The following is a 56016-nucleotide window of genomic DNA, read 5'->3' as shown; positions in this document are numbered from 1 at the left end:
CGGTCCTGATCACCGGAGAGACCGGCACCGGCAAGGAGGTCGCCGCACATGCGCTGCACCGCCTGTCGGCGCGCAACGGCAAGCCCTTCCAGGCCATCAACTGCGGCGCCATTCCTTCCACCCTTGTCCAGTCGGAACTGTTCGGCCATGAGCGTGGAGCCTTCACCGGTGCCACCGGCCGTCGCCAAGGTCTGTTTGAAACCGCACACACCGGCAGCGTGTTCCTGGATGAAGTCGGCGACCTGCCACTGGATGCGCAGACCAGCCTGTTGCGGGTATTGCAGGAAGGCACCATCGAGCGGGTTGGCAGCAATCAGCCCATCCCGGTGGATGTACGCATCCTCGCCGCCACCCACGTGGATCTGGAACGTGCGGTGGAAGAAGGCCGCTTCCGTCGCGATCTTTATTACCGCCTGAACGTGCTGCGCCTGTCGATGCCGCCACTGCGCAAACGCGATGGCGACATTGAACTGCTTTCGCGCCAGTTCCTGCGCAACTTCCGCACCCGCCACCCCACCCGCGCCCGCGGTTACACCACTGAAGCACGCCAGGCAATGGACCGCTTCCCGTGGCCCGGCAATGTCCGCGAACTGCTCAACCGGGTACAACGTGCGGCCATCACCGCCGAAGGCGAGTTGATCAGCTGCGCGGATCTGGAGCTCAACCAGGCTGCCAACGATGCCCAACTCAGCCAGGCGCGGAGCCGGGCCGAACGCGAAACCCTGCTGTCCTGCCTGCAACAAAGCCAATACAACATCAGCGCCTGCGCGCGACTGATGAAAGTCTCACGGGTCACCATCTACCGCATGTGCCGCAAGCATCACCTGGAGCTGGAAGCGCTGCGTTGATCGACTGCACGCAGCGCCCGCCTCCACCAGAGCTCATCCCGCGATCATCCTCACAGCATGTAAGGCAGCTTGAACGCCAGGGTGAAATCCGGCGCATCCGGGGTAAGGCCAATTCCCAACATGCTCACAAAAGTGGCCTTGGATGTCAGCGCATAGGTCACGCCCAGATTGAGCGTCCCCGCGTTGCCATCACTGCCGATCACCTTCATCCACTTGCCGTTCTTGTAACGCGTGCTGGCACGTGCACTCATGCGGTCGCTGAAGGAAATGCTCAAACTGGTGCGCTCGTTGAATGCAAACGCCACGCCTGCGCCGAAGTAATACGAATCACCCAGCGTCACCTCACCAGGATTGACCGTATCCGGATTGGCATCGATGTCGTCGAAGCTGCGCTTGAACGAGCGCACATAACCGATGTTGCCGAACAGGATCGCCGGGTCCGCACTCTTCACCGCCGACAGGCCGATGTTCGCCTGCCATAGACCGTTGCCGGTCGGCTGCTTGGACGGCACCGCGAAACGGATGAAGTCGTCGTCGTCGCGCTCGATCACCTTCCAATCCAGGCCATAGGGCTCGCGCCCCGTCGGCGCGGTGATACCGCCGGTCAGGACGGTCTCCGGGCGCCAGCCGCGCTCACCAAACAGCTTGTAATTGGCACTGACGGTGACATCGCCAATACCGGTGCCATGGGTTTCCTCCTGCGCGATGGCAGCCGCTGAACCACCTGCACCGCCCTTCTGGTAAATCGTCTTGCGGGCGATGTACGGCACATCCAGGTTCAAGGTCAGGCGGGGATTGAGGCCCCAGCGTGCGGCAAAGTTGTAGGTGAGCGAATCGGACTCGACGTTTTCGATGGCGATGTTGCCGAGAAAGATCGCATCCAACGCCAGGAAGCCATTGAGGGTCAGCTGTTTTCGGTCATAGCGTGCATAGGTGATGCTGTTTTCCAGCGTCAGCTTTTGATTGAACAGCGCCGATTGTTGTTGCTTCACGTCATCAACACTGCGCCGTGCCGCTTCCTTGGCCTGCTGCGCTTCAGCCGCGCTGCTTGCATAGCCCTCGCCGGCCGGGGCCGCAGTTGCGGGCGGGGCTGTCGCTGCAGTGGAAGCAGCTGCGGCCTCATCCGCGGGCAACTGCGGTGTCGGCAACACCTGGGCGGTCTTGCCACTGACCCGCGCCTGGATTGCCTGCACCTGCATGTCCAATTCCCGCAGACGCCGTACCTCCTGGGCATAGCTGGCCTTGAGTGCTTCCAGCTGCGCCACCAGTGCCCTTACATCCTCTGCATCCTTGTTGCCGGTTGTCGCCTCCTGCGCCATCACCCGTGGTGAAGCAACAGTCAGACTCACCAGCGCCGCCATCGCCAGTCGTTTCATTGTGTCGTTCCTCTACGTTGGACTCGCCAAAAACACGGGCCTGCCCGTGCTCACTGCCCGCCTATCCCGCCAATCCCCCGATTGAGCGTGATGGCCTGTGCCACGTTCTGGGCCAACGGCAGGTTCCCCGCCATCGACTCCCTTACCAGATCAATCTGCAGCCGGTTGCTGACCAACTGACCATCGCTGGTCAGCTGGACACTCTGGCCAACGCTGCCACTGCGTAGCCACTGTTGCACAGCGCCCTGCCCCTGGATGGTCAGCTGCAGGCGCGCAGCATTGCCGTCGAAGCTGGCCACCGCGCTTGCGTCACCCGACTGTGCCGTTGCATTGCCTGCTATCGATCCACTGACGCCGGGCACGACGCCATCGTTGCGTACATTCAGATGCATGACATTGCTGGCCCGATTGCCGTCGCCGGCGATCTGCACGCTCTGGCTGACACCGGCCACGTTGTTCAAACCACTGCCATCGATGCTGCGTCCGCTGGAATCAGGCAAGGGCGCATTGGCATCGGTGATGCTGACGATCGGTGTGAACGTCACCTTCGGCACGTTGCCACCTTTGCTGAAGTCCATGCCCAGCGTCATCGCGCCCTGCAGGCTCTGGCCCGTCGTGGTTTGCCAGGTAGAGACCATGGTCACCCCGAACCATGCCACCGCGTTGCCACCCACGGTATAGCGGCCACGCATCAGATTGAGTTCCGGATCCGGAATCTCGTGCAGGCCCTTGCCTGGCTTTTGTGGTGTTTCCGCGCCAACTGCTGGCAGCGCGAGCGTCAGCGCCAAAGCCAGCAGGGCGAACTTGGTTGCGTTCATCACAACACTCCTTCAGAACAGGTCGGCATGGCTGAAGCCAAAATCGACCAGCTCCGCATCGGTAATGGGGCTGGCCCCCTGGCGTGCATACAGCGCGCGCGCACTGGGCCTCTCACTGGGTTGCAGCAGCACCGTATTGCGATCGAAGTCACTGCCTATGACCACGAACACCGCGCGCGATGGCCAGGCTTCAAGAAACTCCGGCAAAGGCACCACGCGGTTGCCAAGGATCGGGTCAGCGACCTCGGCCATGCCATCGCGTATCTGCTTGAGCACGACGAAGTGGCGGAAGCCACGTACATCCATCAGCACCAGGCTTGGGACGCGCAGGTTCATCAGCCGCTCCTCGTCAATCCGGTAGCCACGACCTCGCATACCCAGGGATTCCACGTAACGCTTGATATCCAGCAACGAGAATCCACGTTGCTTCACCAACTCCGGGTCGGCCACTCCCATCATGCCCTCGATCACCGTCGCCTCGTCGGTGTTGAGGTGGTATGCATGCTTGAGGATAGTCGCCAGCGCCGCGGCACCGCAGCTGTAGTCGGTCTGCTGCCGCACCAGGTTGCGGAAGCGCCGTTCCTTCATGCTCTCGATCTTGCCGCTGTACAACGCACCGTTGGGCAACACACTGCTGAATGCCACCTCGCCTGCGTGCAGCAGGCCCGGCGACACACTCAACGCACAAGCCAACAGCAGCGATCGACCGAACATGGGCGTGGTACCTCCAGAGCGCCGGAAGGTGGGAGCCCCCCTCCCGGGGGAGTGGAATGGGGGCTCCCGGAACCCGGCCATTGGCGGATGACCGGGCTTGTTACGCTGAGCCAGTGCGTCATCCACGGGGATGACGCATCCGGTTACGGCTCGTTACCGGTACCGCCACCACCACCGGTTGACGGCTGTGCCACCGCCAGCGCGAGACTGTTGGCCTGCAGGTTGCCGGTACCGGAGGAGACATTGACACCGATGTTGCCCGACGCACCCGAGAACGCAGTACCTGACAGGCTGGCGGTATTGGTCGCATCAACCGCGATCCAATCGATGTCGATCACGCTGCCGCTCAAGCTGGCCGTGAGATCGGCGGTGCCCATTTCGGAGAAGCTCGAGGTGCCCTTCTCGTCGGTATCCCATGCCATGCCACCAACGCCCGGCTTGTACGGGTTTGCAACAGCACCCTGGGTCTGGTTATCCCAATCCGAGTGACCGGTCTGGTCGCCGGCCGGATGCGTATCGCCCGACCAGTTGTCTACGTAGAAGTTGCTCTTCTGGTAGGAATTGCCGGTGCCGGTATAGGTGCCGGTGCCGGTGCCCTTGGTGGTGCCGGTGACCTTGCCACTCATGCTGATCGAATAGCTGTTCACGAGGTAGTCGTAATAGCCATCGTTGCTGACTTCATTGCCCGAGGACACCTGGTTCGAGCTGATGCTCGAGGTGGCATAGGCACTGGTGGCGACCGAGGCAGCCAGAGCGTTCTTCTGCTCGTTGTTGTTGCCCGAGGTCACGTTCACACCGATGTTGCCACTGGCACCGGAGAAGGCATTGCCGCCCACGCCTGCGCTATTGGTCACACCGTAGTTCATCGTGGTGTTGTTCATGCCACTCTGGTTCACGAACACTTCCGCATCCGCCATGCCGAAGCTGAAGGATGCATCCGCTGCCGACAGTGCAGCCGCATTGTCCTGGGTATTGTTGTCACCGGCGGCGACGTTGAAGCCCAGGTTGCCCGAAGCGTCGGAACCGACATCATCGGCAATCGATGCATCGTTGTTCAGCAGGCCGTTCTCGGCATGGTTGTTGGAGATCGACTGGCGGTTGTCGATGATGGCAATCGCGGCCGAGTCCAGATCGATGTTGCCGGTAATGGTCGGGTCGCCGGAGAAGTTGACGTCCGAGCTCAGACGCATGTCCTTCTCAAGGTTCACGTCCACGCCATGGTTGTTCTTTTCCTTGCGCTCGTCGGCAGAGATGTTGGAGGTCTTCTGCACGTTCTCGGTTACATCGCTGGACCAGGTGCTGGTCGTCTCGGTGTTGGTCCGTGTGTCCGTGTTGTTGCGCGTATCGTTGTAGCGCAGGCGGGCAGCGGCATCCAACTTCAGATCAATGTCGGTATCGACATTGGTGTTGATGTTGGTGTTGGTGTTGGTATTCGTCCGCGTCTCAGTCACAGCATGCTGGTGATTGATGTTCGCGGTCGCGTTCTGGTCATCCGCCGCATTGGCTGCCGCGCTGAGGGTCAGCGCGGAAACCGCCATGGCGAGTACATTCCATTTGATCGCTTTCATGGTGCCCTCTTCAGATTTTCTGATGCATCGGGTGGATGGAACTGTGCTCACGGGGTGCCCTGCACGGAGATGCTGAATCTGTTCTCCGTTGCGTTGCCTGATCCCGCGATCTGATTGAGTTGCAGTACGCCGTCAAATCCGCGCAATGCGGATGCCTCCACGCCAACCCGGCGGGTTGCGCGGGGGTCGGTAACGGTGGACTGCCCCCCTGCCGACGCGAGCACTTCGGATGAAGCCATGGCCTCATCACTTGCCTCGCGTATGCCCTGTGCGGCCAGTGTCGCGGTGACGGAGTTCAACTCCGCGTTGCCGCCGCCACTGGCCTGATTGATTGATGCGATGCCGCCAGCGCCTGCCAGCGCATTGCCGCCGATGGTGGCGGTGGCCTGCATCGGTGAATTGAAGAGATTGGACTGACGCTGCTGCAGGCTGCGAACACTGGCCGACGCGTGTCCGCCATTGGCCATGCTGTGCAAGTTGGCCTGCAGGTTGAGATCACCCGCCGCCTGGTTGACCTTGATCGAGCCATTGGCACCGGCCAAGGCCCCACCGTCAATCCGCGTGTCGGTGGAAAGATAGGACAGCATGCCGCTGTAGCTGTCAGTGCCCGATTGCGCTTGTGCACTGCCCGCAAGGGCAAGCGCAACTACAAGCAGGGCAGCGGGAATGGGGGCGAAGGAAGCGTTCACTTGCCACCCGGCCCGGCCGGCTGGCCCAGCGGGAACTGCGCCAAGGCGCCACGTACCTGGTCGCCAATCCCGCGTGTCGCACCACCCACGGCGCCCATCGGGCCACCGATGGCGCGTGACAACTGGCCTCCGGACAACATACCGTCATCGCCGACAACGCGTCCCAGGGTGCCACCTACCATGCCGGTGGTTACCCGCTCGACCGTGGTCTGGCCATGCCCGGCCAGCTGACTACCAGCCATGCCCGAACCCATTGCCGCATAGTCATCATCGCTGAGCTCGCTCATGCCACCAGCCCCGAGCGCGGAGCCCAGCTCCTTGCGTGGCGAGGGATCGGCAATCAAGGCCATGCCTGGCGGTGCCATGCGGTAGGCCGGCCGCGTCGATACATCGCGCAGCAACACGATCTCGCCCGGCTGTGCCTTTACGCCCTGACGTGCACCGGAAGCCATGGCGGCCTCACTAGCGGCAGTACTGACCAGCAGCAAACCGATCAGGGCGGCATAACGATGTAGGGTCCAGCTGTCCATTGCGTCGTCCACTCGTACCAACGCGAGTGATAGAGCAGCATCCGTGCCAAGCAAAAATCTCAACTAAAAACAACAGCTTGTAGATATCACCCAGCACCCATGGGTGTATCCATGTCACAGCCATGCTGATATCAAAGCCGGCGCATGGAAGCCCTGATGGCACCGCGAAAGGCATGCGCTGCCTGGCTTTCACGCAGCTGTATCAGTGCTGTTACAGACAGTTGTTACACCTGCTACAAACAACAACCGTCGGATATGAGATAGGCCGGCAACGGCCCGGCCCTGCATGTAGGAGCGGCGTAAGCCGCGAAGCCGGCGGCGCCGGGCTACCCGCATCTCTGGCACCCGGTGACGTTCGGGTTTCGCGGCTTTCGCCGCTCCCACAAAAAATCCGATGCCAAGGGACTGGCATCGGATTCTGGGTGACTCAAGTACTCAGGTGAACGGTATCGCGGCGATGCCGATCCATTCCTGACGCTGCGATTGCAAACCCGCTAGTCCGGATGGCGCCCACTCGCACCAGCACCCATCGCCGGCGTACCCGCAGCGTCGTACACCTGCTGGTCGAGCAGCCCGGTCTCCTTGGCCACGATCACCGGCACCACCATCTGCCCGGTGACATTGGTCATGGTACGCATCATGTCGAGGATCCGGTCGATGGCGTACAGGTAACCGATCGCCTCCAGCGGCAGGTTGGCCGCGCTCAGCACCACCGTCGCCATCACCACCGCCGTGCCCGGTACGCCGGCCGTGCCGAAGCTGCCCAGCACCGATGCGATCAGCACGATCACGTATTGCTCCGGGGTCAGTGGCACCCCGGTGTATTGGGCAATGAACACCGCACACAAGGCCGGGTAGATCGCACCGCAGCCATCCATCTTGATGCTGGCACCCAGCGGCACCGCAAACGATGCGTAATCCTTGTTGACGCCGAGGTTGTCGCTGATGGAACGCATCGCCACCGGCATCGCCGCGAAACTCGACGAAGCCACGAACGCCACCTGCATGCCTGGCGCCGCACCACGGAAGAACTTCCACGGGTTCAAGCCGTGCGCAAGCAGCAGGCCGCTGTAGACGATGACGATGTGCAGCGCACAGGCCACGTACAGTGCCAGCACGAAGTTGCCCAACGGCAGCAGCTTCTCGAAGCCATAGCTACCAACCAGCCCGGCGATAAGGCCGAAGGTACCCAGCGGCGTCATCTCAAGCACGAAGCGGGTCACCTGGATCATGATCTCGCTCATCTGCCCGACCAGCTTGCGCGCTTCGTTGACCTTCTCGCCCAGCTTGACCATCGCAAAGCCAAGCAGACCGGCGAAGAAGATCACCGGCAGGATCGAGCCGCGCCCGGCCGCCAGCACCTGTTCGCCAGCCGCATTGGCCTTGGTACCGATGCCAGCCAGTGCGTAGAACACATTGGACGGCACCACATCCATCAGCACCTTGGCGATCGAAGGCACGTCACGCGGGGTGTAGGCCGTGTCCACCGCCAGCTTCAGGCCACCGGTGCCCGGCTGCATCACCGTGCCGACCAGCAGGCCGATGCCCACCGCGAATGCGGCGGTGATCACGAACCACAGGAAGGTGCGGCCACTCAGCGCGGCAACCGACTTCTGCCCATGCAGCGAACCGATGGCGTTGATCACCGCGAAGAACACCAGCGGCACCGCAATCATCTTGATCAGGGTGACGTAGAGCTCACCCAGCGGACCGAAGAAGGTCTCAGCCGCCGGTCCCAGCGCCCAGCCAGCCAGCGCGCCCAGCACGAAGCCGCCGACCACCCGCTGCCAGAAGGGGATCCGCAGCCAGGCAGAAACCACATTCATATCGTCAATCCGGGATAAAAATCGAAGGTTGCCACGATAGCGCAAGGCCTGCGCCAGAACGATGCCCACACAGAAAAGCTGCGTGTCATATGCATGCCTTCCACGCTTGACCATAATGGCGGTCTGTCTTCATCCAGCGGTAACAACCACGATGCACAAAGCCAGTTTCCTGTCCGCCGCCCTGTCCACCCTGCTGCTCGGCGCCTGCGCCAGCACCGGCCCGCAGTCCGGCCCGGCCAACGCAGTCAGCGTTGATGTCCCCCAGATCACCCGCCCGGACGGGGAAACCCCGCAGTGGTGGTACCGCGACGGCGCCGCCCGCGCCGCCGGTAATGGCGCCATGGCCGGCAAGGCCAAGAACGTGATCCTGTTCCTGGGCGACGGCATGAGCCTGACCACCGTGGCCGCCGCACGCATCCTCGAAGGCCAGCGCAAGGGCCAGCCAGGCGAAGAGAACCTGCTGTCCTGGGAACGCTTCCCGGCCACTGCGTTCAGCAAGACCTATAACACCGACTCGCAGACCCCCGATTCGGCCGGCACCATGACCGCCATCACCACCGGCGTGAAGAGCCACATGGGCGCCATCGGCGTCAGCGCCGGCAGCCGCAACAACTGCGCCGACAGCCTGCCCAAGGGCCTGCTCACCTGGCTGCAGCTGGCCGACAGTGCCGGCATGGCCACCGGCATCGTCTCCACCGCGCGCCTGACCCACGCCACCCCGGCGGCAACCTACGCGCACTCGCCCGAGCGCAACTGGGAAAACGACACCGACCTGCCGGAAGCGGCCAAGGCTGCCGGCTGCGTGGACATCGCCCAGCAGCTGATCTCCACCTCGCGCTACGGCCAGGGCCCGCTGGTTGCGCTGGGCGGCGGTCGTGGCCAGTTCACCACCATCAATGAGCAGGACCCGGAATACGCGGACAAGGTCGGCCTGCGCCTGGACGGCCGCAACCTGGTCGCCGAATGGCAGGCCAAGCACCCGCAGGGCGCCTATGTGTGGAACGCCGACCAGCTCAAGGCGGCCGCCAACGCGCCGGCCCTGCTCGGCCTGTTCGAGCCGGACCACATGCAGTACGAGCAGGACCGCCCCAAGGACCGCGCCGGTGAACCGTCGCTGGCCGAACTGACCCGCGCCGCCATCGCCAACCTGTCCAAGCACCAGGAAGGTTTCGTGCTGATGGTCGAAGGCGCCCGCATCGACCACGCCAACCACAGCGGCAACGCAGCGCGAGCACTGGGCGACACCATCGCCATGTCGGATGCGGTCAAGGCTGCGGTGGACGCCACCTCGGCCGAAGACACCTTGATCATCGTCACCGCCGACCACTCGCATACACTGAACTTCGTCGGTTACCCGGCACGCGGCAATGCCATCCTCGGCAAGGTCAAGGACAAGGGCGGTGAAGACGGCATGGGCGCACTGGACCTGGCCCGCGACGGCATGGGCATGCCCTACACCACCCTGAGCTATGCCAATGGCCCGGGCTACACCGGTGCCAGCAACCAGCAGCCGGCCGGCCCGAAGCGCTTCCCGCATTCGCCGAGCAGCTTCGAGACCGCCAACGGCCGCCCCGACCTGACCCATGTCGACACCGAACATCCGGACTACATGCAGGAAGCGCTGGTGCCGTCCAAGAGCGAATCGCACGGCGGTGAAGATGTCGGCATCTGGGCGCGTGGCCCGGGCAGCAAGGCAGTGCGTGGCACGATGGAACAGAACACCATCTACCACCTGATCGTGCAGTCCACCCCGCGCCTGCGTGAGCGCCTGTGTGCCCTGGGTACCTGCGACGCGCACGGCGTGCCGGTCGAGCTGCCGCAGCCGGCCAAGTTCGAGCGCAAGGCGCAGTGAGCCTGCTCCGGCAACGTGCCGGATGGCCAGTGGCAGCAATGCTGTCACTGGTCTGGCTGCCAGCGATCGCGCTGGCCGACGAGGCCTGCTACCGGATGGACACCGATGCGTTCAAGATTCTGGAAGGCTGCAAGCGGACCGGCGATGGCAGGCTGATCGTCGCCGAAACGGCGCTGGCGCAGCTTGAGTACGATGCTGATGGACTGACCACGGTCATTGCCGGCAAACAGCACTACTACCTGCGTCGCGACGGACGCCACCTGCCGGTGATCACCTACGACAACGGCCCGGATTACTTCGAGGAAGGCCTGACCCGTTCCATGATCGATGGCCAGATCGGCTACTACGACCGCCAGCTGCAGCCTGCCTTCGCCGCCCGTTTCGATTGGGGCTGGCCGTTCAAGGACGGCATCGCCGAGGTCTGCCAAGGCTGCGCGCCGGGCAAACCCGACCCCGGCGGCCACACCGCCATCGAGGGCGGCAAGCACTACCGCATTGATCGCCACGGCAAGATCCTGCCCTGAGCCGGCTCTGCACGACTTTGTAGGAGCGGCGTCAGCCGCGAAGCTGGCATCAATGGAATTGCCAGCCGGCCTGCAATCTGAAAGGCTATCTGCTTCGCTGACGCCGCTCCTACAAAACTGCAGGCGTGCCCCAACACGAAAGCAGCGTAGTGCCGAGCCATGCTCGGCAGGGCCTCTACCGGTAATGCCCCCAGCGGAGCTTGGCTCCGCTCTACAAGGGCGGCCAGCCCATGACCTCCGAACTCCCCCGGATTTGTGGGAGCGGCGTCAGCCGCGAAGCTGGCAACAATGGAATCGCCAGCCCATCTGCAACCTGAAGGTTTATCCGCTTCGCGGCTGACGCCGCTTCTACAACTTCGGCAGCAACAATTGCAGCCATCGCCGCCGCCGCCGATACTCGGCGCGGCCATGAACCTGCTTTCTCCTTCCCTGCTGCAGTCCGCGACCGACATCCCGGTGATGGTCGGCTTCAGCGGCGGCCTGGACTCCACCGTGCTGCTGCATCTGCTCGCCAACGCCCCGGGACGCCAGCCCGGCAGCCTGCGCGCACTGCATGTGCACCACGGGCTGCAAAAGGCTGCCGATGACTGGCAGCAGCATTGCACCACCCTCTGTGCAGAGTGGGATATCCCACTGCAGGTAGTGCATGTCGATGTTCCGCGTGATGCCGGCCAAGGCCTGGAAGCAGCCGCCCGCGATGCCCGCCACGCGGCCTTCAAGGCCCATCTACGCGAAGGCGAATGGCTGACCCTGGCCCACCATCAGGACGATCAGGCAGAAACCTTCCTGCTGCGCGCACTGCGCGGCGCCGGTGTCGACGGTCTGGCCGCGATGCAGGCAGAACGCAGTTTCGGAACCAATACCTTGTGGCGGCCACTGCTGCAGGTGGCGCGCGACGCGCTGGAAGCCTATGCCAGCCAGCATCAGCTGCAGTGGATCGAGGACCCCAGCAACGGCAGCGTGGATTTCGACCGAAACTTCCTGCGCCTGCAGGTGCTACCGCTGCTGCGCCAGCGTTGGCCGCATGCGGGCGCAGCGATGGCACGTAGCGCCGAACTTGCAGCACAGGCAGCAGCGCTGTTGCATGAGGATGATGCAGGCCTGCTGCAGCGCTGCCTGAGCACGGAAAACGCACTGCTGCTGAGCGAACTCGAGCAACTCGCTACATCACAGCAATCCCGCGTACTGCGCTTATGGGCGAAGCAACAGGGCCTGCCAGCACTGCCGGCCAAGGGCGTACAGGCAATCCAGCAACAGCTGCTGGCCGCTGGCCATGACCAGCAGGCCGAGTTCCGATGGCAGCAGGCCCGCATCGTGCGCTGGCGTGACCAGCTGCATGCAACCGCCGTGATCAAGCCCTGGCCCAAGGGCTGGACGCGTCACTGGGACGGCGCCCAACCCGTCGATCTTCCCGACGGCGGCAAACTGCTGTTGCACGGCGCCAAGGCCTTCGATGAACCGCTGCAGTTGCGTCAACGCCACGGTGGCGAGCGTATCCAGCTGCCGGGCCGCAGCCACAGCCACAGCCATCAACTCAAGCATTGCCTGCAACAGATGGACGTGCCCCCTTGGTTGCGCGCGCAGATGCCACTGCTCTGCGCCGACGGCAAGGTTCTGGCGGCGGCGGATCGGGTCATCTCAGCCTCGCTGCAGGCGTGGTTGCAGGCGCGTGGTGCCTCACTGCAATGGCTGCCGCCAGATCCGGTGAATTGACCCTTTCCCGCTTGCCGCTCACACTTGCACCATGGCAAAGAAGTCCCCCAATGAAACCTCACCTGTGGCCCACTTCGAGCAATCGCTCGAAGAACTGGAACAGCTGGTAGAGAAGATGGAAGCTGGCGACCTGAGTCTGGACCAGTCGCTGACCGCATACGAACGTGGCGTAGGTCTCTACCGCCAGTGCCAGCAGGCGCTGGAACAGGCCGAACTGCGCGTACGCCTGATGACCGACCCGGCCCAGCCGGAGAAATCCGAACCCTTTGAAAGCAGCGGCAATGAAGACTGACGCGCTGCTCACCCGCTGGCTGGAACGCACCGAAGAACAGCTGCAGGACGCCCTGCCCGACCCGGAGCTTGCACCACAACGCCTGCACCAGGCCATGCGCTATGCGGCGCTTGGCGGTGGCAAGCGCATGCGGCCGATGCTGGTCTACGCCACCGGCTATCTGTTCGGCGCCGACGAAGCGCGCCTGGACGCTGCGGCGATCGCGGTCGAGTTCATCCACGCCTATTCGCTGGTGCATGACGACCTGCCCGCAATGGACGATGACGCCCTGCGCCGCGGCCGCCCGACCACCCATATCGCCTTTGACGAGGCCACCGCGATCCTTGCCGGTGATGCCTTGCAGACCCGCGCCTTTGAGATTCTCGCCGACGCCTGGATGCCACCGGCCTTGGCACTGAACTGCATGAAGACATTGGCCGGTGCCTCCGGCGCTGCCGGCATGTGTGGCGGTCAGGCGCTGGACATCGACGCCACCGGTCAGCAGCAGGCACTGGATGACCTCAAGCGCATGCATGCGATGAAGACCGGTGCACTGATCCGCGCTGCGGTGCGCATGGGCGCACTGTGTGGTGAAGCCAGCGATGCCCAGCTTGCACAGCTGGACAGCTTCGCCGACACGCTGGGCCTGGCTTTCCAGATCCGCGACGACATCCTCGATGTCGAGGCCAGCTCCGAGCAGCTGGGCAAGACCGCCGGCAAGGACCAGGCGCAGGACAAGTCGACCTTCCCCTCATTGCTGGGCATGGACGGTGCCAAGGCCACCCTGGCCGAGCTGGCAACCGCAATGCAGGCAGCATTGATACCGTTCGGTCAGCGTGCGGCAGCATTGTCGGCATTGGCCGAGCTGACGGTGCGTCGCTCGCATTGACTGGCCGCAGCATGTACCTGCCTGGCATGGCAGGGAAGCGCAAAAAACCAAGGCACGACATATCCCAGCCCCTCCCTTGCCCACGGCGCAGGGAGGGAGCACAGGCGCGATGATCGCGCTAGTGCGAGCCGCGGGGTATTGGCCCCGCAGCTGATGCCAATCGCAAACGCCGCGCATCCGCCACGCCAGCAACAAACAAAAAACCCGGGAAAGCCCGGGTTTCTTGTCAAACGACCATCGCCTTGATTATTTGATCAGACGCAACGTCATTGGATAGCGATACGCCTCACCCTTGTTGGCAGCAATCGCAGCCAGGATGGTGAGCACCAGCCATGCAATGCCAACCACAGCCAGCAACAGCAGGCCGATCAGAACCAGGGTCAGGATGCCCGACACCACCAACGCGATGAACACGGTGATGTTGAAGTTCAGCGCTTCCTTGCCCTGATCAGACACGAACGGCATGGTGTCTTTCTTTACGAGCCAGACGATCAGCGGCCCGAGCAGGGTACCAAACGGAATGATGACGCCGCTCAGCGAAGCCAGATGGGCAAACATGCCCCACTGACGTTCTTCGGCATTCGGCGAGCCGGTCGGTGCCGGCGGCGGAGTGTTCTGGTAATCGCTCATTGTTTCCCCAAGATCCTTGTAAAGGGCTTATCCATGAAGGTAGTCAGCTATAGGAAGTACATCGACTTCCACGTGAGAATAGTCCGCTGTTTGGCAATACTGCGTCAATCATTACCTGCCACGGTCATCTTCCCCACCAGGATGGAGCCGGTGGAAACATGCGAGCGCGGGTCCACATCGGTGCCCACCGCCTCGATGCCGGCAAACATCTGCTTGAGGTTGCCGGCGATGGTGATGCCGTCCACCGGATAGGCGATCTGTCCGTTCTCCACCCAGAAGCCACCTGCACCGCGTGAGTAATCACCGGTGATTCCATTCACGCCCTGCCCCATCAATTCGGTCACCAGCAGACCCGTGCCCATACCCGACAGCATGGATGCACGGTCGCCTGCATTGGCCTTCACTTTCAGGTTATGCACGCCACCGGCATTGGCCGTGGTCTGCAGGCCCAGCTTGCGCGCCGAGTAACTGCCCAGGATGTAACGCTGCAGAACGCCGTCGGTGATCAAGGCCGAATTGCGGGTGGCAACGCCTTCACCGTCGTAGGAACTGGAACGCAGGCCGCGACGCAGCAGTGGCAACTCATCGATGGCGAACCAGTCCGGGAACAGCTGGGTGTCCACACTGTCGAGCAGGAAGCTGGCACGGCGATACAGGGCGCCACCCGATACGGCACTGAGCAGGTGGCCAATCAGGGAGCGCGCCATTTCGGCTGCGAACAGCACCTGCACCTCACCGGTCGGCAGCGAACGGGGCTGCAGCCGGGCGACGGTGCGCTCGGCCGCGCGCAGGCCCACCGCCGCCGGATCATCGAGATCTTCGCGGGCGATGGCACTGGTGTACCAGCCATCGCGCTGCATGCCGTCACCCTGGCCGGCGATCAGCGCGCAACCGATGGAATGGTGGCTGCTGCGGTCACGGCCGATGAAACCGTGCGAGTTGGCGTACACCGACACGCTCTGCGCGGTGGAGGCCGATGCGCCATCGGAGTTGCTGATGCGGCTGTCGCTGTCGCGGCCAGCCGACTCACAGGCCAGCGCCAGGTCCAGCGCCTGCTCGGCGGTGAGCTCCCAGGGGTGCCAGCTGTCCAGGTCCGGGAATTCGGTGGCCATCAGCGCAGGATCGGCCAGGCCGGAGGCCGGATCGTCCTCGGTATGGCGGGCGATGGCGCAAGCCTGGGCCACGGTGGCCTCCAGGCTGGCTTCCTGCAGGTCGGCGGTGCTGGCGCTGCCCTTGCGCTGGCCGAAGTACACGGTCACCGCAATGCCACGGTCGTGGGTGGCTTCCACCGTCTCCACCTCGCCCAGGCGCACATTCACGTCCAACCCACGGTCCTCGCTGCAGCTGACCTCGGCCTGGCTGGCGCCCATGGCGCGGGCCCGTTCCAGCAGGCGCTGGGAGATGCCGGTCAGGCGTTCCAGGCGCTGCAGGCTGTCGTCGGCGGCAGGCTTATCGGTGCTAATGGCGTTCAATGCTTTATCCTTGGTGGCCAAATCCCTTCACATCTGCCCGGTCTTGCATGACTGGCGGCGGCGTGACGTGGATTTTTCGTGGAGCCCGGCGAGCGCCAGGCTTTCCTGTCATGAAGTTTAGTAGGTAGCAGTGCGATGCGCGGACGCGATCAAGAAACCGGTGAATTTTTGGGCGAAAGCCGTAGCCAGAACCGGCGCGAAGCGCTGGAAGTGCTGGCGCTGGGCGAAACCCTGGTGGAGCTGACCCCGGCACAGCTGGCGCGCCTGCCGATCCCGGAAGGCCTGCTGGAACACATCGAGTACTCCAAGCGCATCACCTCGCACGGCGCGCGCAAGCGCCAGCTGGCCTTCCTGGCCAAACAGATGCGCCGCGAGGAAGACGAGACGCTGGATGCGATCCGCAATGCACTGGACGCCAACAGCGAGACTTCGCGCCGCGAAGTGGCGATCATGCACCGCATGGAACGCTGGCGTGAGCGGCTGCTGGCCGAGGGTGATGTCGCCCTGGGCGAGCTGCTGGACGAGCATCCGGAGGCTGACCGCCAAGCCCTGCGCACGCTGGTGCGCAATGCGCTGGCCGAGAAGGCCAAGAACAAGCCGCCGCGCGCCTACCGCGAGATCTACCAGGTATTGCGCGAGCTGATGCTGGTGCCGGTGTTGAGCGCGGCAGCGGAAGTGGGTGGCGATGATGACGATGCTGCTGATGATGTGGAAGGCGACGACGAGCAGGATTGATCTGGATTGAGGGGCCTTGCTGCTGGTTTGGTTCTGTAGCGAAAAACTTCCCCTCATCCGCCCCTTGCGGAGCATCCCCGCCTTCGCGGGGACAGGCTCTTCTCCCGCAGGCGGGAGAAGGGATCGCAGAGCTGCAGTTCGAGCTGACTCCGCCAAATTCCAAATGCCAGCCTTCCCTTCTCCCGTTTACGGGAGAAGGTGCCCGAAGAGCCTGCCCCCGCGAAGGCGGGGGGCGGATGAGGGGGCTCGTCAGCTTAACCGCACCCTCAGGCCTGCGTACCACCCACCGTCAGCCCATCAATCAGCAACGACGGCTGGCCGACACCGACCGGCACGCTCTGCCCGTCCTTGCCGCAGATGCCCACGCCTTCGTCCAGCGCCAGATCGTTGCCGATCATGCGCACCTTCTGCATGGTCTCCGGGCCGTTGCCGATCAGGGTCGCACCCTTCACCGGCGCAGTGATCCTGCCGTCTTCGATCAGGTAGGCCTCGGTCGCCGAGAACACGTACTTGCCGCTGGTGATGTCAACCTGGCCACCGCCGAAGTTGACCGCGTACAAACCCTTCTTCACCGAACGGATCATCTCCTCCGGGTCATGGTTGCCTGCGCGCATGTAGGTGTTGGTCATGCGCGGCATGGTCATGTGCGCGAACGATTCGCGGCGGCCGTTGCCGGTCGGCGCAACACCCATCAAACGCGCGTTGAGCGTGTCCTGCATGTAGCCGACCAGGATGCCGTCCTCGATCAGCGTGGTGCACTGGGTCGGCGTGCCTTCGTCATCAATGTTCAAGGAACCACGGCGGCCATCAAGGGTGCCGTCATCGACAATCGTCACGCCCGGCGAAGCCACGCGCTCGCCGATGCGGCCGGCATAGACGCTGGTGCCCTTGCGGTTGAAATCACCTTCAAGGCCGTGGCCGACCGCTTCGTGCAGCAGCACGCCGGGCCAGCCCGGGCCGAGCACCACCGGCATCACCCCGGCCGGTGCCGGAATGGCTTCCAGATTCACCAACGCCTGGCGTAGCGCTTCGCGGGCGAAGGCTTCCGGGCGCTTACCGGCAAACAGTTCTTCATAGCTGTAGCGACCACCGCCACCGGCATAGCCGGACTCGCGGCGACCGTTCTGTTCGACGATGACCTGTACGTTCAAACGCACCAGCGGGCGCACGTCAGCAGCCAACACGCCGTCGCTGCGCGCGATCAGCACCGTGTCGACGCCGCCGGACAGGCTCACCATCACCTGCTGCACGCGGCTATCGGCCGCACGCAGGTAGCGATCCAGACGCTTGAGCACTTCCACCTTGGTCTCGTTGCCGATGCTGTCCACCGGGTCCAGCGCCGGGTACAGCGCGCGACCACTGCCGCGCACCAGCGAGCGAACGTTCTGCTCACCGCCCTCGCGGGAGATGGCGCGTGCCGACTGTGCAGCAGCCAGCAGGGCTGCCGGCTGGATATCGTCCGAGTAGGCAAAGCCGGTCTTCTCGCCGGCAATCGCGCGCACGCCCACGCCCTGTTCGATCGAATGCGCACCGTCCTTGACGATGCCGTCCTCGACACTCCAGCTCTCGCGGCGTGAATGCTGGAAGTACAGGTCACCAAAATCGATGCCCGGCCCCAGCAAGGTGCCAAAGGTGCGTTCAAGGCGATTGGCATCCAGTCCTGCAGGCAGCAGCAGGCGGGTTTCGGCGAGCGAGAGTGCGTTATCGGTCATGACTATCCAGATGGGGGCAGGCCCGCTGCATGCAAGCCTGCACTGATTCAGGGGTTGCTGGCAGCGCCGGGGGTAACTACCGGAGGCGGCAGGCGGGCGGCGTCACGGTCCAGCACTTCGACCTTGGGATCTTTCCATGGCCCGGTGACCTTATAGGTCTTGGAGCCGATCTCGCCCAGTGGCTTGCCCAGCACCGCATTGGCTGCGGCGCCCACTGCCGCGCCTACCGGGCCACCGGCCACCGCACCAACCACCGTAAGCAGATTGCCCGAACGCGGGTTCACATCAATGGTCTGGTTGAACTGCTGGGCCACCAGGTCAGCCTGGCCGCGAATGGTGATCTCCGCCGCGGGTGCCTCGATGGCGATCTTGTCGGTATTGGCCTGGCCATCACCAAAGCGCATCGCGCCCTCGACATGGTTGAACGCCAGACCCTTGGAAAACAGGTCGCGGAAGTCGAACAGCAAGCGTCGCGGCAACTGCGCCACGCTCAGCAGGCCGAGCACGCGACCGGCGCCGGGGTCTACTTCCAACAGCTGGCCATTGCGCAGGTTCATGTCCATGCCGCCCTCCAGCGTGGCCAGGTTGAAGGCCATCGGCCCACCCTGCCAACCGGTCTGCAGGTTCACCTTGCCCTGGCCACCACGCAATTGCCCGGCATAGCCAAGACGCTGCAACAGATCACCCAGGTCTTCGCTCTGTACCTGCACCGTGGCCTGGGTTCGGGCCTGCGCGCCCATGCCACGCCACTCACCATGCACGTCGATGACCTGCTTGGGCGCGCGGATCGACAGCTCCTGAACCTGCAGGCCGTCACCGGTCGGGCGCGTGCGCAGACGGGTCTGGCCAAGCTTGATCGCAGCAAACTGCAGGTCGTCGATATCCAGTGCCAGCGGCGGGATGTTGGCCGGGTTGATCGGTTCGGCCGGGGTGTCGCTGGATTCGGCCGTCGCCGCCTTTGCCGCCTGCCAGTAGACCCGCGAAAGCTGCCCACTCACCGTGCCGCCGTCGGCGGTAGGGACGCGCAGGTTGCCGGCCAGGGCTGGGCCATCAAGCTGCACTGCCACAGCGTCGGCACCGGGCCGCAGCTGCAACCGGGTCTGCGCGAAGCGCCCGCCCACCATCAACAACTGGTCAGCCAGTACGTCCACCTGCTTGAGCGCTACGCCACCATCGCCCGTCTCGTTGCCGTCGCCGCGCGCCAGGCTGATCCACTCCAACGCGTCCAGCGACGGGGTACGGCCGTTGACCACCAGCCCATCGGCCGGCGGTTCGTGATCGACCGTGTCGCTGCCCATCGTGACCTGCACGCCGGTCTTGCCGTTCTGGCTGCGCGCAGCCAAGGCCATCAACTTGCCGAAGGACACGTCTATGCGCCCGGCGCCCATCGGCAAAGCCGCCTGCACGGTCGTCGCCAGCGCATCGGCGGCCGGCTTGTTCAACGGCGCCGGCAACTGCAGACGGGTACCCTGCAGGTCCGAACGCAGGGTCAGCAGGGTCGGTGGGCCGCTGCGTACGCCAGCCTGCTCCTTGGGCAGGCTGACTCCGACCGTCCACGCAGAAGTGCCGTGCACGTAGGGCTTGAGCCAAGCCAGCTCCGGCGCACGGTCCAGCAGCTTGCCCGCATCCAGATCCGCACTCAGCTCGGCCTCGAAGGCATGCGCGGGGTCCTTCACCGGCTTGCCAGCGCGCAGCGCCAGCACCCCATCGCGTTCCTGATGGCGCACCTGCAATGCCGGCGCGTCGAAGCCGTCGCTGCTGTACTGGGCCTTGCCGCGCACCCCCTCGAACTGCAGGTCCCAGCGCTTGTCGGCCATGCGCACATCGCGCAGATCGACGTCACCGAGCAGATGCCCACCACCATCGTGGTGCAGCGGTAGCAGCAGATCGAAATTGACCGCCGCCGGCCCGGCCACGCTCAGGTTGTCCAGGGTGTCGCCATAGCTGGCCTGCAACGGGCTCTGCCGCAGCATGGCCAACAGGCGCGCGCTTTCGTCGACGGTACTGGCCTGCACCACCAGCTTGGATTCAGCGAAGCTGGCGATGCCAGCGCGCAGGTGATCCACCTTGACCCCGGCCAGATCGCCGCGACCCATCAAATCGAAACCGCCGCCGATGAAGTTGATATCGGCATTGACGTGCTGCATCAGCGGCCAGTCCTGCTGGAAGCGGATCGAACCATCGTCGATATGCCCGCCCGCCTCGAAGCGACCGTTGTTGCCGGTGAACGGCCAGTCATCCAGGTCGCCGACGGCCAAGCCGGTGCCGCCGCGCAAGGTGCCATCCACCAGTGCCGCATCCAGCCACCCGATCGCTGCGTCACTCATGCTCGAGCGCACCCAGAACTGCTTGGCCGCAGTCATCGGCACATCATCGATCTTGGCCGCCAGGCTGATCCATGGCCGGGTGCCGTCGCCCTGGAACCACAGTCCGCCACGCACGTCGGCAGCATAGTTCTGGCCCTGCACCCGCAAAGCCGGCGTCCCTATCTGCCAACCGGCACCTTCGCGCCAGCCGACCAGATCGCCGGAAAGCTGCAGCTCATGCAGCACCCCGAAGCCGGTCGGCCAATCAAAGCGCACGACATGGTCCGGCTTCAGACCCAGCGAAAACGCCTGTGCATCGCCTTCGAAATGCCCGCGTAGACCAGTGACGCCGGGGCTGCCACCAACCGGCGAAAAACTGGCATCCAGCAGCTCGCCACTGGCACGCAAGGGGCCATCGGCAGTACCGAGCAGACTGATATCGGCGAACTTCAACGATGGCTTGGACCGATGCAGCCAGTTCCGCAGGCTGGGCTCCAGGCGGTCGCTGAGCGCGAGTACCTGCAGCATCGGACCGGCATCGAGCTGCTTGCCCTGCACCACGTAGTGCTTGCCGCCGGCCAGCAGCAAACCATCCAGTGACTGGGTGTTGCTGTCGGTAGCGATCCGCAGCCTGGGCGCGTCCAGCCGCCAGCCGCCGTCAATCGCTTTCCAGCGCGCGCGCAGCTGCAGCTTGTTGAAGGCCACGCTCGGTGCGGCAGCGCCCTGCAACGGCGCACCAGCAAGCTGCACATCGTCCAGTTCGCCCACGGCGCTGACCGCCACCACGCGATGGTCCTGCAGCTGCACCCAGCCCTGCAGTTCACCCTTGCCCTGGCGCAGCTGCACCCCGGCAAATCTCAACAACGGAGACCAGGCACCCAGTTCGGCCGGATCGGCAGAGAACCAGGCCTGGCCATCGCCGCGCTGGCGCTGGAAATCCAATACCGCAGTGACCGGCGCAGCGGTGGTATCGATCCAGCCCTTGGCGCCTACCCGAAGACGCTCGCCGTCCACGCGCAGGCGCAGGTCGATACGCGGAATTCGGGTCTGCAGGCCGATGGAGGGTGCCTGTATCTGCAACGCTCCACCAATCACCTGCAGCTCGCCGAGCCTGCGCAGGGCGTCCAGTGGATCGCCACCCGCCCTGGACTCGGGCAGGCCACGCACCGACCAACGGCCATCGTCAGCCCGTTGCAGCGTCAACGCCAGTCCGCGCAGGCGCAGCTCGGTCAGCGGCGCACCGGGCAGCAGACCCGAATACACCGCCACCAGCACTTCGGCCTGGCCGATGCGCACACCTTCGCCCTGGCCAACCCGCAAGCCATCGAGCTGCAGCAACGGGCCGCGCCGGGTCCAGCGCGTGTCCATACGATCAAAAGCAACCGGTTGCCCCGCCCGCTCACTCAACCAGGCAGCAACCTTGTCCGGATGCGCCTCCACCATCGGCAGCAGTTGGCTGACGGTGCCGACCAGCAAGGCCACGCACACCAACGCGACCGCCAATGCCATCAAGGCATAGCGACGGAAGCGGCGCAGGCGGTGGCGCAACAGCGTGGTCATCAGCTCACTTCGTGCTTCCGTGCGACGAAGTGAGCTGGCTCAGAGCAGCACCACATCGAACTGCTCCTGCAGGTACTGGTCATCGGCCTGGAAGCGGATGCTCTTGCCGAGGAATTCCTCAAGCTCGGCCACCGCCGCAGATTCTTCGTCGGTGATGCGCGCCACCACCTTGCTCGATGCAATCACCAGCAGGCGCGCGGCTTCGAACTGGCGCACGGCACGGGTGATCTCGCGGAAGATCTCGTACGTCACGGTTTCAGCGGTCTTGATGCTGCCGCGGCCGCTGCACTGGGGGCAGGTTTCCGACAGCTGGCGCTCCAGGCTCTCGACGGTGCGCTTGCGGGTCATTTCGACCAGACCCAGCGGCGAGAAGTCATACACCGTGGTCTTGGCATGGTCGCGGGCAAGCGCCTTTTCCAGCGTGCGCAGCACCTGGCGGCGATGCTCGGCATCATCCATGTCGATGAAGTCGATGATGATGATGCCGCCGAGGTTGCGCAGCCTCAGCTGCCGCGCCACCGTCTGCGCCGCCTCCAGGTTGGTGCGGAACACGGTCTCTTCCAGGTTGCGCTGGCCGACGAAGGAACCGGTATTGACGTCGATGGTGGTCATCGCTTCGGTCTGGTCGATGACCAGATAGCCACCGGACTTGAGCGGCACCTGCTTGTTCAGGGCGCGGACGATTTCATCCTCGACCCCGAACATGTCGAAGATCGGACGGTCGCCGGTATACAGCTCCAGCTTCTCGCCCAGCACCGGCATGTACTTGGCGACGAAGGCCTGCAGCTGGCCGAAGGTTTCCTTGGAATCGACCTTGACCTTGTCCACGTCCTTGCGGATCAGGTCGCGTACCGAGCGCAATGGCAGGCTCAGGTCTTCATAGATGATGCTGCACGGCGGCGCTTCGCGACCACGCCGTTCCACCACCGCCCAGACCCGTGACAGGTAAGAGATGTCCTCGGCCAGGGCCTCGGCCGGCTGGCCTTCGGCATTGGTGCGCACGATGTAGCCGTAGCCGCCATGCTGGGCCGAAATCTCGGTAACCAGCGATTTCAAGCGGGCGCGCTCGCCCTCATCCTCGATGCGGGCCGAAACCCCGACCATCTTGGACTGCGGCAGTAGCACCAGGTAACGCGAGGGAATGCTGATCTGCGTGGTCAGGCGCGCGCCCTTGGTGCTGATCGGGTCCTTGACTACCTGCACCACCACGTCCTGGCCATCGCGCAACAGCTCCACGATCGGCACCGAGGAGGGCAGCGGCAGGCTGGGCGCGGTTTCGTCGGTATCGGCCGCCACTGGCGCCGGACGCACCACGTCGTTGGCATGCAGGAACGCAGCACGGTCCAGGCCGACCTCGACGAAGGCCGCCTGCATGCCCGGCATCACCCGCTGCACTTTGCCCTTGTAGATATTGCCGACCACACCACGGCGCCAACCGCGCTCGATGTGCAGCTCCTGCAGCATGCCGTTTTCAATCACTGCCACGCGGGTTTCGCGCGGGGTGACGTTGACCAGGATTTCTTCAGACACGTCCTTCATTCCCCCTTGTCCATGGAATCGTCGTCCGCGCCTGCGGCAAATGCCGCCAGCAGCGCGGCGGTCTGTTGCAACGGCAGCCCCATCACCCCGGAGTAGCTGCCGGCCAGATGACTGATGAAACGCTCCGCCCCACCCTGGATGGCGTAACCGCCAGCCTTGCCCATCGGCTCGCCGGTGGCGACGTAGGCCTGGATCTGCGCCGCGCTCATCGGCGCGAAGCTCACTTCCGAGATCACCGTCTCCAACGCATGCCGCCCGGCCGCAGCCAGGGCCACCACGGTGATCACCCGGTGCGTGCGCCCGGCCAGCGAGGCCAGCATGGCTGCCGCATCGTCGGCATCGGCCGGCTTGCCATAGACCCGGTCATCCAGCACAACCTCGGTATCGGAGCCCAGCACCACCGCCTGCGGGTCGTCAGCGACCAGCGCCAGCCCTGCCCGGGCCTTGTCCAGCGCAACCCGGCGCACATAGGCCTCGGCCGCCTCGCCCGGCGCACGCTGCTCCGGCACCTCCAGATCGAGGGCGCGGAAGGGCAGATCAAGGCGGGACAGCAGTTCGTTGCGACGGGGGGAGCGGGAGGCGAGATAAAGCATCGTGAAAGCATAACCTGCGCCAGCAACCTGAATGATGAGCATTGCTGGCAAAGTGACCGCGACCCCATCATGGCTCACCACCCGTTCATCGCCTTGTGTTCATTTTCACGATCCAGCCAAGGAGGATCACCATGCGCCGTACCGCCCTCGCCCCACTACTGCTGTCCCTGTCTCTCGCTCTTGGAGTCTCGATGACCGCCAATGCCCAAACCGTCCCGGCCGTGGTTGCCAGCGACGCGACCTTGTTGAACGTCTCCGCCCAGGCCGAAGCCCACCGTGTGCCGGACGTGGCCACGCTGTCTGCCGGGGTGGTCACCCAGGCCGCCGATGGCAACGCCGCCATGCGCGACAACGCCGTTCAGATGGACAAGGTGATGGCGGCGATCAAGGCTGCCGGCATTGCCGAGCGCGACATCCAGACCAGCGGTATCAACCTCAGTCCGCAGTACCGCTACGCCGAGAACGAAGCGCCGAAGATCACCGGCTACCAGGCCAACAACACCGTCAGCCTGAAGGTGCGCGACATCAGCAAGCTGGGCAAGGTGCTGGACAGCCTGGCCGCACAGGGGGCAAACCAGATCAACGGCCCCAGCTTCGAGATCGACCAGCCGGAACCGGTCTATGACGAGGCCCGCCTGGCCGCGCTGAAGAAGGCCCAGGCCCGCGCCGAAACCTATGCCAAGTCGCTGGGCTTGCGCGTGCGCCGCATCGTCAGCATTTCCGAAGGCAGCCAGGGCGGCTTCCGACCGATGCCGATGATGGCCATGGCCGCCGGCCGCGCCAACAAGATGGAAATGGATACCGCGGTGTCGCCGGGCGAAACCACCGTCTCGGTCAACCTGGACGTGGTGTTCGAACTGGGCCGCTGAGCAACGCGGCCACCGCAATCGGAACGGCGCCTACGGGCGCCGTTCTTGTTTTGGTCGCTCACATTGGTGGCCTGGCTGGCTTCTGTTTGTGGGAGCGGTGTAAGCCGCGAAGCTCCCGTTACAGAAAACCTTGGCAGCTGCACTATCTGATGATGAGTCTGTTTCGCGGCTTACGCCGCTCCCACAAGAGCCGGCCTTTGCTTCCCCTCAAGCTGTCCGCCAGCTGACCAGAAACAAGCACCCCGCTTGCCGAATGCCTGAATAAAGGGCGCACTGCAGCTACGGGACGCAATCGAGCAACCCCGTCCCGTGTCATCGCGCGTTGTTCTCTGTCACACGCCCACGCATGGAGGTGGTACATGGTCCGCACGCAACAACGCAGTCCGTCCCTGCACGTAGAACCCTCGCGCATCCTTGCCTACAGCACGGCCCTGGCCCTGCACGCATTTGCCCTGGGCTTGCTGTTGATTCCGTTGTCACAGGTACCGATCCACAACGAAGCGGTGCGTGAGCGTTGGCTGGTCCCCGACGCCAAACCCATCGTCCCCAATCCACCCGCACCACCAATCGATGTACCAGTGACCAGCACCCCGTCACCGCCGCGACAACCGGCACTGGCCGCACCGGTGGACAACGCGCCGATGCCGATCTTCGCGACCGAGGCAGTCGTCACCGCACCGGTGGATGTCGCACCTGCCGTCGACAACAGCCCTTCCATCGATCCAATCGGCCCCTCCACACCGCTGCAAGGCGTGCAGCTGCGTTACCTCAATGCTCCAGCGCCGGGCTATCCGCGTGATGCACTGGTCGCCGGTGCACAGGGCACGGTGACACTGCGGGTGCTGGTGGATGTGGATGGCTCGCCACTGGAAGTCAGCATCGAACGCAGCAGTGGCAACCGCAGCCTGGACAACGCCGCCCGCAGCCAGGTGCTGCGCCGCTGGAAGTTCCAACCCGCTAGCGACGGCGGTCGCCCGGTACAGGCCTATGGCTTGATCCCGGTCGACTTCAAGCTTGGCTGACAGTTCTGGCAACCGCTAATGGCAGCGCGTTGCGGCGCTGCCATTGGCACTGCCAGCCCGGCCCCGACAGCGAGCGTCGCCATGCTTGAAAAAGTTCGACAGCTTCCGCCCGCGTCATGCCGAGAGCTCGCTCGCCTGGTGCGAGCCGTGCTCGCGCCCTGCACGTCGCGCCAACGTGAACAACAGGCAAAAAAAGACCCGCATCTCGCGATGCGGGTCTTCAATCAAATCTTGGCGCCCGAAGTTGGACTCGAACCAACGACCCCCTGATTAACAGTCAAACCTACAGTTGTTTACTTTCAATAACTTAGGCTCAATCAATTTACGTCTTTGCCTGCCCTAAGTGCTTGATCCGGTTGGGTCGGCCGGGGTGATTTTACGTACCTCGCCGGCCTGTTTGACCAGCGGCAACTCGAAGTCGTAGGTCTCCAGCATGTGCTCGTTGACGTGCCCGCTGGCCCGCTGTTTCTCTGGACGAGTGCCTGGCGTGTCGGTGATGCCTCGGCGCTTGAGGTCGTGCGCTCCGAAGCGATGATCGTCCGTCATGACGTTGGCCTTGATCGCGCTGTCCAGTAGGCGGCGCCAGGCGGAATTGAACGTGCTCTTGAGCAGCGGCTCGCCGGCGTGGTTGACCACCAGGATCCGGTCCTCGGCGCGAATCGGCACGGGGCGCTTCTTCTTCTCGTTGTTCCAGATCGCGTTGCGCCGCTCGACCAGGTAGTCCCAGGCCTCGCGAAGTTCCGGCGACCATTCGGTGATGTTGTCGCGGCTACCCTTGCGCCGGTTCGTCTGGATACCTTCCTTTAGCGCGTTCGCATCGGAAAGCGTGCGGACTTCGATCGGGCGCAGGCGGCAGCGATAGCCGATCACGATCATCGCCCACAGATACGGCGCGACGCTTCCTTCCTTGCCGCGGCCGCCGGCCTGGGCGCGGGCGAACTTGACCAGGTCCTGCATCACGTCCCGATCGGGCAGCCTGCGCCGCTTGCGCTCGACAGGCAGCTCCACGCCGTCCGCCGGGTTGCTGTCGTTGTAGCCGCGATTCTCGCCCCAGCGGAACAGGCGGCGCAGGTAGCGCTGCACGTGCGCCGCCTTGCTCGGCGTAGGGATCAAGGCGCCGGCCTTGTCGCGTTCGGTGCCGGCGGCCAAGCTGTCGATCAGGCCTTGCACCACGGGGCGGACGATGCGCTTCGTGACCAGGTCACCGAAGCGGCCGCCGTTCGGGAACTTGAAGTCCACCACGACCGCCTTGCAGTAGGCGTAGTCGTCGCGCGAATTCTGGCTCAGCTTCTTGAACTGGTCGCTGTCCTCGAACGCTTCCGCCAGGCCGCGCATCACCTTGCTGCTTGCCTTGCCGGCGCGTGCTTCTGCGATCAGGTGCAGATCCGCGAGCGAGGCCGTCTTCGTGGCCACGTTCTTGCGCTTCGGCCGCTCGCCTGGCTTGCGATCGAACACGTACCAGCAGCCGCCCTTGCGGCCGTCCCAGTACAGGCCGGTCGGAATCTTCGACTGGTCGACGTGGCGCGGGATCGTCGGATCCGGCTTACGTTTTCTGCCTGCTGGTGCCATCACTTCCTGCCGAACAAGTCGCTGGGGTCGTAGGGGGTGGAATCATTCGCCGCGGCGACCCCGAGGGCGGCGTTGACAGCGTCCAGGGTGGTCCAGATCCCGCCCTGGGCGTCGTATTTGTACCGGATTCCCTGGTCCTCCGCCCACCGGACGACCGTGGCCAGGCGCGGCAGCGGGCCTTCCGGGTTCGGCCGGCACATCCGCTGCAGGTCCTCGAACTGGAGAATCTCGCCGATCACTGGGCCGCCTTCGCCGCCTTTTTGGCCTGGCGGTTCCGCCGGCGCTGCTCGTTTCGGGCGAAGTGCAGCGCGGACTGCTCGAGCCTGGTGCTGAAGGCGAGCTCGATGATCAGCTGGCCGAGCTTGACGTCGTCCAGGTTGCGAATGGCTGCACGGATCAGGTCCGGCTTTTTGGCGGGGGCGCCGGCGATCTTCATGTGCGCCCCTGGTACTTGCTGGCCAGCCAGGACGTCGCACGAGCGACGTGCGCGTCCTCGAGGCCGATCCCGAAGTGCTGCAGGAACATCTTGTCGGTGATGAAGTCCAGGGCTGCCATCAGCTGCAGTTCCGGCGCGACGCCATCGGGCAGCGGGACTGAGATGCAGACCGGAGACCATCCTGGAACAGGTACTTCGATGCGGTTCTCGGCGACGTCCTTCGTGACCGCCAACACGGGCGTAGCTACAGGCGTTTCATCCGGCCTACGCTTCTGGCCAGGCAGGTAGTAGGTCACCCGCGTGGTGGCGCCGGTGGACACGATGCGCCCTTCTTCGCGCAACTTGCCGATCGCCTTGCGCCGGTCGACGGGCGATAGGTCCGCGACTTCTACGCGCAGCTTATCGCCGCTCATGGATCCACCGTTCTCGGTGATGAGATCGAGGATCCGGTTCGCGTTGTCGGAAATGATGGCCACAGGCTGCTGCTCCGGAAGCGGCGCCGCGGATCGCGGCATCTGGTGAGTGACGTCCGGCCCGAAGCCGGTGAACTGAGGCCGGAAGTCGGTCATCGATGGATCAGGCGCTGCAGCAGCGGCCGCCTCGTGTGCTTGCTCTGATCCAGCAGCTGCAGGGCATTGTTGCTAGGCTGCTTGAGCTCGAACTGGAACGCCGCCGTGCCATTGGCGAGTGCCTGCTGGATGAGCTCCGGCATGCGATCACGCAACTCGCGTGGCATCTTGTTCCAGTGGACGCAGTGCAACGCATGCAGCGTGTCGTAAGCATCACGCTGCGGATGCACGCCGAGCAACTTGGCAATGGTGTCGATCGTGCAGATGCTGAAGTGACTGCCGGAGAACATCTCGTTCAACGCGGTCAACGCGGCTAGGGCCTTGATGTCATCCATGACGATCCACCTTCGCAAGCTGGTGCTGCAGGATCGCCACACTAAATGGCTGGAGCTTCGCGGCCGTAACGTACTGCCCGTCCGCGTGAGGTATCAGCAGCCAGTCTTTGTAGTGCTCACCAAAGCCGACCTGACACAGAACGTAGCGTAGGCCGTCGCCTGCTTCGTCTCCGTGCTTGGGAGCCCCTGCAGATTGGCCTGCTGATGCTGCTAGCAATTCGCGTAGTTCACGGGCGTGCTTGTTGATCAGCATTGCATCCGCAGGGAGGGCGCTGCGGCTGCGCGCCTCCCATTTCTCGATCAGTGCATGGAATGCGTCTATCCCTTGGCCGGATTCCGCGGCCCGCCTCGTAGACATCGATGCCGACGAAGCGTGCGATGTTGGAATCGCCGCGGATCTCGCTGGTGGTGATCGCGTGGCGGATGTCCCTGGCTTGGCGATTCCAGTCGTTCTTGGCGCCGAACCAGACCTTTTCCTGTAGCTTCTTGTCATCGGTCAGCGCCAGCGCCTGCAGCTGCTCGAGATCCATGCCCCCGTCGCGATAGACCTGCACCAGCTTCGGCGCGACGTTGGCCAGTTTGAGGCGCTGCTTGACCACGAGCTCGCTGACACCGAAATGTGCAGCGATGTCCGGGATGGACTTCTTCGCTTCGACCATACCTTTGAACGCATCGAACTGGTCGGCCGGATGCATGGCCTCGCGCAGTGTGTTCTCCGCGGTGCTTGCTTCGAGCGCGACGCCGTCGTCGTTGATCAACTTGCACGGCACGCTGAACTCCGCATCCAGCTGACCACGATCGCGCAGCAACTGCATCGCCGCCAGGCGTCGCCCGCCGGCGACGACCTGGTATTCGTTGTCGTTCGCGCCAGGCGTCACGGTGAGATTCTGCAGCAGGTTGTGCGCAGCGATCGAAGCCGCGAGGCCCTCGATGTCGTGGCCGCCGGTCTTGCGAGCGTTGCGTGGGGAGAGGCGCAGCTGCGATAGCGGCACCTGGATGATGGATGGTTGGGGAAGTGATTTCCGCAGCCGGCGTCGAATGCACATGCCCCAGTGGCGACGGCTCCCTGCGCCACCCCTGCCGAGCGCACGCCAACGAAAGCACGCCACAGCCCGTTGCAGCGCCGGGGATCGACCTTGCCACGGCTATCCGCAACTGCTGCGAAGCCGAAAAGGCAGACCCAGATCACCCCGACACCATCTCCATCAACGTCAACGACCTGACCGCGATCATGCAGCAGTGCGTGATCGACGCCAGCCCCAAGGGCGGCAGCGATGCACCTGCTCCTGCAGCAATCACCCGTATGCTTCCCGAGGTACCGGAGTCATGCGAGCGCCCAGAGGTCGGGCCGCATCCGTTCACTGGCTTTGATGTGGGTCCGTTCTTCGTCCATCTGGACCTCGCCGACAATGAGGCCATGACCGTTTCTGGAACCGACGATGTCGGCGACTGGGTTGTCACCCATAGGGCATCTGGGTTCGCGGTGCAGAAAGGGATTCCTACCCCTTGGCGAGCAATCTGGCTTGCCCAGCAGTTGCTTGCGAAAAGCTCCTGGAGCGGCAGCAGTAAGGACGCCGTACTCGCCACGCTTAACACCAGCGTCGTGGACGAAATCCGCGTGCTCCGCGCCGATGCCATGCACGGGGATTGCCAGGGCGAGATCATCACTCCGCAGGCCACCAGCCCCGAGGTGGCATCGTGAACGCCCTTTCCTCCCTGGACTTCACAATCGAGCGTCGTTCCGGCGTCGACGTTGTGATCTTCGCCAACGACAGCTGCCGACCGGCCATGGAAACCGAGGTGGCCATGTGGCAACGCCTGAACGCCGCTTCCAAGCCCATCACTCATGTGGTCGTGGCCGATACAGACAAGTTCGGTACCGTCGCCTGTGGCTACTCCGGGACGCCCAATGACATCGCCCGCGCCGTCATGGCCAAGGCCTGCGCCCAAGGCTACAGCGGCACCTACCAGGAGCGCATGGCCGAGCTTGGCTGGCGCATCGAACCGGTATATCTGGGTGCGGATCGGGAAAGCCAGTCCTTCCAAGAGGGCGTTTCCGGCTGGATGGCGCAGTGCTTTGCACCCTCCCTCTACAGCAACATGGCCAGATCCGATGGCGAGACCTGTGCGGCACCCCGAAATACACCTTGGAAGACCTCGAATGGCTGTTGAAGCAAAACCTGAACGGACCGGCGACGATGAGCGGATCGCCTACAGAATCACCGATGAGTACGCCATCGTCCGCCGCGCCGGCTCGCCGCTGCTCTACCTCGAATGGCGGGAGAACGGCCGGCCGGTCCGGCGCTCTACACGCTGCGCAGATCTTGAGCAGGCAAAGCAAGCAGCCAGAAGGCTGATCCTCGAGCATGCCCAGGTCCGCGACACAGCACCGGCGGACGCTGGCATTGCCGACGTGGTAGAGCGCTACTACCTGCGCCACGGTCAGCACCTTGCCAGCGCTGAGACGGCGAAGAGGGCAACCGACGTGTGGGCCGAATACTTTGGCCAAGACACCGTCGACACCCTCCTGCCGCCGCGCCAGCGCGCGTTCTTGAAGTGGATGATCGTCAACAAGGGGTGGACCGAGTCCTACGCCCGGCGAGTCTTGGGCGTCGGCAAAGCCGCCCTGAACCTTGCATGGGAGGACCAAGAGATCACGAGGGTGCCTTTTGTGCGCCTGCCGCCCATCGGCGCCGGCTACCCCCACTACGCAAAGCGCGAGCAGCTGGTCCGGTTCCTCAACCAGGACATGCCAGATCACGTCTTCACCTACTGCATGATCCGGCTCAATACCGGCTGTCGTGGGGACGCCACGCTGGATCTGCAGCCCTTTCAGGTCGACGCGCACATGGGTCTGATCAACCTCAACCCTGCGGGCCGCAAGCAAACCAAGAAATTCCGCCCGATCGTGCCGCTCACAGACTTCCTCGCCGCCTACCTGGAGAAGCTGCCGAGGGCGAGCTACTACGTGAACTGGCATGGGGAACATATCGACAGCGTGCGCACGACTTGGCGGAAGCTGCGCCACAGCGCCGGGCTGCCGGTGTGGTTCGTGCCCAAAGTCCTGCGCCACACGGTCGGTACCGAGCTGCGGCGCCGCGGGGTGAAAGGCTGGGACGTCTCGGGCCAGATGGGCCACAAGAAGGGCGAGAGCTCGCCGACGACCGAAAACTACGCCAAGTTCGACCCTGAATATCTGGCCGGGGCCAAAAGGGCGTTGGATGACTGGATGTTGGAGTTGTCGGCAGAGGTGCCGAGGATGCGCGATGCCACTGCGATGACAGTGGCCGCTACGGCACCAGCAGAACTGCCGATGCCAGCTGATGCCAGTGCGATGCCACTGCAAACTGGCCCTTCTGGTGATACGTCCACCCAAACCCCTGATGCGCCAAGGTTTAAGGTGGTGGGCGGTACAGGGTTCGAACCTGTGACCCCTACCATGTCAAGGTAGTGCTCTACCGCTGAGCTAACCGCCCGTTTGAAGCCTTTCCACGTCACAAGGGCCGAATCAGCCGTACTGCAACGCATAACATTACCTGGAAACAAAAAACCCGGCCGGCGCCGGGCTTTCGTGGCCACTTCGCGAGGAAGTGGTGGGCGGTACAGGGTTCGAACCTGTGACCCCTACCATGTCAAGGTAGTGCTCTACCGCTGAGCTAACCGCCCTTCTCAACAACAATTAAGCGTTGCGAGGGCGCGTATCTTAACCCTGCTCTTCACGAAGAACAACCGTTTTCTGGAAATATTTCACACCGGGCCGCCTCAGCCCAGATTGGCTTCCTTCAGGCGATGGATCTGGTCGCGGATACGCGCGGCATCCTCGAACTCCAGGTCGCGGGCGTGCTGGTACATGGTCTGCTCCAGCTCCTTGAGGCGTGCAGCCAGCTTGGCCGGCTCCAGCGGCAGGTAATCTGCCTCGGGCTCAGCTACGCGCCGGCCCTTGCCCTTCGCACTGGACTTGGGCGAGCTTTCCTCATGCGCACCTTCCAGGATGTCGACGATGGGCCGCATCACCGACTGCGGCACGATGCCGTGCGCCTCGTTGTACTCCACCTGCTTCTGCCGACGACGGTCGGTCTCGTCGATCGCCGCCTGCATCGAACGGGTGATCTTGTCGGCGTACAGGATCGCCTTGCCGCGCACATTGCGCGCCGCACGACCGATGGTCTGGATCAGCGAGCCGGTTGAACGCAGGAAGCCTTCCTTGTCGGCATCGAGGATCGCGACCAGCGACACCTCAGGCATATCCAGGCCTTCGCGCAGCAGGTTGATGCCGACCAGCACGTCGAATTTGCCCAGGCGCAGATCGCGGATGATTTCCACGCGTTCGACCGTATCCACGTCCGAGTGCAGGTAGCGCACGCGGATGCCGTGTTCACCCAGGTACTCGGTGAGGTTTTCGGCCATGCGCTTGGTCAAGGTGGTGACCAGCACGCGGTCGCCCATCTTGATGCGCTCAGTCGCCTGCGACATCAGATCATCGACCTGGGTGCCAACCGGGCGGATCTCCACCTGCGGATCGATCAGGCCGGTCGGACGCACCACCAGCTCGGTGATGTCATCGCCCGACTCGCGAAGTTCGTACGGACCAGGCGTCGCCGACACATAGATGGCGCGCGGAGAACGCGCCTCCCACTCTTCGAAGCGCAGCGGACGGTTGTCCAACGCTGAAGGCAGGCGGAAGCCGAATTCGACCAGCGTTTCCTTGCGCGAACGATCGCCCTTGTACATGGCACCGATCTGCGGAATGGTCACGTGCGATTCGTCGATGACCAGCAATGCATCCGGCGGCAGGTAATCGAACAGGGTCGGCGGCGGATCGCCAGCTGCCTTGCCGGTAAGGTGTCGCGAGTAGTTCTCGATGCCGTTGCAATAGCCAACCTCGGCCATCATCTCCAGGTCGTACTGGGTGCGCTGCGCCAGGCGCTGCGCTTCGACCAGCTTGTTCTGTGCGTACAACTGCTCCAACCGCTCCTTCAGCTCGACCTTGATGGTCTCGACTGCCGCCAGCACACGCTCACGCGTGGTCGCGTAATGGGTCTTCGGATAGATTGTGTAGCGCTGCATCTTGCGCAGGCTTTCGCCGGTCAACGGGTCGAACATGCTCAGCTGCTCGATGTCACCATCGAACAACTCGATGCGCAGCGCCTCGCTGTCCAGCTCGGCCGGGAATACATCGATCACCTCACCGCGAACACGGAAGGTGCCGCGCTGCAGCTCATACTCGTTGCGGGTGTACTGAAGCTGGGTCAGGTGCTTGATCAGGTCACGCTGGTCGATGCGCTCGCCCTTGGACAGGATCAGGCGCAGCGACAGATAGTCTTCCGGCGCACCGAGGCCATAGATGGCCGACACCGTCGCCACCACGATCGCATCCGGCCGCGACAGCAAGGTCTTGGTCGCTGCCAGGCGCATCTGCTCGATGTGCTCGTTGATCGAGCTGTCCTTTTCGATGAAGGTGTCCGACGACGGCACATAGGCCTCGGGCTGGTAGTAATCGTAGTAGCTGACGAAGTACTCCACCGCGTTGTTCGGGAAGAACGCCTTGAACTCGCCATACAACTGCGCCGCCAGCGTCTTGTTCGGCGCCATCACCAGGGTCGGGCGCTGCACCTGCTGCACCACATTGGCAATGGTGTAGGTCTTGCCGGAGCCGGTCACACCCAGCAGGGTCTGCTTGGCGATACCGGCCTCGAAGTTGGCCACCAGCTTTTCGATGGCGGCCGGCTGGTCGCCGGCTGGCGAATACGGCGATACGAGCTGGAAGCTGTCTGACATGGCGAGTTGGACCTGCGTGGACTACCCAGTATAGCCAGCCCCGAGATGACAGCGCGGCAAGGGCTAACCCCATGTTCAGCCACCCTCTCCAGCGACACCGCCACTGCAAGGCTTTGGCGAGCATCGCTGTTCCCAGCCCGGATACCCGGCCCATGCCAGCCTCCCGCCCAGACCGCCGGCACCATCCAGTTTCGCGCCAATACGGCGTCAGCATGGTCGAACTACTCGTCTGCATCTGCGTGGCCGCGACACTTGCCGGGGTGGCGGCCCCACAATTTGCATCCATGATCGAGCGCAATCGCGCGGTCGCCGCCAGCAACGCCGTGATGGCGCAACTCTACCTGGCCAGGACAACAGCAGTGAGCCGACGCACCGCAACCGTGCTCTGCCCGTCCAGCAATGGCGTTCACTGCAGCAATGGCACCGACTGGTCGAAGGACTGGCTGATGTTTCTAGATCGCGACGGCAACGGCCGCCCCGACGCACCGACCGACATCATCCGCGCCGACCCACAACCAGTCCCTGGCCTGCAACTATTCAGCACCATCGGCAGAACCCGCATCCGTTATCTCGCAGACGGCCGCAGCAGCGGTTCAAACCTCACGCTATCCATCTGCAGCGAGAGCGGCGCCCCGCTCAGCAAAGTGGTAATCAACAACGCGGGGCGCGCACGCAGCCAGCGTGGCGGCAATGTCGACAGGTGCAGCAAGTAGCCCGAAGGTGTTGCAACAATCTTCAGGGCTAAGTAGAATGCGCCTCCCCGCCCGAATAGCTCAGCCGGTTAGAGCACTTGACTGTTAATCAGGGGGTCGTTGGTTCGAGTCCAACTTCGGGCGCCAGATATCAAGGCCTGCGAGCAATCGCAGGCCTTTTCTGTATGTGGCACCAGTTCGCCATCGAACAAAGCACGCTTCAATAAAACAATGCCGGGCAGAGCCCGGCATTGCTGAAGAACCTCAATCTTCCGGTCAACTCAGAAACACTTGGCAGCACCGGTGGAGCCAGCACTTCCCGTCACGCCACGAACTCCTGCCTGGTCAAGGCTGAGCTCTCCACACAACGTGTCCTTCGTGGCCTGCGAACCCTTGGGGGTAGCAACCAAGCTGAAACTGCCAGCAGCGGCATTGCCTGACAAGCCGATCGTATAGTGGTCAGCAAGCTCCTGATCACAGCCAGTTGCCGGCGGTACCGCGCCCGAATAACCCGCCGCCGGATGCGAGGTGTAATAGCGCTCCATGAACTGCGCCTTCTCCAACATGCACCCCGCAGCAGCAACGCGCCGCGACTTGACCACATGCTCGATATAGCTGGGATAGGCAACCGCGGCCAATATGCCGATGATCGCCACCGCGATCATCAGCTCGATCAGCGTGAAACCCTTCTGATTGGACATTTTCATTTCCCCATTCACTCCGGCAGGATCTCGCGCCAACTGATGCGACTCGGCAGGCCACCGGTAGGCGGGTTGATCGCATCACTCTTGGTGCCGCTACTCAGCTCACTTGGCCCAGTACCAGTACCCACGGTCACCAGCGTATCGGTGAGATTGACTTCGGTCGGCATGCCGCCCTTCACTCCCACGGAGCCGATCACACCAGTGTTGCCGTCCTTGTCAGTCAAACCCGTTGGATCAGCGAAATAGCCGCCGCTCTTGGGGCTGGTACCGGTAAACAGATTGATGGCGTTGACGAAGCCCTTTCCGCTCGCGCCACTGCAATCCACGCCAGTCGCAGGGATCACCGAGGTCAGATACATCGCCGAGCCATAGATCGTCGGCCCACTGGTCACCCGCTCGGGAACCGGCAGATCGATGTACCACCCCTGCTTGCCGCCACTCAGTACCGAGTAGGACTCAAAGCCACGCGCATCCTGGCCGTCCTTGGTCTTGCCGGAGAACGGAATGGTCCGTCGCTCCAGATCTGCACGCCCGGCGATGGTCGTATTGGTATCAACGATTCCGTAGATGCTCTGAACCTGCGAGGTGACACCGTCACCGGGAACGTCGCCATTGGAAATGAAACGACCAGTACCAAAGCCGACAAACACCTTGCCGGACGTGTCACGGCCCACGCCCAAGCCCCCGGTGATCGCCTGCGGCTTTGCCGCCGTTGCCGAATCAACAGCCTGGAACAACTTCACTGCGGCGCCCGGATCGACGCCCTCGAAGTTCCAGCGCCAGATATTGCCCTTCAGATCACCACCGTAAACCACATCGATCTTGCCGTCACCATTCAGGTCGGCCATACCGGTAGACATCAGGCCATTGCCACCAGCCGCATCGGCAACCAGTTTGTGCGTCCTTTCCACGGAACCACTGGACGACAATTCATAGGCATACAGGGTCGCTGATCCGTTGGCGCTATCGATGCCGTTAGGCACCAACGCATATGTTTTGCCTGCATTGCCCTTCCGGATGCGCACCGCACCGAACACATAGCCCATGTCACCATCGGGATCCGAGCCCGTCGCCGGCGTCTGGAAGGTATTGTCCCAAAGAACTTTCGAGGTACCCATGCTGGCAGGGTCGGTCACATCAAGCGCAAATACACCGCGACCACCACGCCCCAGTGCCGCCACAAGAATATTCTTGCCACTCCCCTGGTTGGCACGACTGATGACATCCATCTGGCCATCAACGAAATAGTGATGCTCATAGTCCGGCGCACTGAGCTTGGCCATCTCCACGAAATCCAGACCCTTGGGCACGTAGGAGAACAGAATCTTGCCATCCTTCACGCTGATGGCGTGCAGCATTCCGTCATTGGCCCCCACGAACACCGTGCCGGAGTCTTCAACAAAGGCCGGCGAGGAGTCGACAATGTCACCCAATGGGTGCGCGCGCTTACGCAGCGTGCCGTCCTTCTGACCTTCTTCCTTGGTCTGCACCCCGCGCAGGAAGTCGATATTGTCCGCAGCCGTGACCGCCGCCGCTTTGCCGGTGGCAGTGCGCGCAAAAACACTGGACGATGCAAGTGCATTGTTGAATACCTTTGCGCTACCACCAAAGCTGGTCAAGACCGTGCGCTGCGCGAAATTGGCATTGACGCCGCCAGCAGCGAAGGTCTTGGACAAGGTCCACAACGGCTTGTCAGACACCCCAGTCAGTGCCGCATTGAAAGGACTGGCGATCATGTCACCAACCCAGCTGCCCGAAGTGAAGCCAGCAACGAACGTCAGCGTCGTTGATTCGGTCTTGGTCGAACTGGATGCGATATTGGAACCGGACGCGCTGCGAGACGCGATGTTCTTCAGCGCCGCATCCAGTGCGTCTGCAAATTTATCCGTGTCGGTCGCGACAACGAAGCTGCCATGCCCGTTCAAGCTGGCATGGAAAAGATCATCAATGCGTTGCGCACCACTGTTCTTTATGGGGTCAGGCCACTTATACCCGGCTGGCACCGGGTTATTCGGATCCATCGTCCCCTGCAGGCCGATTGAGATACCAAATGTGACCATGTTCTGCCACGTGTTCAGCGTGTCATCGTTGGCCAACGTTGGCTTAAGATCCGTCTTCCAATAATGATAAGCCACGTCAGCCAATGTATTCGAATAGGTATCCCCGTAGGTACTACCCTCATCAGCATTGTCCAGCTTGGTGGTATATCCGCCTGCGTTATCGGCCTGATTCCAGTATCCATCCGTAGTCAGCAATGCATAGTTCTGGCGACAAGCCAGCATATTGCCCGTCCCGTCCTTCCACGGGTCGTCGGTACTGAAATAGCGCCCACTACGCTGCAGTGCGCCATGCAACGGGGTATTACCGCTGGCACCGGCCGCCTGCAAGCGGCTATAGAAATCGTCGCGGTTTCTACCCGCGAACAACCCATCATCGGTCGCATAGGGAATTGGATAGGCCGGAGATTCCCCCGCCACGTCCGCGCGCGCGCCGCCCCTGTTCCAGATCGTGTCAAAGCCGACACGGAAGTTCTTGCCCAAGCGGCCAAATGCCTCGGAGGCACCAGCCTTGGCCATTTTGTTCCGCGTGCGATGATACTGGTACCAGTTCGCGAAGTTTTGCAACTCTTCGGCCTGTGTACGGGGACCCTGCACATTGCCATCCTTATCCTTGGACGTGCGCGGCGGCGTCGCATTCACCCAGTTTCGCGACAGCGTCACCGTATAACTGATATCACTGATAGCCCTGTTACTGTTATTCCGGATCTGAAAGTAAACCATCGACAACGTCGAGACATTTACTGCCAGGTCCTTTGGATTGTTATTACTGGTATTGCTATCGATTTCCGCCGAACAAGCACTGTTCGAATACACATACAATCTGGTATTCGAATTACCCGAGACTCTGATGGCGGCTGCCTCCCAGTCCGCAACCGGCACACCGATGCACACGGAGCGACCATTGCCGGCGATGGATGCAATGCGATCACTTAATACCAATTTCGATTCCGAAGCCTGCTTCTGCACCACACCGCCATTGGAGCTGTCTGACGAACTGGAGCTTGCGATGCGATACTTGTCGTAGTTTCCGGAACTCGTCCCAGGATTACTGACACCTGGTTTTGGAATATAGAAATAACTCTCACCACTTCCGCGCAAGTCCAACGAACCGCTGATGGCCGTTCCTGATGTGGAAACAGCTTTAAAATTCGCCGCGCCCAATCGAGCGGTGAGTTCGGTACTGGAAGTGCGCCACGGGTTGTAGTCCCTATCGGGATTGTAGTAAAGCGTATTGGTGACATATGAACGATCAGTGACGTTATCATTCAAACTTGAACTACTGTCGTTAGGCATGCGCAGATAACTCATGGACCCCGAATCATCCAGGATCATCATGATGTTCGGCGGCACCGAATCACCACCGGTCAACAGCGGGTAGTTCGGAAACGAAGTATCAGCCGCCTGCGCCGACGCCGCAGCCATCATCGACACCAACGTGACACCCGTGCCAACGCGCAAGCGCTCGGCCAGGGCGGATTTGGAATGCGATTTGATTTTCATGTCATGCCCCGTCAGCGGCGATACAACGATTGAACAATGACCTCCGCGCCCGCGGGCGTGGTGGCACGTGCGGTGATCCGGTAAACACTCTGCTCCGTGGTGCTGATGCAAGCCTTGGACAGATCAATGCAATCCGAAGCGCCGCCACCATTGACCGAGGTACCAAAATCCTCGATCACGAAGCGCGGCGAAAGGGAGACGCCATCCCCGCTCTTGACTGCCGTGCCGTCCTGGTATTGGCCACCACCATCAGCCCAGAAATCCTTCGCAGCCCAAGCGGGCTCCGCATTTGGGTCCGGCATCGCGCAACGCCCCTTTGAACAACCGGACGCAGGGAAGCTGATCGTGGCCGCATCACGCACCACGATCTCAGCCTGGCGCAAACCGGCCTCAGCGGCCTGGAATGCCAACCCGCGCGAGATCGTATTGGCCGCCATGCGCTCCTGCATGATCGCCCCGCGCATTGAGGCCAGGCCCAGCAGGGTAATTACAATCAGCAACATCAACACCACGATCAGCGCAGCGCCGGTTTGCCGCTGAGGTATCGAATAGGGATATCTCTTATTCATAGGATGTCGTCCTGGTGGTTCCGCAGCACGATGAAGTCCTGCATGGTCCGCTGCAGCACCGCACCATCCTCGCCCTTTACGTCACTCTCGGCCATCGCACCGCGCTGCGCCTGGAAGGTCATCGCAAGGTGAATCGCCGTCACCAGCGACCAGTTGTTGCCGCCAGTCACGGTTGCAGCGTCCACATATCCAACGGCATCCCCAACCTTGTAAAGCACCGTCATGCCGGTAATGCCTTCGGCAATCTCGCTGCGGGCATTCTGCGCAGCGCGATACAGCGATGTACCGCCGCGGCCATTGTCCTCGACAGTCCAGCGCGCCTCGTAGGGCGCCACAACGAAGGCTGGTGAACGGCCTATACCTCGTGGGCAAGCAAGCGAATCCGCTGCAGTCGGCACCCCCGGAACATTGAAGCAATAGCCGGGACCGGATTCTGCTTCGGTGCACTTGCTTGCTTCTGGTGCCGGCGTAAGCCCCGCCCCACAATTGGCACCAGTGGCATGCTCCACGGTCGCCCCGGAGATGCCAGTGGCCGTGAAAGCGATGGCATGGTCACTGTTGCAGGCGATCAGCTGCTCGCCCGCCGCCAGCTTGTCCACTGTATTCAAGGTCAGCGGGCTGTTCGGCCGCGAGTGGTCTGCAACCCGGTATTGCGGGCCATTGGCAAGATACAGCGCAACAAAGTCGCGCCCACCGTCGGTACCACCGAACACACCATTTTGGAACCGACTCCAGAACTGCGCATCGGGCGCCGCAATCTGCACCGTGATCGGGTTGGCAGCATTGAACCGGGAACAGGGATTCATGCCAGCTTCGCGAATATCTCGCGCAATCATCTCGAACGCTGCGCGCTGGTTCTCCTGGATGCGGCCCACCGCTTCGCTGGATCCATACACGCGCCGATTGGACATGAAAATGCTGCCAGCAGCAGCAACCACCAGCAAGCCCAACAACAAGGCCACCATCAATTCGATCAGCGTAAAGCCCCGCTGACGGGCTCCCATATTGGCGTTCATAGCTGACTGGCCACCTCGACCTGCTCCGTTGCGATGCCACCGGTGGCTCGCGTGTCGTTCCACTGAACACTGACCGTGCAGGTCATATCGTTTGCAATGCATACCACCCTGCCCATCGCATCAGGTGCAACAGCCTCCTTCAAACCACTCAACCAAGCGTCCATGCTGCCAGGGGCGCCGGAGCCATCACCTTCAACGAAGGTATTGGTGTTGTAGTTGGCAATGTTGGCGCGATCTGCACGGATGATGTCCATCATCGAATACACCTGTACAGCCGCCTGGGTCCGACTGGCAGAACTACCGGTGTTCTTCAAGGTGATGGCCTGCAGAGCTGCGATGCCCAATACCCCGATCGCCAGCACCAGCACAGCAACCATCACTTCGATCATGCCGATACCACGCTGCTTGCGCGGGCTGGCATTCAAACGTCGACTAGCACTCATCATATGTCTCCCGGCGCGGAGCACCCTGCCCCGGCCTCGCGCTTGGCACTGGTGATACGCACCACCGCAGCGGAAATGTCCACCGCGTTTTCGCCGGACAGATCCGCCGCACACACCGAGATGGTGCCACTGCTTTTCGCGCCCACCTGGACAAAACCCGCCGGTGTAAACGTAATACGTCCATTGCCGCCGGTTACGTTGGCACTGGTCTTCACGATCATCTTGGGATTCGCTGCGACCGAACGCAGCTGCGTGTCGACGCCATCCCTGGACGAAAACACGATCCATTGACTGCCCGCCCCGCCCGAACAGGTGGCGCCGTCCGTGCTAGGGCAAAAGGTCGTCTGCGCCCGCCGCGTGACCGCCTCGGTCCGGGCAACCTGCAGTGCGGCGATCATTTCGTTGCTACTGGACACCAGCCGATTGTGGCTGATCATCTTGCCGAAACTGGGTGCGGCGATCGCAGCAATGATTCCCGCCACTGCCACCGTGACCATCAGTTCGACCACCGTAAAGCCTTTGCCAAAGCGCTTCCCAAGCGCCCTCACGCCACCTGTCGGCAAGTTCCCGATCATGCGCAAGCTCCCCAGATTGACTAAGCTGACACGCTAAGCCAGCCCCGCCCGCCAGTCACCAACTGACCGATGGACGGCATACCGCTCATGACCAATGGCAAACCGCCCTCCTCCCATGCCAGAACGACCCACCCTCACGCCGCTGGACACATTGTGGAAGGCTCCGGCAATCATCTGGACGATTCTTGCCGGGGAAGGCCTCGCCATCATCCTGGCACTGGCGCCGGAACATAACGGCAGCCGCTGGGTGCTGTTCGGCGCCCTGTCACTGATGGTGCAGTGGATATCGTTGTCGGCCCTGGGAGCGCTCTATCTGCTGCGCTCCCCCCTTTCCCGGCTGCCAGCCACCTGGATCGCCAATATCACGCTACTGGTCCTGATCGCCTGCAACCTTCTGGTTTGCACCGCGAGCTGGTGGGCACTGAAAGGCCTGCTGCCCATTTCTTCCGAGAACTGGCTGCCCTCGCTGCTGCGCTTCACCGGGATCATCGTCATTTTCGGCCTGCTTGGACTGGCTGCCTTCCAGAACCACTGGCGCGCCCGCCAACTGGCGGTGCGCACTACACAGGCAGAGCTGGAGGCGTTGCAGGCCCGCATCCGCCCGCATTTTCTATTCAACACGCTCAACACTGGCGCCGCACTGGTCCATCAGCGCCCGGAAGATGCCGAGCGCCTGCTGCTGGACCTCGCGGACCTGTTCCGTGCAGCACTGGCCGGGCCACAGGAGATCCCGCTCGCCGAGGAAATAGCACTATGTAGACGCTATGCGGAGATCGAAGCCCTTCGTTTCGGGGATCGCATGCGCATCCACTGGCAGCTGCCCACACCGCTTCCGCCGTTGCTGGTGCCGGCGCTTTCCATCCAGCCGCTGATCGAGAACGCCATCCACCATGGCATCGAGCCATCCGCAGACGGCGGCGTTATCCGCGTCACGGTGGCACAAGGCAAACAACAAATCATGGTCACGATCGAGAACGACCTACCCGCAACACCGACCCTTCCACTGCGAAATGGACATAAGGTCGGGCTGGAATCGACGAAGGCCCGCATTCACGCCATGACCAATGGCGAAGGCGAAGTGACTACTCGCATCGAGAATGGGCGCCACATTGCGACCGTCACTCTCCCCGCCTGAGCGAACACCAGACAGCACATCATCAAGGCAACTCAGGCATCAGCCTTGCGCATCAGGACAAGCATCCATCAAGCAGGATCAGCACCACTGGCTCGCCCCTGCCCACCTCCGGCAACAACCCCCTGCACATTGCGCGCAGAGGGCTCCTGCCATCAACAGCGCTGACTCAAGCAACCACCTGATAACACGGCCGGTACTCACCGGAGATCTTCATCCGGCGCTGCTCGACAAACGCGCGCAGCAGCTCGTCCAGGGCCTGCATCATCTCGGTATCGCCGTGGATCTTGAACGGGCCGAACTCCTCGATCCGAGCCATGCTTTCTTCCTTGACGTTGCCGGCGACGATGCCGGAGAACGCGCGGCGCAGGTCGGCGGCAAGATCTGGCGCCGGGCGCCCCTTGTGCAGGTCCAGGCCAGCCATCGCTTCATGCGTGGGGACGAACGGCTGCTGGTAGGGCAGCGGGATCTCCACCTGCCAGTTGTAGAAGAACGAATCGCGCTGCGCCAGGCGGAACTCACGCACCCGCTTGATGCCTTGCGACATCTTGCGGGCCACGCCGACCGGGTCACCCACGATGATCTCGTAACGCTCCGCCGCCTTGTCACCCAGGGTCAGGCGGATGAAACGGTCGATCTGCTGGAAGTACGGCGCGGCAATGGCCGGGCCGCTGAGAATCAGCGGGAACGGCAGATCCTTGTTCTCCTCGCTCAACAGGATGCCGAGCAGGTACAGGATCTCTTCGGCAGTACCGACGCCACCCGGAAACACGATGATGCCGTGGCCGAGACGGACAAACGCCTCCAGGCGCTTCTCGATGTCCGGCATGATCACCAGATGGTTGACGATGGGGTTCGGTGACTCGGCAGCGATGATGCCCGGCTCGGTGATACCGATGTAGCGGGTATTGGTCTTGCGCTGCTTGGCATGGGCAATGGTAGCGCCCTTCATCGGCCCCTTCATCGCACCTGGGCCGCAGCCGGTGCAGATGTCCAGGCCGCGCAGGCCCAGCTCATAGCCGACCTGCTTGGTGTAGAGATATTCGTCACGCGAGATCGAGTGACCGCCCCAGCACACGACCAGGTTCGGGTCGCTGGGCTGCAGGATGCGCGCATTGCGCAGCACGCCGAACACCGCATTGGTGATGCCGTCGGAGGTCTCCAGGTCGGAGGCGTACTCCGGCCCCAGCTCGATCGCCATGTAGGCAAGATCGCGTACCACCGAGAACAGCAGCTCAGCGATACCGCGGATGATCTCGCCATCAACGAAGGCCACCGCCGGCGCATTGCTCAGGTCGATGCGGACACCGCGGTCCTGCTGGGTCACCTGCACATCGAAATCCGGATACAGGTCGCGCGCAGCGCGCGGGTCATCCGAGGCGCTACCACTGGTCAGCACTGCCAGCGCACAGCGCCGCAGCAGTTCATGCATGCCACCACCGGAAGCGTCGCGCAACCGCGCAACCTCGGCCCGTGACAGTACATCCAACCCACCACGCGGATAAATCCGTGCGTCCTGCACCGGCAGCGCCCTCGCTGCCCCTTCGTTCTTGGTCATTTCCACTTCAACTCCATTCATTGGCGATCGACTTTAGCGCTACCCCCAATAAAAAGAAAACGGCCGGGTTGCCCCGGCCGTTCACCTGTTACTTCATTTCAGCCTGACCGATCAGAATTCGTAACGCAGGGTCAGCAGGGCCGACCAGCGCGAAACGACACGATGCGGGTAGCCGCTGTTGGAGTCATACGTGGTCAGCTTCTCCGGGTACTGGCTGCCGATGTTGTACACGTAGGTACCATCCGCCTTCATACCGGACAAGCCAGCCAGGTAGCGGGCGTCATAGCCCTGCGACTGCTGCTCCGTCACGCCCCAATCCTTGTTGAGCATGTTCAGGAAATTGAAGATGTCCAAGCGAATGATCGACTTGTGTTCCTTGAAGAAGCCCGGCAGCTCCTGCTGCAGGCTCACGTCGAACTGGTTCACCCACGGGTAGCGGGCGCCATTGCGCTTGGCGATCTGGCCACGGTGCGAAGACAGGTACGGGTTGGCGTCGATGAAAGCATGGAACGCTGCAATCTGCTCGGCGGTTGCATTGCCGTAGCTCACGTTCGGATCGTTGACCAACGGGATGTACGCCGGATCCTGGAAGATGCGGTCGCCGTTCGGATCGCCATCGATGATCCAGGTATACGGCAGGCCGTCACGACCATTGTAGAAGGCGGTGAAGCTGGTCTTGTAGTCACCGAAGAACGCGTGTTCCCAACCGAACGAGGCCTTGATCGAGTTGCGCACTTCACGGCTGGCGGTCGAAGCGATTTCTTCGTTCGGATTCAGACGCGATACGAACTGGTAGCCCGACCACGCCTGCGACGAGTTGTCCGAACCTACTTCGGTCGCCTTCGTGTAGGTGTAGCTCAGGTTGCCGTACCAGCCATTGGCCAGCGGCTTGTTCAACGAGAACGTCACCGCCGTCGAAGAACCCTTGTCGGTGTTGCCCAGCTTGGTGGAGTTGTATTCGAAAGCGGTATTGCGGCCGCAGTTCTTGTTGGAGCTGCTGATCGAACCAAGCTTGCAGTAGTAGTAGTCACGGCCGTCAGCCAGCTGACCCTGCACTTCACCGATGTTGATCGCCTGGTAGAACACGCCATCCTTGTTCTTGATGTGCTGTGCTTCCACCGAGCCGATCAGGCCCATCCACGGCAGTTCCGCGTCATAACCCAGGCTTACCTTCCAAACGGTCGGCAGCTTGAAGTCAGGATCGATGGTATCGACCTGCTTGGCCACGCCATCGGCGGTCATGTTCGGCGGGAACGGCTGGTTGTTGGAGTCCGGGCTGAACGGGTACTGGCTCGGATCGTACGAGGTGAACGAAGCAGCGGTCACGCCGTTGTTCTGGTACGGGTTGGCCAGCCACACGAACGGCGGCACGCTCTGGAACAGGCCGATGCCACCACGCAACTGCGAGTAGCGCTCGGTATCGAAGGTGTAGTTGAACGCAGCGCGCGGCAGGACGACCTTGTTGCTGGCGCCCAGGCGGTAGTCATTGCGATAACCGAATGCTTCTTCAAAGCCAGGCGTGGTCGGCGGAGCCTTGTTGGCCTTCGGGATATTGACGCGCACGCCGTAGGTCAGCGACAGGTTGTCATTGACAACCCAGGTGTCCTGGACGAACGGGCTGACCTGCGTATAGACCATCGCGGCAGCGGTGTCGTTGACGCCGTACTGGCCAATCGGCTGACGGACGTTGTACGAGTCGTACTGACCAGCTTCGAAGTCGGCAATGCTGGCGAAGGTGTACACACCGTGCAGATCGCGACCATACAGGTTGAACACGTCGTTGCGCATGTAGTCCACACCGAACTTCAGCGTGTGGTCGTTCAAGTACCAGTTGGCAAACACCGTCGCGGTGAGCTTCTCGGTATTGATCTGGTTCTCGTGACGGTTGCGATCCTCACCCAGACGGATACCGTTGCCCAGGGTGGTGTTGTTGGCCGTGGTGATGTTGATCGTCGGCAGATTCAGCGGGTTGCCGTTGATCTGATCGAAGGTCTGGTAGCTGACCTTGGCCTCGGTGGAGAAATTCGGGCTCCAGTCGCTGAACAGCTGCAACGAGGTGTTCTTGGTCAGGTTGTCCTTGTTGTACCAGCGGCTGCTCAGGATCACCGAGTTGCTGTTGGCATCGTAAGGCTGCGGCAGGAACTCTTCGGTACGCTGGTGGGTCAAGCTCAGGCGGTGACTGTCATTGATGTTCCAGTCGATCTTTGCCAGGTAGCGCTTGCTGTCCAGGTTGACGCCGAAAGCGCCATAGGTACCAGCGTCGAAGCCGTACTTGTTCTTGGCGATGTCGATGACCTGGTTGATCTCGTCCATCGAGACCACACCGTTCTCGTAGCCATCCGCATTGGACGAACCACCGAAGTTGGTCACTTCCTGCTCTTCGTACGAGGCGAAGAAGAACAGCTTGTCCTTGACGATCGGGCCGCCCAGGGTCACACCCTTGGTGGCATCCTTGTCAAAGCCGCCGTAGTTCTGGCCATTGCGCGAACCGACCATGTCGTCGGCATTCTTGTACGCGTAGTACACCGAGCCGTGGAACTCATTGGTACCGGACTTGGTCACTGCATTGACGGTTGCGCCAACGGTGTCGGAACCGACGTCATAGTCGGACACCTTCAGGTCGTAGGCTGCAATGGTGTCGACCGAAATCGGCGAACCCGCATACGGCATGCCGTTGGCGTTCAGGCCGAACGGGTCGCCCTGGGACAGGCCATCGACCGAGATGTTGTTGTAACGGTTGTTGACGCCTGCAACCGAGATGGCGCCGGTGCCCTGGTCGGTTACCGTGATGCGCGGATCAAGGCGCGCCACGTCATCCAGCGAACGGTTGCCCTTCGGGGTCAGGTCCAGCTGGCGGCCGCTGATCGAGGTGCCCACACCCTTGTTGTCCGGGTTGAAGGTGTCCATCAGACGCGAAGCGGTGACTGCAACGCCAGCCATCGTGGTGACGTCGCCGCCGAGCTGGGCGTTGATCGCGCCGACCTGGTTCAGGTTGAGGTAAACACCCTCTTCGGTCTTGGTGCCTTCGCCCGGCTTGGTGATGGTGATCGTGTACGGGCCACCAACGCGCAGGCCGCGCGCGGAGTAACGACCCGAATCATCGGTGACTGCGCGGCTGACCGTGCCCGACTCGGTGTGGGTGATCGTGACTTCAGCACCAGCAACCGGCTGGCCGCCGACGTTGGTGACCTGACCGCCGACGCCGGCAGAGGTGCTCTGTGCGAAAGCCGGTGCAGCCGCAAGAGCGACGACAAGACCAAGTGCAAGCTTGGACATCTTGATACGCGGGTGATTCATAGGTGGGTAGCCTCGAAACGAGTTGGCGATTGAGAAAAAACGCGATCCATCAGCCCCGGGATCAACCGAGCGCCTGATCGTCTTGAATCTTGGGGGTCCCTTCCGAGGCGGTTTCAGCCGCAACGGTTAAGATAAGGTTAACACGGTAATGACAATTTATGACTGCAAGAAGACAGCGGCATTGCGCTGCAGCAGTTCCCCCTACGGCGGATCAAGCAGTTAGCGGATTGACGCCAGATAGGTCCCCAGACCATCCAGCAGCATCTGTACCGAAATTGCGACCAACAGCATGCCCATCAGGCGCTCCAGCGCGGTCAGCGCGCGGGCACCCAGCAGCTTGTACAGCAGGGTTGCGGACATCAGGATCGCCGCCGTCCCACCCCAGGCCAGCAGCAAGGCCAGGCTCCAATCACCCAGGCGCGCCGGCTCGTTGCTCCCCATCAGCATCACCGCAGCCATGCCAGAGGGCCCGGCGACCAGCGGAATCGCCATTGGCACGATGAATGGCTCACCGTCCGGCACCGCCCCCATCAGACCCTCCGGGCGCGGGAAGATCATGCGGATGCCGATCAGGAACAGCACGATGCCGCCAGCGATGGCCACCGACTCCTGGCGCAGGTGCATCAGCTCCAGCGCGTATTTGCCGCCCCACAGAAAGGCCATCAGCACGGCCAGCGCGATCAGCAGCTCGCGGACCAGCACCACCCGCTGACGCCGGGGCGTCAACGGCTTCAGCAGGCTGAGGAATACCGGGATGTTGCCCAGCGGGTCCAGGATCAGAAACAGCAGCAAGGCCGCTGAAAGGATCGTCACGGAGCCAAGTCCAACACCTTTCCACGCCACTGCGCCCCGCTAGCCGCAAGCAACTGCACGCTGGCGGCAGCATAGTTGGCGGGATCCACCGGCGCCGCGTCTTCTTCATGGGTGAACGCACGCGCCCGCAGCCCGGTACGCATCGGCCCCGGCTGCATGCCACAGACCCGGACCGGACCGTTGCGCAGCTCATGGTGCAGGCTCTCCATCAGCCCGCGCAGCCCGTACTGGGCTACCCCGTAACCGCCCCAATAGGCCTGCCCCACCCGTCGCGGATCATCCAGCGCGAACACTACCGCCGCGTCCTCGCGCTGCCGCAGCAAGGGCAGGCAGGCCTGGGTCAACCAGGCACGGGCAGTCAGGTTGACGTGGATCGCCCGTGCGAAGGCTGCCGGATCGCCGGAAGCAAACGGGGTCAGCCCGGCGAAATCGGCCGCGCAATGAAGAACGCCGTCCAGCCGACCGAGCTCGGACTCCAGCCGTTCGGCCAGGGCCGCGTAGTCATCGGGACTGGCCCCCTCCAGATCCAGCGGGTACAGCATCGGCTCGGGGCCGAGTTGTGCGGCGCTGTCGTAGACACGATTGAGCTTGGCGACCTTGCGGCCCAGCATCACCACCGTCGCGCCGGCCTCCGTGCAGGCCCGGGTCGCCGCTGCGCCCAGACCGCCCGCAGCACCCGCTATCAGAATTACCCGACCAGCCAGGTCGGCGCCCACGTCCCCCCGGGGCTGGGCGCTCACGCTTGCCCGGCCTCGGCAACGATGCGCTTGAGCTCGCCGGACTCCAGCAGCTCCAGAATGATGTCGCAGCCGCCAATCAACTCGCCGTGCATGAAGAACTGCGGGAAGGTCGCCAGGTTCGAGTAGCGCGGCAGATTGGCTCGCACCTCCGGGAACTCCAGCAGGTTGACCGTGCGCAGATTGATTGCCCCGGCTGCCGTCAACGCCTGTACCGCGCGGCTGGAAAAGCCGCACATCGGGTACTGCGGCGTACCCTTCATGAACAGGACAAGGGGATATTGCTCCACCTCAGCCTGGATTTGTTCCATCACCGGCATTCGAATTCTCCCTACTGCGAAAGAACGGCCCGTCCTGGTCGGATAGACTTTCCCGTGGTTGACCATTGTAAGCCGAGCCGGCCAACTCCCGGCGCCCTGCCCCGAAAAGAATCTCCGATGCCCGTCCAACTTCCTGAACTGCCCTACGCCCGTACCGCGCTGCAGCCGCACATCTCCGCCGAGACCCTGGACCTGCACCACGGCGGGCACCATCGCGGCTACGTGGATACGGTCAATGCGCGCATCGCCGGCACCGAGCTGGACGCGCTGCCGTTGGAGGAGATCGTACGCAACAGCCAGGGCAGCCTGTTCCAGGCGGCGGCGCAGGCATGGAACCACGACTTCTTCTGGCAATGTCTGCACCCGCGTGCAGGCGGCGACCCGCAGGGAGTGCTGGCCGAGCACATCAACCGTCAATTCGGCGATGCGCAGAAACTACGGGAAGAGTTCAACCGGGCCGCCCTGGGCGTGTTTGGCTCGGGCTGGACCTGGTTGGTGCAGCACCCGGACGGCAAGCTGGCCGTTGTCAGCACCCGCAACGCCAACACCCCATTGACCGGCGACAGCACGCCATTGCTGGTCTGCGATGTGTGGGAGCACGCGTATTACAGCGACTACCAGAATGATCGCGCGCGCTTTCTGCAGGCGTTCTGGAAACTGGTGAACTGGGATTTCGTTGAGGCGCAGCTGCGCTGAGCGCCAGCGACGGCGAGCATGCAGGGCTTTGGCTTTGCTCCTACGTCGTCATTCCCGCGCAGGCGGGAATCGCTCCCGATCCTGATCCGGCTTCAGCCTCGGAACCACTTGTGCACTTGGGCAACGCGCGCGGCTACTGCAGAAGCACAGAAGCCAGAGCGATTCCCGCCTGCGCGGGAATGACGATCTGAAAGTTCTCTGAGTGAGCCAGAAGCAAAACCCGCCTCACTCGTGCGCAGCCACCGCGTCCAGCACCCGTGCCGAATACACCAGTGCCGCGCCGGCATTGAGCGCGACCGCCACACCCAGCGCCTCGGCAATTTCCTCGCGGCTGGCGCCCTGCTTCAGGGCAGCGTCGACATGGGTGGTGATGCAACCATCGCAGCGGGTAGTCACCGCCACCGCCAACGCGATCAATTCGCGGGTCTTGCCGTCCAGGCGGTTGGTCTGCGCGCCTGCGCCGCTCAGGGTGATATAGCCCTTGAGCGTATCCGGCGAGAGCTTGCCGAGTTCGCCGATACGGCCCTTCAGCTCACGGCGGTAGTCATTCCAGTCGAGCATGGCTGGGTTCTCCAGTTGGGACTGGAGAACCTTACGCCGGCAAAGATTAGTTCGCCGTCATGCCGCCGCGACGCAGGACTTCAACCACCGGGGCGACCTGCTCCTGCCGGCCCAAGGCCTCACCCACGCGCAGCAAGGCATCCGCCAGCGCCGCCGGCGCGTCATCACGCAGGTTGGCGTGACCGACTTTGCGGCCCTCGCGGGCCTGTTTGCCGTAGTCGTGCCAATGACCGGCAGCTTCGCCCAGCACCGGCTTGGCGTCGGGCATCTGCCCCAGCCAGTTCAGCATGCAGGCGTGGCCGAGCATGCGGGTATCGCCCAGAGGCAGGCCAAGCACGGCGCGGATATGGTTCTCGAACTGCGAGGTTTCCGCACCATCACTGGTCCAGTGACCCGAATTGTGCACGCGCGGCGCCATTTCGTTCGCCAGCAACGCATCGCCACGGCAGAACAGCTCCAGCGCGAATACGCCAACGTAGTCCAAGCGCTCGGCAACACGGCGCGCATAGGCAATCGCGGTCGCCTGCTGCTCGGCGGACAGCGCAGCAGGCGCCAGACTGGCCGACAGTACCCCATCCACATGCCAGTTGGCGGTCAGCGGCCACGCACGGAATTCGCCATCACGTCCGCGCACGGCCACCACGCTGACTTCCCGCTCGAACGCCACAAAGCCCTCGAGGATCAGCCCGGTCTTGTCGACCTGCGCACCCAGCGTCTGCCAGGCCGCATCGATGTCCGCCGCGTCACGGATGCGGAACTGGCCCTTGCCGTCGTAGCCCAACCGCCGCGTCTTGAGAATGCACGGCATGCCGAACTCGGCAGCCTTGGCGGCCAATTCATCGCGGCTGCGGATATCGGCAAATGCCGGCAGCGCTATCCCCAGTTCCTGGAACAAGGTCTTTTCACTGAGCCGATCCTGCGCCACCGCCAGGGCGGCCGGATTAGGGAACACCGGCTTGCGTTCGGCCAGCCAATGCGCACTGGCGGCAGGCACATTTTCGAAATCGAAGGTGATCACGTCGACCTTGGCCGCGAACTCAGCCAATGCCTCGGTGTCATCGAAGTTGCCCACCTGCAGTGGCGCCACCTGCCCCGCGCACGCATCGGCGGCCGGATCGAACACCACGAAACGCAGGCCCAGCGGAGCTCCCGCCAGCGCCATCATGCGGGCCAGCTGCCCGCCACCGAGAATGCCAACCGTGATCATTGGCGCGGATCGTCCGCAGCCATCACATCTTCGGTCTGGCGTGCGCGGAAAGCCTCCAGCGCAGCACCGATCTGGGGCTGCTCGGCGGCCAGCATGGCCGCGGCAAACAGGGCCGCATTTGATGCACCAGCGTTGCCGATGGCAAAGGTCGCTACCGGGATACCCGCCGGCATCTGCACGATCGACAGCAGCGAATCCATGCCATTGAGTGCCTTGGACTGCACCGGCACGCCCAGCACCGGCACGGCGGTCTTGGCAGCCAGCATGCCCGGCAGGTGCGCCGCACCACCAGCGCCACCGATGATCGCGCGCAGGCCACGCGGGCCCGCCTGCTCGGCATAGCTGAACAGCACATCCGGGGTCCGGTGCGCGGAAACTACCTTCACTTCATACGGAACGCCCAAAGCATCAAGCTTCTGGGCGGCGTGCTGCATGGTTTCCCAGTCTGAGCGGGAACCCATCACGATGCCGACTAGCGGCGCGGGGTGGTTGGGGGTCATTGGCCGTCACCTGCTGCAAAGACGTATTCTAGCCGTCTTCCCCGCAAGACCACGAACTGATGGACCGCAAACTGCTCGACCTGCTTGTCTCCCCCGACACCCGCCAGCCGCTGTTCCTGCTGGAAAGCGCCGGCCTGGAAGCCCTCAACCGCGCCATCGGCAGCGGCAGCGTGACCCGCGCCGACGGCAGTCCGCAGACCCAGCCGCTGCGCGAGGCCCTGATCAGCGGCGACCGCAAGCAGGTCTTCCGCGTCGATGACGGCATCCCGGTGCTGCTGGCCGATGAAGCCATCGCCACCGCCCAGATCACCGACTTCCCGGCCAAATAATGCTGCCGCACCCGCCGCTGGCCCCGCCGCAGGAACAGATTGACGCCGATGTCGCCCGCGCCCTGGCCGAGGACATCGGCAGCGGCGACGTCACCGCCGCGCTGTTGCCCGATGCCGCCGACGTCGCCTACCTGCTGTGCAAGCAGGACGCGGTGATCGCCGGCCGCCCCTGGTTCGACGCCACCCATCGCGCGCTGGACCCGCAGGTCCGGATCGACTGGCGGGTGCTGGAAGGCGACCATGTCAGCGCCGGCACGGTGCTGGCCACCCTGAGCGGCCGCAGCCGCAGCCTGGTCAGCGCTGAGCGCACCTCGCTCAACTTCCTGCAGACCCTGTCCGGCACCGCCACCACCACCGCGCGCTACGTCGCGGCGGTGGCAGGCACCAAGGCACGTATCCTCGACACCCGTAAAACCCTGCCCGGCCTGCGGCTGGCGCAGAAGTACGCGGTGCGCTGCGGCGGCGGCGACAACCACCGCATCGGCCTGTTCGATACGGTGATGCTGAAAGAGAACCACATCCGCGCGGCCGGCTCATTGACTGCCGCCGTGCACGCCGCACGCGCGCAACAACCCAAACTGCCCCTGGTAGTGGAAGTGGAAGACCTGCAGCAGCTGCAGGAGGCACTAACCGCCGGTTGCGAGCGCATCCTGATCGACGACTTCAGCGCGGCGATGCGCCGCGATGCCGTGCGCATCACCGCCGGACGGATTCCGCTTGAAGTCTCCGGCAGCGTCGACATGAGCACGTTGCGCGCCATCGCCGAAGACGGCGTGGACTGCATTTCCATCGGCGGCCTGACCAAACACGTGCAAGCCATCGATCTGTCGCTGAAACTGGGCCCGCCACCGCGCTGACTCACGGCATGCACACGGCCCCGGCTGCGACACTCCCCCAATATCCCCCGCGGAGCCCGCTGTGGCATACCGATTCCTGTTGTGCGGCCTGACCCTGCTGTTACCCACCCTGCCGGCGATGGCAGCCGAAGCCTGTGACGTGCCGCCGCGCTATGGCCTGAGCGAAACCGCCAAGGCCGTGGTTGCAGCGGCCTGCGGTGAACACCGCCTCTGGTATCGCCCCTTCATCGACCGCGACGGCCGCATCGCCAGCCTCGGCGTTACCGAGGCCGAGAACGAGCATCTGGCTGACAACGGCCTGATCGCCTGGCAGCGCGTCGTCGGCTATTGGCGCGATAGCGGCACGCTTGGCCCGATGGGCGCCATTGCCGGCGCCAGCAGCTGCGCGCAGCCGGCCGGCAACCGCTATACCGACACCGACTGTCGCGCGTTCCTGATCGACAACCCGTGGTCAGCCGCCTTCATCTCCTGGGTGATGACGCGCGCCGCCGTGCCCGGCTTTACCCGATCACCACGCCATATCGACTACATCCGGGCCGCCTACCAGGGCGGCAGCAACGGCATGCCGTATCGCCTGGCCGACCCGGCCAGCGAGAAGCCGGCCCCTGGCGACATGCTGTGCTTCCTGCGCGATCGCAGCAGCACCTTGAACTACGCCGGATTGATCCAGGCGCTGGGCAGCGGCCGTGCCGGCAACTGGAAATCGCACTGCGAAATCGTGGTCAGCGCCAACATGGGCGGCGACCGCACGCTCTATCTGGTCGGCGGCAACGTCGCCAACTCAGTAGTGATGCGCAAGCTCATGCTTGATCGCACTGGCCTGCTCGAGTTGCCAAAAACCAACGCTGCGCAGGTACCGAGCTCGCCGATTGAACAGCGCTGCTCACCCGGCCAGGAGGAAGAGTGCAACCTCAATCGACAGGATTGGGCCGCACTCTTGAAGTTGACCGCGACCAACCCGGCGCCGGCATTCAATTCGACCGCGCCGTTGCCGCCGCCACCGGACGAGCCGATTCCAACGCCGGTGACGCACTGAGGCTTGCTCGCGCACCGCCATCAACCGCAAACAGAGGGCTGCGCATGGATGAGCAGATCGCCTAAAGTGCTCGCATGCCTACCCTTCTTATCCTGATGATTGTCGGCGCGATTGGTTTTGCGTTCTGGGACCGCTCCCGCGCCGCTGCCGACCGCGCCACCGAACTGGGCCGCAACGCCTGCCGTGCTGCCGACGTGCAGTGGCTGGACCAGAGCGTGCACAGCACCGGCCTGCGCCTGTGCCGCCTGCCCAACGGCTGGCTGGGCTTCGAACGCAGCTTCCGTTTCGACTACTCCTATGACGGCCAGGATCGCCACACCGGGCGCATGGTGCTGCGCGGCCGCGAACTGGTCTCCTTCAGCGGCCCGGCCGCCGCACAGATCGGCCGCCTGCGCAAAAGCACCGAAGAAGCCGAAGACATCTGATCCAACCGGTAGTGCCGAGCCATGCTCGGCAGGGGCATCACCGACAAACCCATAACACTGCACGGATGGGTAGTGCCGAGCCATGCTCGGCAGGGGCATCACCGACAAACCCATAACGCTGCACGGATGGGTAGTGCCGAGCCATGCTCGGCAGGGGCATCACCGACAATCCCATAACGCTGCACGCTTTTTGTGGGAGCCGCGTCAGCCGCGAAGCTGATGCACTGGAAGTTGCGGGCATGCCAG

General features: G+C 63.2%; 54 protein-coding genes and 4 tRNA genes (1 of these 58 only partly in view). 20 read left to right on the top strand and 38 right to left on the bottom strand.

Annotated features, from left to right (window positions below):
- On the top strand, nucleotides 1-848 hold the 3' portion of the coding sequence (locus ACVOLI_RS06875; RefSeq protein WP_481534061.1) for a sigma-54 interaction domain-containing protein. The gene continues 484 nt to the left of window position 1, outside the view; the window shows 848 of its 1332 coding nt (coding positions 485-1332); its start codon lies beyond the left edge, outside the window; it ends in the stop codon at nucleotides 846-848.
- Between the two features lie 50 nt (nucleotides 849-898).
- Here the strand turns inward: ACVOLI_RS06875 and ACVOLI_RS06870 are convergent, their stop codons facing one another.
- The 7 genes from ACVOLI_RS06870 to ACVOLI_RS06840 all read right to left on the bottom strand — a co-directional run bounded on the left by ACVOLI_RS06870 (nucleotide 899) and on the right by ACVOLI_RS06840 (nucleotide 8369).
- On the bottom strand, nucleotides 899-2224 hold the full coding sequence (locus tag ACVOLI_RS06870; RefSeq protein ID WP_481534060.1) for a transporter: 1326 nt from the start codon (nucleotides 2222-2224) through the stop codon (nucleotides 899-901).
- 50 nt (nucleotides 2225-2274) lie between these two features.
- Nucleotides 2275-3042 (bottom strand): hypothetical protein, encoded by a 768-nt coding sequence (locus ACVOLI_RS06865; protein WP_481534059.1) that lies wholly within the window; start codon nucleotides 3040-3042, stop codon nucleotides 2275-2277.
- Nucleotides 3043-3054: 12 nt separating this feature from the next.
- Nucleotides 3055-3756: a C39 family peptidase gene (locus ACVOLI_RS06860; protein WP_481534058.1), complete on the bottom strand. Its 702-nt coding sequence runs from the start codon at nucleotides 3754-3756 to the stop codon at nucleotides 3055-3057.
- A 143-nt stretch (nucleotides 3757-3899) separates the two neighbouring features.
- A complete protein-coding gene (locus ACVOLI_RS06855) occupies nucleotides 3900-5324 on the bottom strand; it encodes an adhesin (protein ID WP_481534057.1) in 1425 nt (474 codons plus the stop codon).
- A 47-nt stretch (nucleotides 5325-5371) separates the two neighbouring features.
- Entirely contained in the window at nucleotides 5372-5911 is a 540-nt protein-coding gene (locus ACVOLI_RS06850; protein ID WP_481534056.1) for a hypothetical protein, read from the bottom strand.
- Nucleotides 5912-6009: 98 nt separating this feature from the next.
- Nucleotides 6010-6543, bottom strand: coding sequence for a hypothetical protein (locus ACVOLI_RS06845; RefSeq protein ID WP_481534055.1), 534 nt, complete (start codon nucleotides 6541-6543; stop codon nucleotides 6010-6012).
- Nucleotides 6544-7037: 494 nt separating this feature from the next.
- On the bottom strand, nucleotides 7038-8369 hold the full coding sequence (locus ACVOLI_RS06840; protein ID WP_481534054.1) for a dicarboxylate/amino acid:cation symporter: 1332 nt from the start codon (nucleotides 8367-8369) through the stop codon (nucleotides 7038-7040).
- A 151-nt stretch (nucleotides 8370-8520) separates the two neighbouring features.
- Between ACVOLI_RS06840 and ACVOLI_RS06835 the strand changes: the two genes are divergently transcribed.
- The 5 genes from ACVOLI_RS06835 (at nucleotide 8521) to ACVOLI_RS06815 (ending at nucleotide 13618) form a co-directional block, all read left to right on the top strand.
- Entirely contained in the window at nucleotides 8521-10221 is a 1701-nt protein-coding gene (locus ACVOLI_RS06835; RefSeq protein WP_313398974.1) for an alkaline phosphatase, read from the top strand.
- Nucleotides 10222-10259: 38 nt separating this feature from the next.
- Nucleotides 10260-10745, top strand: a complete 486-nt coding sequence (locus ACVOLI_RS06830; RefSeq protein ID WP_481534065.1) for a WG repeat-containing protein — start codon at nucleotides 10260-10262, stop codon at nucleotides 10743-10745.
- 408 nt (nucleotides 10746-11153) lie between these two features.
- Complete coding sequence (gene tilS, locus ACVOLI_RS06825; protein ID WP_481534053.1) at nucleotides 11154-12458, top strand: tRNA lysidine(34) synthetase TilS; 1305 nt, start codon at nucleotides 11154-11156, stop codon at nucleotides 12456-12458.
- A 31-nt stretch (nucleotides 12459-12489) separates the two neighbouring features.
- Nucleotides 12490-12750: an exodeoxyribonuclease VII small subunit gene (locus ACVOLI_RS06820; protein ID WP_481534052.1), complete on the top strand. Its 261-nt coding sequence runs from the start codon at nucleotides 12490-12492 to the stop codon at nucleotides 12748-12750.
- The gene (locus ACVOLI_RS06815) at nucleotides 12740-13618 is read left to right on the top strand and encodes a polyprenyl synthetase family protein (protein ID WP_481534051.1); all 879 of its coding nucleotides are present in this window, start codon (nucleotides 12740-12742) and stop codon (nucleotides 13616-13618) included. Before ACVOLI_RS06820 ends, ACVOLI_RS06815 begins: the two co-directional genes overlap by 11 nt.
- Before the next feature lie 246 nt (nucleotides 13619-13864).
- Here the strand turns inward: ACVOLI_RS06815 and ACVOLI_RS06810 are convergent, their stop codons facing one another.
- Complete coding sequence (locus ACVOLI_RS06810) at nucleotides 13865-14248, bottom strand: DUF4870 domain-containing protein (RefSeq protein WP_481534050.1); 384 nt, start codon at nucleotides 14246-14248, stop codon at nucleotides 13865-13867.
- Nucleotides 14249-14352: 104 nt separating this feature from the next.
- Nucleotides 14353-15720 carry a metalloprotease PmbA gene (gene pmbA, locus ACVOLI_RS06805; RefSeq protein WP_481534049.1) on the bottom strand — a complete coding sequence of 456 codons (1368 nt, stop codon included), beginning with the start codon at nucleotides 15718-15720 and terminating at the stop codon, nucleotides 14353-14355.
- Between the two features lie 135 nt (nucleotides 15721-15855).
- Between pmbA and yjgA the strand changes: the two genes are divergently transcribed.
- On the top strand, nucleotides 15856-16455 hold the full coding sequence (gene yjgA, locus ACVOLI_RS06800) for a ribosome biogenesis factor YjgA (RefSeq protein ID WP_481534048.1): 600 nt from the start codon (nucleotides 15856-15858) through the stop codon (nucleotides 16453-16455).
- Nucleotides 16456-16721: 266 nt separating this feature from the next.
- Here yjgA and tldD read toward each other — a convergent pair whose 3' ends face one another.
- The 4 genes from tldD to ACVOLI_RS06780 are packed head-to-tail and all read right to left on the bottom strand — an operon-like array spanning nucleotide 16722 to nucleotide 24165.
- Complete coding sequence (tldD, locus tag ACVOLI_RS06795) at nucleotides 16722-18167, bottom strand: metalloprotease TldD (protein ID WP_481534047.1); 1446 nt, start codon at nucleotides 18165-18167, stop codon at nucleotides 16722-16724.
- 47 nt (nucleotides 18168-18214) lie between these two features.
- Complete coding sequence (locus ACVOLI_RS06790; RefSeq protein WP_481534046.1) at nucleotides 18215-22033, bottom strand: YhdP family protein; 3819 nt, start codon at nucleotides 22031-22033, stop codon at nucleotides 18215-18217.
- Between the two features lie 39 nt (nucleotides 22034-22072).
- Nucleotides 22073-23563, bottom strand: a complete 1491-nt coding sequence (rng, locus tag ACVOLI_RS06785; RefSeq protein ID WP_057627141.1) for a ribonuclease G — start codon at nucleotides 23561-23563, stop codon at nucleotides 22073-22075.
- A gap of 5 nt (nucleotides 23564-23568) precedes the next feature.
- Entirely contained in the window at nucleotides 23569-24165 is a 597-nt protein-coding gene (locus ACVOLI_RS06780) for a Maf family nucleotide pyrophosphatase (protein ID WP_481534045.1), read from the bottom strand.
- 131 nt (nucleotides 24166-24296) lie between these two features.
- Here ACVOLI_RS06780 and ACVOLI_RS06775 point away from each other — a divergent pair, with 131 nt between their 5' ends.
- On the top strand, nucleotides 24297-25034 hold the full coding sequence (locus ACVOLI_RS06775) for an SIMPL domain-containing protein (RefSeq protein WP_481534044.1): 738 nt from the start codon (nucleotides 24297-24299) through the stop codon (nucleotides 25032-25034).
- Between the two features lie 359 nt (nucleotides 25035-25393).
- Entirely contained in the window at nucleotides 25394-26056 is a 663-nt protein-coding gene (locus ACVOLI_RS06770; protein ID WP_481534043.1) for an energy transducer TonB, read from the top strand.
- 232 nt (nucleotides 26057-26288) lie between these two features.
- Here the strand turns inward: ACVOLI_RS06770 and ACVOLI_RS06765 are convergent.
- The 8 genes from ACVOLI_RS06765 to ACVOLI_RS06730 form a co-directional block, all read right to left on the bottom strand.
- Nucleotides 26289-26369 (bottom strand) — tRNA-Ser (locus tag ACVOLI_RS06765).
- A 26-nt stretch (nucleotides 26370-26395) separates the two neighbouring features.
- Nucleotides 26396-27625, bottom strand: coding sequence for a site-specific integrase (locus ACVOLI_RS06760; protein ID WP_481534042.1), 1230 nt, complete (start codon nucleotides 27623-27625; stop codon nucleotides 26396-26398).
- Nucleotides 27625-27825, bottom strand: coding sequence for a hypothetical protein (locus ACVOLI_RS06755; RefSeq protein WP_481534064.1), 201 nt, complete (start codon nucleotides 27823-27825; stop codon nucleotides 27625-27627). Before ACVOLI_RS06755 ends, ACVOLI_RS06760 begins: the two co-directional genes overlap by 1 nt.
- Before the next feature lie 35 nt (nucleotides 27826-27860).
- Nucleotides 27861-28061, bottom strand: a complete 201-nt coding sequence (locus tag ACVOLI_RS06750) for a hypothetical protein (RefSeq protein ID WP_481534041.1) — start codon at nucleotides 28059-28061, stop codon at nucleotides 27861-27863.
- Nucleotides 28058-28630, bottom strand: a complete 573-nt coding sequence (locus tag ACVOLI_RS06745) for a hypothetical protein (RefSeq protein WP_481534040.1) — start codon at nucleotides 28628-28630, stop codon at nucleotides 28058-28060. The genes ACVOLI_RS06750 and ACVOLI_RS06745 overlap by 4 nt, the downstream gene beginning before the upstream one ends.
- Nucleotides 28627-28965 (bottom strand): hypothetical protein, encoded by a 339-nt coding sequence (locus ACVOLI_RS06740; RefSeq protein ID WP_481534039.1) that lies wholly within the window; start codon nucleotides 28963-28965, stop codon nucleotides 28627-28629. The genes ACVOLI_RS06745 and ACVOLI_RS06740 overlap by 4 nt, the downstream gene beginning before the upstream one ends.
- A complete protein-coding gene (locus ACVOLI_RS06735) occupies nucleotides 28958-29218 on the bottom strand; it encodes a hypothetical protein (protein ID WP_481534038.1) in 261 nt (86 codons plus the stop codon). The genes ACVOLI_RS06740 and ACVOLI_RS06735 overlap by 8 nt, the downstream gene beginning before the upstream one ends.
- Nucleotides 29193-29957, bottom strand: coding sequence for a ParB/RepB/Spo0J family partition protein (locus ACVOLI_RS06730; RefSeq protein WP_481534037.1), 765 nt, complete (start codon nucleotides 29955-29957; stop codon nucleotides 29193-29195). The genes ACVOLI_RS06735 and ACVOLI_RS06730 overlap by 26 nt, the downstream gene beginning before the upstream one ends.
- A 23-nt stretch (nucleotides 29958-29980) precedes the next feature.
- Here ACVOLI_RS06730 and ACVOLI_RS06725 point away from each other — a divergent pair, with 23 nt between their 5' ends.
- The 3 genes from ACVOLI_RS06725 to ACVOLI_RS06715 are packed head-to-tail and all read left to right on the top strand — an operon-like array spanning nucleotide 29981 to nucleotide 32416.
- The gene (locus tag ACVOLI_RS06725) at nucleotides 29981-30667 is read left to right on the top strand and encodes a hypothetical protein (RefSeq protein ID WP_481534036.1); all 687 of its coding nucleotides are present in this window, start codon (nucleotides 29981-29983) and stop codon (nucleotides 30665-30667) included.
- On the top strand, nucleotides 30664-31137 hold the full coding sequence (locus tag ACVOLI_RS06720) for a hypothetical protein (protein ID WP_481534035.1): 474 nt from the start codon (nucleotides 30664-30666) through the stop codon (nucleotides 31135-31137). Before ACVOLI_RS06725 ends, ACVOLI_RS06720 begins: the two co-directional genes overlap by 4 nt.
- Nucleotides 31079-32416: a tyrosine-type recombinase/integrase gene (locus tag ACVOLI_RS06715; protein WP_481534063.1), complete on the top strand. Its 1338-nt coding sequence runs from the start codon at nucleotides 31079-31081 to the stop codon at nucleotides 32414-32416. Before ACVOLI_RS06720 ends, ACVOLI_RS06715 begins: the two co-directional genes overlap by 59 nt.
- Here the strand turns inward: ACVOLI_RS06715 and ACVOLI_RS06710 are convergent.
- From ACVOLI_RS06710 to uvrB, 3 genes are all read right to left on the bottom strand, one after another.
- Nucleotides 32367-32441: transfer RNA gene (locus ACVOLI_RS06710), tRNA-Val, on the bottom strand. The two genes, ACVOLI_RS06715 and ACVOLI_RS06710, sit on opposite strands and share 50 nt — an antisense overlap.
- 115 nt (nucleotides 32442-32556) lie before the next feature.
- Nucleotides 32557-32631, bottom strand: a tRNA-Val gene (locus ACVOLI_RS06705).
- A 96-nt stretch (nucleotides 32632-32727) separates the two neighbouring features.
- Entirely contained in the window at nucleotides 32728-34743 is a 2016-nt protein-coding gene (gene uvrB, locus ACVOLI_RS06700; protein ID WP_481534034.1) for an excinuclease ABC subunit UvrB, read from the bottom strand.
- Nucleotides 34744-34955: 212 nt separating this feature from the next.
- On the opposite strand from uvrB, the gene ACVOLI_RS06695 reads away from it, so the two are divergent.
- Complete coding sequence (locus tag ACVOLI_RS06695) at nucleotides 34956-35456, top strand: GspH/FimT family pseudopilin (RefSeq protein ID WP_481534033.1); 501 nt, start codon at nucleotides 34956-34958, stop codon at nucleotides 35454-35456.
- A 49-nt stretch (nucleotides 35457-35505) separates the two neighbouring features.
- Nucleotides 35506-35582, top strand: a tRNA-Asn gene (locus tag ACVOLI_RS06690).
- A gap of 134 nt (nucleotides 35583-35716) precedes the next feature.
- Here the strand turns inward: ACVOLI_RS06690 and ACVOLI_RS06685 are convergent.
- The 6 genes from ACVOLI_RS06685 to ACVOLI_RS06660 are packed head-to-tail and all read right to left on the bottom strand — an operon-like array spanning nucleotide 35717 to nucleotide 42302.
- Entirely contained in the window at nucleotides 35717-36136 is a 420-nt protein-coding gene (locus tag ACVOLI_RS06685) for a type IV pilin protein (protein ID WP_481534032.1), read from the bottom strand.
- Between the two features lie 14 nt (nucleotides 36137-36150).
- Nucleotides 36151-39699, bottom strand: a complete 3549-nt coding sequence (locus tag ACVOLI_RS06680) for a pilus assembly protein (protein ID WP_481534031.1) — start codon at nucleotides 39697-39699, stop codon at nucleotides 36151-36153.
- Nucleotides 39700-39710: 11 nt separating this feature from the next.
- Complete coding sequence (locus ACVOLI_RS06675) at nucleotides 39711-40268, bottom strand: pilus assembly PilX family protein (RefSeq protein WP_481534030.1); 558 nt, start codon at nucleotides 40266-40268, stop codon at nucleotides 39711-39713.
- Nucleotides 40265-41284: a prepilin-type N-terminal cleavage/methylation domain-containing protein gene (locus ACVOLI_RS06670; protein ID WP_481534029.1), complete on the bottom strand. Its 1020-nt coding sequence runs from the start codon at nucleotides 41282-41284 to the stop codon at nucleotides 40265-40267. The genes ACVOLI_RS06675 and ACVOLI_RS06670 overlap by 4 nt, the downstream gene beginning before the upstream one ends.
- A complete protein-coding gene (gene pilV, locus ACVOLI_RS06665; protein ID WP_481534028.1) occupies nucleotides 41281-41727 on the bottom strand; it encodes a type IV pilus modification protein PilV in 447 nt (148 codons plus the stop codon). The genes ACVOLI_RS06670 and pilV overlap by 4 nt, the downstream gene beginning before the upstream one ends.
- A complete protein-coding gene (locus ACVOLI_RS06660) occupies nucleotides 41727-42302 on the bottom strand; it encodes a GspH/FimT family pseudopilin (protein WP_481534027.1) in 576 nt (191 codons plus the stop codon). The genes pilV and ACVOLI_RS06660 overlap by 1 nt, the downstream gene beginning before the upstream one ends.
- A 115-nt stretch (nucleotides 42303-42417) precedes the next feature.
- Between ACVOLI_RS06660 and ACVOLI_RS06655 the strand changes: the two genes are divergently transcribed.
- Nucleotides 42418-43437: a sensor histidine kinase gene (locus ACVOLI_RS06655; RefSeq protein WP_481534026.1), complete on the top strand. Its 1020-nt coding sequence runs from the start codon at nucleotides 42418-42420 to the stop codon at nucleotides 43435-43437.
- Between the two features lie 166 nt (nucleotides 43438-43603).
- Here ACVOLI_RS06655 and ppnN read toward each other — a convergent pair whose 3' ends face one another.
- The 5 genes from ppnN to grxD form a co-directional block, all read right to left on the bottom strand.
- A complete protein-coding gene (gene ppnN / locus ACVOLI_RS06650) occupies nucleotides 43604-44992 on the bottom strand; it encodes a nucleotide 5'-monophosphate nucleosidase PpnN (RefSeq protein WP_282267774.1) in 1389 nt (462 codons plus the stop codon).
- A 111-nt stretch (nucleotides 44993-45103) separates the two neighbouring features.
- On the bottom strand, nucleotides 45104-48289 hold the full coding sequence (locus tag ACVOLI_RS06645; protein ID WP_481534025.1) for a TonB-dependent receptor: 3186 nt from the start codon (nucleotides 48287-48289) through the stop codon (nucleotides 45104-45106).
- Between the two features lie 219 nt (nucleotides 48290-48508).
- Nucleotides 48509-49102, bottom strand: a complete 594-nt coding sequence (locus tag ACVOLI_RS06640; protein ID WP_296251980.1) for a YhgN family NAAT transporter — start codon at nucleotides 49100-49102, stop codon at nucleotides 48509-48511.
- Entirely contained in the window at nucleotides 49099-49842 is a 744-nt protein-coding gene (locus ACVOLI_RS06635; protein ID WP_481534024.1) for an SDR family NAD(P)-dependent oxidoreductase, read from the bottom strand. Before ACVOLI_RS06635 ends, ACVOLI_RS06640 begins: the two co-directional genes overlap by 4 nt.
- The gene (gene grxD / locus ACVOLI_RS06630; protein WP_481529975.1) at nucleotides 49839-50159 is read right to left on the bottom strand and encodes a Grx4 family monothiol glutaredoxin; all 321 of its coding nucleotides are present in this window, start codon (nucleotides 50157-50159) and stop codon (nucleotides 49839-49841) included. Before grxD ends, ACVOLI_RS06635 begins: the two co-directional genes overlap by 4 nt.
- Before the next feature lie 117 nt (nucleotides 50160-50276).
- On the opposite strand from grxD, the gene ACVOLI_RS06625 reads away from it, so the two are divergent.
- A complete protein-coding gene (locus ACVOLI_RS06625; protein WP_481534023.1) occupies nucleotides 50277-50855 on the top strand; it encodes a superoxide dismutase in 579 nt (192 codons plus the stop codon).
- A 225-nt stretch (nucleotides 50856-51080) separates the two neighbouring features.
- Here the strand turns inward: ACVOLI_RS06625 and ACVOLI_RS06620 are convergent, their stop codons facing one another.
- The 3 genes from ACVOLI_RS06620 to purE are packed head-to-tail and all read right to left on the bottom strand — an operon-like array spanning nucleotide 51081 to nucleotide 53123.
- The gene (locus ACVOLI_RS06620) at nucleotides 51081-51416 is read right to left on the bottom strand and encodes a carboxymuconolactone decarboxylase family protein (RefSeq protein WP_481534022.1); all 336 of its coding nucleotides are present in this window, start codon (nucleotides 51414-51416) and stop codon (nucleotides 51081-51083) included.
- Between the two features lie 46 nt (nucleotides 51417-51462).
- On the bottom strand, nucleotides 51463-52623 hold the full coding sequence (locus tag ACVOLI_RS06615) for a 5-(carboxyamino)imidazole ribonucleotide synthase (RefSeq protein ID WP_481534021.1): 1161 nt from the start codon (nucleotides 52621-52623) through the stop codon (nucleotides 51463-51465).
- Nucleotides 52620-53123 (bottom strand): 5-(carboxyamino)imidazole ribonucleotide mutase, encoded by a 504-nt coding sequence (gene purE / locus ACVOLI_RS06610; RefSeq protein WP_057629361.1) that lies wholly within the window; start codon nucleotides 53121-53123, stop codon nucleotides 52620-52622. Before purE ends, ACVOLI_RS06615 begins: the two co-directional genes overlap by 4 nt.
- Before the next feature lie 59 nt (nucleotides 53124-53182).
- On the opposite strand from purE, the gene ACVOLI_RS06605 reads away from it, so the two are divergent.
- The 4 genes from ACVOLI_RS06605 (at nucleotide 53183) to ACVOLI_RS06590 (ending at nucleotide 55770) form a co-directional block, all read left to right on the top strand.
- Nucleotides 53183-53452, top strand: a complete 270-nt coding sequence (locus ACVOLI_RS06605) for a Trm112 family protein (RefSeq protein WP_296253935.1) — start codon at nucleotides 53183-53185, stop codon at nucleotides 53450-53452.
- Nucleotides 53452-54309, top strand: a complete 858-nt coding sequence (gene nadC / locus ACVOLI_RS06600; RefSeq protein ID WP_481534020.1) for a carboxylating nicotinate-nucleotide diphosphorylase — start codon at nucleotides 53452-53454, stop codon at nucleotides 54307-54309. The genes ACVOLI_RS06605 and nadC overlap by 1 nt, the downstream gene beginning before the upstream one ends.
- Nucleotides 54310-54427: 118 nt before the next feature.
- Nucleotides 54428-55345: a DUF2272 domain-containing protein gene (locus ACVOLI_RS06595; RefSeq protein WP_481534062.1), complete on the top strand. Its 918-nt coding sequence runs from the start codon at nucleotides 54428-54430 to the stop codon at nucleotides 55343-55345.
- A gap of 74 nt (nucleotides 55346-55419) precedes the next feature.
- Nucleotides 55420-55770 carry a DUF3301 domain-containing protein gene (locus tag ACVOLI_RS06590; RefSeq protein WP_282267803.1) on the top strand — a complete coding sequence of 117 codons (351 nt, stop codon included), beginning with the start codon at nucleotides 55420-55422 and terminating at the stop codon, nucleotides 55768-55770.
- Nucleotides 55771-56016: the final 246 nt, after the last annotated feature.

This window comes from Stenotrophomonas sp. STEN029 (genome assembly GCF_056760015.1).
The sequence above is the reverse complement of the archived record's forward strand: the minus strand, read 5'-3'. Positions and strand labels throughout refer to the sequence as shown.

Bases quoted from the DNA above. Each gene is read 5' to 3' on its own strand.
- ACVOLI_RS06870 (WP_481534060.1), bottom strand. From the start codon at position 2,224: ATGAAACGACTGGCGATGGCGGCGCTGGTGAGTCTGACTGTTGCTTCA.
- ACVOLI_RS06865 (WP_481534059.1), bottom strand. From the start codon at position 3,042: ATGAACGCAACCAAGTTCGCCCTGCTGGCTTTGGCGCTGACGCTCGCG.
- ACVOLI_RS06860 (WP_481534058.1), bottom strand. From the start codon at position 3,756: ATGTTCGGTCGATCGCTGCTGTTGGCTTGTGCGTTGAGTGTGTCGCCG.
- ACVOLI_RS06855 (WP_481534057.1), bottom strand. From the start codon at position 5,324: ATGAAAGCGATCAAATGGAATGTACTCGCCATGGCGGTTTCCGCGCTG.
- ACVOLI_RS06850 (WP_481534056.1), bottom strand. From the start codon at position 5,911: ATGCTGTCCTATCTTTCCACCGACACGCGGATTGACGGTGGGGCCTTG.
- ACVOLI_RS06845 (WP_481534055.1), bottom strand. From the start codon at position 6,543: ATGGACAGCTGGACCCTACATCGTTATGCCGCCCTGATCGGTTTGCTG.
- ACVOLI_RS06840 (WP_481534054.1), bottom strand. From the start codon at position 8,369: ATGAATGTGGTTTCTGCCTGGCTGCGGATCCCCTTCTGGCAGCGGGTG.
- ACVOLI_RS06835 (WP_313398974.1), top strand. From the start codon at position 8,521: ATGCACAAAGCCAGTTTCCTGTCCGCCGCCCTGTCCACCCTGCTGCTC.
- ACVOLI_RS06830 (WP_481534065.1), top strand. From the start codon at position 10,260: ATGCTGTCACTGGTCTGGCTGCCAGCGATCGCGCTGGCCGACGAGGCC.
- tilS (WP_481534053.1), top strand. From the start codon at position 11,154: ATGAACCTGCTTTCTCCTTCCCTGCTGCAGTCCGCGACCGACATCCCG.
- ACVOLI_RS06820 (WP_481534052.1), top strand. From the start codon at position 12,490: ATGGCAAAGAAGTCCCCCAATGAAACCTCACCTGTGGCCCACTTCGAG.
- ACVOLI_RS06815 (WP_481534051.1), top strand. From the start codon at position 12,740: ATGAAGACTGACGCGCTGCTCACCCGCTGGCTGGAACGCACCGAAGAA.
- ACVOLI_RS06810 (WP_481534050.1), bottom strand. From the start codon at position 14,248: ATGAGCGATTACCAGAACACTCCGCCGCCGGCACCGACCGGCTCGCCG.
- yjgA (WP_481534048.1), top strand. From the start codon at position 15,856: ATGCGCGGACGCGATCAAGAAACCGGTGAATTTTTGGGCGAAAGCCGT.
- tldD (WP_481534047.1), bottom strand. From the start codon at position 18,167: ATGACCGATAACGCACTCTCGCTCGCCGAAACCCGCCTGCTGCTGCCT.
- ACVOLI_RS06790 (WP_481534046.1), bottom strand. From the start codon at position 22,033: ATGACCACGCTGTTGCGCCACCGCCTGCGCCGCTTCCGTCGCTATGCC.
- ACVOLI_RS06780 (WP_481534045.1), bottom strand. From the start codon at position 24,165: ATGCTTTATCTCGCCTCCCGCTCCCCCCGTCGCAACGAACTGCTGTCC.
- ACVOLI_RS06775 (WP_481534044.1), top strand. From the start codon at position 24,297: ATGCGCCGTACCGCCCTCGCCCCACTACTGCTGTCCCTGTCTCTCGCT.
- ACVOLI_RS06770 (WP_481534043.1), top strand. From the start codon at position 25,394: ATGGTCCGCACGCAACAACGCAGTCCGTCCCTGCACGTAGAACCCTCG.
- ACVOLI_RS06760 (WP_481534042.1), bottom strand. From the start codon at position 27,625: ATGGCACCAGCAGGCAGAAAACGTAAGCCGGATCCGACGATCCCGCGC.
- ACVOLI_RS06755 (WP_481534064.1), bottom strand. From the start codon at position 27,825: ATGTGCCGGCCGAACCCGGAAGGCCCGCTGCCGCGCCTGGCCACGGTC.
- ACVOLI_RS06750 (WP_481534041.1), bottom strand. From the start codon at position 28,061: ATGAAGATCGCCGGCGCCCCCGCCAAAAAGCCGGACCTGATCCGTGCA.
- ACVOLI_RS06745 (WP_481534040.1), bottom strand. From the start codon at position 28,630: ATGACCGACTTCCGGCCTCAGTTCACCGGCTTCGGGCCGGACGTCACT.
- ACVOLI_RS06740 (WP_481534039.1), bottom strand. From the start codon at position 28,965: ATGGATGACATCAAGGCCCTAGCCGCGTTGACCGCGTTGAACGAGATG.
- ACVOLI_RS06735 (WP_481534038.1), bottom strand. From the start codon at position 29,218: ATGCTGATCAACAAGCACGCCCGTGAACTACGCGAATTGCTAGCAGCA.
- ACVOLI_RS06715 (WP_481534063.1), top strand. From the start codon at position 31,079: ATGGCGAGACCTGTGCGGCACCCCGAAATACACCTTGGAAGACCTCGA.
- uvrB (WP_481534034.1), bottom strand. From the start codon at position 34,743: ATGTCAGACAGCTTCCAGCTCGTATCGCCGTATTCGCCAGCCGGCGAC.
- ACVOLI_RS06695 (WP_481534033.1), top strand. From the start codon at position 34,956: ATGGTCGAACTACTCGTCTGCATCTGCGTGGCCGCGACACTTGCCGGG.
- ACVOLI_RS06685 (WP_481534032.1), bottom strand. From the start codon at position 36,136: ATGTCCAATCAGAAGGGTTTCACGCTGATCGAGCTGATGATCGCGGTG.
- ACVOLI_RS06680 (WP_481534031.1), bottom strand. From the start codon at position 39,699: ATGAAAATCAAATCGCATTCCAAATCCGCCCTGGCCGAGCGCTTGCGC.
- ACVOLI_RS06675 (WP_481534030.1), bottom strand. From the start codon at position 40,268: ATGAATAAGAGATATCCCTATTCGATACCTCAGCGGCAAACCGGCGCT.
- ACVOLI_RS06670 (WP_481534029.1), bottom strand. From the start codon at position 41,284: ATGAACGCCAATATGGGAGCCCGTCAGCGGGGCTTTACGCTGATCGAA.
- pilV (WP_481534028.1), bottom strand. From the start codon at position 41,727: ATGAGTGCTAGTCGACGTTTGAATGCCAGCCCGCGCAAGCAGCGTGGT.
- ACVOLI_RS06660 (WP_481534027.1), bottom strand. From the start codon at position 42,302: ATGATCGGGAACTTGCCGACAGGTGGCGTGAGGGCGCTTGGGAAGCGC.
- ACVOLI_RS06655 (WP_481534026.1), top strand. From the start codon at position 42,418: ATGCCAGAACGACCCACCCTCACGCCGCTGGACACATTGTGGAAGGCT.
- ppnN (WP_282267774.1), bottom strand. From the start codon at position 44,992: ATGACCAAGAACGAAGGGGCAGCGAGGGCGCTGCCGGTGCAGGACGCA.
- ACVOLI_RS06645 (WP_481534025.1), bottom strand. From the start codon at position 48,289: ATGAATCACCCGCGTATCAAGATGTCCAAGCTTGCACTTGGTCTTGTC.
- grxD (WP_481529975.1), bottom strand. From the start codon at position 50,159: ATGCCGGTGATGGAACAAATCCAGGCTGAGGTGGAGCAATATCCCCTT.
- ACVOLI_RS06625 (WP_481534023.1), top strand. From the start codon at position 50,277: ATGCCCGTCCAACTTCCTGAACTGCCCTACGCCCGTACCGCGCTGCAG.
- ACVOLI_RS06620 (WP_481534022.1), bottom strand. From the start codon at position 51,416: ATGCTCGACTGGAATGACTACCGCCGTGAGCTGAAGGGCCGTATCGGC.
- ACVOLI_RS06615 (WP_481534021.1), bottom strand. From the start codon at position 52,623: ATGATCACGGTTGGCATTCTCGGTGGCGGGCAGCTGGCCCGCATGATG.
- purE (WP_057629361.1), bottom strand. From the start codon at position 53,123: ATGACCCCCAACCACCCCGCGCCGCTAGTCGGCATCGTGATGGGTTCC.
- ACVOLI_RS06605 (WP_296253935.1), top strand. From the start codon at position 53,183: ATGGACCGCAAACTGCTCGACCTGCTTGTCTCCCCCGACACCCGCCAG.
- nadC (WP_481534020.1), top strand. From the start codon at position 53,452: ATGCTGCCGCACCCGCCGCTGGCCCCGCCGCAGGAACAGATTGACGCC.
- ACVOLI_RS06595 (WP_481534062.1), top strand. From the start codon at position 54,428: ATGGCAGCCGAAGCCTGTGACGTGCCGCCGCGCTATGGCCTGAGCGAA.
- ACVOLI_RS06590 (WP_282267803.1), top strand. From the start codon at position 55,420: ATGCCTACCCTTCTTATCCTGATGATTGTCGGCGCGATTGGTTTTGCG.